The following is a 55,779-nucleotide window of genomic DNA, read 5'->3' as shown; positions in this document are numbered from 1 at the left end:
AGATGTGTATAAGAGACAGCCCCTATCTCCCCTACCTCCCCAACCTTGCCCCTTCACTGTCGGCATTCCCACGGCTTCAATAATGTGCCCGTCAGCCAGTCGTAGGAGAAACTTCACCGTACCATCGGGGGCAGTGCTGCGGTGATGAATCTGCGATCGCCCGATGTTTACGTCTGCCATTTCGGTGCGCCACTGTTTAGGAAAAACAGAAATGTCCATCAGCGATCGCGCACCCTGTTGATAGAGCCACTGATGCAACTGCTTACCCCGGTAGGCAGGTTGTCCCTGTTGCTGCATCCAGTCGGTCAGTTCTGCCAGCGATTTGCCGAGGAGGGGAACAGCTTGCTGGGGAGCTTCGGCTACAGTGGGAGTTTCCCAGGGTAGGGGTGCGATCGTGGAGTCAGAGGGGAGAGGGGAGGGCAGAGAAGTCGCAGACATAAAACAAAATTCCTGGTTGGCGCATCTTCCATCTTAAGGGAGCGATCGAATTCGTGGCTGAAATCAATTCGCGTGGCAGACTACTACAAGATGAGCGTGATTAAGGGTGGGGAAGTTTGAGACGAATTCTGCGATCGGTACTGTTGGGCTTGGGAGTCGTCGGGCTAGCAATTTTAGTCAGTTGCCATCCGGCTGAATTTAAAACGGCGGTGGCTGAGAAGCAACTGGTATTGAGTACCCTGACTGATCCGCGTACCTTCAATTACGCCAACAATCAGTCCTTTCCCAATATTTTTCTGTTTGCCTTTGAAGGCTTGACGCGCGAGAACGGTGTCACTGGCGAGGTAGAACCAGCATTAGCCGAGTCTTGGACGATCGCGGCAGACCAAAAACGGATTACTTTCACTTTACGAGACGGGCTGAAGTGGTCAGATGGACAACCACTCACGGCTGATGATGTGGTGTTTACCTATCGGGATATTGTTTTTAACCCAGCGATTCCCGCCGATGCCAAGGATAGTGTGCGAATTGGTACCCAAGGCTTGTTTCCCACCGTCCGGAAGTTGGACGATCGGCGGGTGGAATTTCTCTTACCGGAACCGTTTGCACCCTTTCTGCGAGCGACGGCGGCACCGGATGGCATTCTGATCCAACCCAAGCATGTTTTGGAACCAACGATTCGTCAGAAAGGGAGCGATGGTAATCTTCAGTTTCTATCCACCTGGGGAACAGATACGCCACCGGAAAAAATTGTCGTAAATGGCGCTTACCGGCTGGATAGTTATGTGGCAGGACAGCGTTTGGTATTTCGCCGTAATCCTTACTACTGGCGGCGAGATGCCCAGGGTCAACCGCTCCCCTACATCGATCGCATTGTTTGGCAGTTTATTGAAAATACGGATACGCAATTATTGCGGTTTCGCTCAGGGGAATTGGATGTCATGGGGGATGCCCGTCCCCTGCGTCCCGAATATTATTCATTGCTGAAACGCGAGGAACAACGCGGCAATTTTCAGGTTTATAACGGGGGAGCTTGGTCGGGTATGTTGTATCTGGCGTTTAACCAGAATTCGGCTCGGACAAGCGAAGGCAAGCCGATCGTCGATCCAGTCAAACTGAAGTGGTTTACCAACCTGGCATTTCGGCAGGCGGTTGCCTACGCGATCGACCGCGATCGCATGAATACCAATATTTTCCGTGGGTTAGGAGTCACCCAACATTCGCCCATTTCGGTACAAAGCCCCTACTTTGTCCCCGCCAGTGCGGTGAAAACCTATGATTACGATCCGCAGAAAGCTAAAGCCTTATTGCAGCAAGCCGGATTTCAGTACAATCCGCAGGGACAGTTATTCGATGCTGCCGGGAATCGAGTCCGGTTTAATCTGCTGACCAATGCCGGGAATAAAGTCCGAGAGGCGATCGGGGCTCAAATTAAACAAGATTTAGCTCGGATTGGGATTCAAGTCGATTTCACCCCGATTAATTTCAACACGTTAGGCGAAAAACTCTCCACCAGCCGCGATTGGGAAGCTCACATTATTGGCTTTACGGGTGGGATTGAACCCCATAGTGCGGCGAATTTTTGGATGAGTAACGGGGGTTCTCATTACTTTAATTTAGCCACCCAGCCCGGTCAGCAACCCTTACAAGGTTGGCAACCCACAACATTTGACCAGGAAATCGATCGCTTATTCATCGCGGGTGCCAAAGAACTGGATGAAACCAAACGCAAACAAATTTATGCCCAGTTTCAACAGATTGTTCAGGATGATTTACCGATTATTTTGCTCGTCAATGATTCTGCTTTAATGGCAGCTCGTAACGATTTAGTCGGACTCAAGTATTCGGGTTTACCCAGTTGGGGATTATGGAATATGCCGGAATTACAAATTAACGATCGCTAATCAACTCTCACTGTTCTGTAGCGGCTACGGTAGAAATAAGAAGGATTGTTCATTTCGTTCATTGTTCATTGCAGTTGATTGTGACTCAGCCCGAAGCTATCAAAGATTTACTGAATGCGATCGCCCTTGGTCAGGTTAGCCCTGAAGCTGCCTTAGAAAAACTCAAATTTCTCAACTATGAACCCGTCGAAAACTTTGCCCGGATTGACCATCACCGCGCCCTGCGAACTGGCTTTCCCGAAGTGATCTGGGGTCCCGGCAAAACCCCCGACCAGATTGCCCAAATTATGGAAGTGATGCGTCACCGTACCTCAGTCGTGATGGCAACCCGCATTGAACCAGCCGTGTACGACCAATTGAAAGATGTCGTTCCTGGATTGCATTACTACGCCGCCGCTCGAATTTGTGCGGTACAAGGTAAAAACGAAACCCATCAACCCTATCCCACCCAACCGAAATATGCCGGCACGATCGGGGTGCTATCGGCAGGTACGGCGGATCTGGCGGTGGCTGAAGAAGCGGCGGTCACGGCTGAACTCTGGGGATTTCAGGTGATGCGACTCTGGGATGTCGGAGTCTCTGGCATCCATCGACTGTTGAGTCAACGGGAAACCCTGGCGGCGGCGGATGTTCTCATCGTTGTGGCAGGAATGGAAGGTGCGTTACCCAGTGTCGTGGGCGGGTTAGTCGATTGTCCGGTGATTGCCGTTCCCACCAGTGTTGGCTATGGAGCCAGCTTTAATGGTTTGGCAGCCTTGTTGGCAATGCTGAATTCCTGTGCGGCTGGCATTGGTGTAGTCAACATTGATAATGGGTTTGGTGCCGCCATTCTCGCTGGACAGATCCTCAGAACAGCGAATCGTTTGCATGAACGGCTGAAAACTCAACGGTAATTAGTCCATCCAGCGCACCTGGACAAAGTGAGTCGGACGACCAAAATGATCGTGCATGGGGGTGATGTTAGCGATCGCTAAATTAAATGGAATCGAGGTGGTGATATACCGTTGTGCCAGGGAACCGAGATCGGGAGCCAGAAACGAAGCTGCCGCCGCCGCTGCCCCAAAGCCTACCAGTTGCCCGATCGGGTCGCGAGGCATAAATACAGTCGTACCTAGTGCTAAACCAGCCGTCAGTAACATGCTTACAGATAGGTTGGTGCCGCAGCGAGGATGCACCGCCAGATCCCATTCACCGGAGGTAATTCGTCGCAGGGCAATCTGTACGGCACGACTCAGATCCTCTAGTTGCACTTGACCATACAAATAAAAGCCGCGATCGGTAGACATGCCACCTAACTCCTGCGTATCACTGGTCGCTGGGATGGTAGGTCGGAACCGGGCGCGATCGCTCAAGACCCAAACAGTGGCATGTTCCAGCGCATGAACCTGCCGCAACATCAAAATTTCTTTCAGACCGGGAACGAAGTTAAGCTGCCGCAGTAGATCGGTATCTTGATGCGGTCTTGGCTCAGTAGAGGAATGGGACGGAAATAGCATATCCAGGATATCGGAGTCCCAGAAGCCAGCCGTAGCGGAACCAGAGGTTGATTGAGTCATGGCAGCACAACTCCAAAACAGTCACAATCATGCGGATTCTAACCACTCTAGCGTTTGTGGTGCGGTATGGTAGGGCGTTGTTGCAATTTGTAGTTAATAGCTATATCGGCAGACTGATGTTTCGGAACGGTAAACATTCAACACTAAATAGCGTAGTTATCTAGACATGGTTTTATGAAACAAATCACTACCGCTTTACAGAAAATTTCCTTTGGTCAAATACTAGCAACGGCTTTAGTGAGTTTGACGTTATTGGTGAGTATTGTTTTAGGGCAGTTTGGTGATGACCTCTCGGTGCAGGCGGCAACCATGACCCCGGAAGCGAGCCGTTATCAGATCGATCGCAGTAATACCGAAGTGCGAATTAACCCCGAACAAATCAAGGATCAAGCAGAGGCAACGGGGGGTGGTTTACTGGATACGGTGCGGGAGAAACTGAACTTAGATGAACCGCTGCCGGAAGGCACGAAAGCCTTCTTCAAGCAGGTGCGGGGTGAAGATGTGGAAGTGCAAGAACAGATTCCTTCCGGCAAGGGTGAAGAGCCGTTGAACGAGTAGTTCAAGCGGGTTTGATCGGTAATAGATGATATGTAAAGGCACTCCCAGGGGTGCCTTTATTCGTGGAAGTCTTCATGAAAATAACCCCTGCCCAACCTAAACCAGAAACTCGATCGACGATCCTCTTCGTTTCCAGGTAGTAGCACAGGGATTGCCTCAGACCACTTCTAGCGATCGCCAAGTTACTTTTTAGCTTTTCTCTTGGATTTGGTTTCCGCCTCAGCTTCTTCCGCCGCCGGAGCCACTTTTTCCTTAAACAATTTTCCGGCTGAGAAGGCTGGAACCGTTGTGGCAGGAATTTTAATTGGCTTTCCGGTGCTGGGATTGCGACCTTCGCGGGCTTGACGTTGCCGTGCCTCAAAGGTGCCAAACCCAACCAGTGTCACCTTATCACCCGAGGAAACCGTGTCCATAATCGTGTCCATCACGGCACTGAGAACCATGTCTGCATCTTTTTTAGTCACAGACGCTTTGTGGGCGATCGCATCTACCAATTCACTCTTGTTCATTAGGAAAGCCTCTTGCCAGATTCAAAATTGTGCAGAGATTATAGTGCAGTTGTTGAAAGATGAGTCATCTAAACAACATTTCTCAGCAGAATTGTTGAAGAAAAACAAAAATTATTTGCTATTAGCCTCTAAATCAGAAATAAGTTATAACAGAGAGCTTCCTAATTACCTCTTGACAACGCTGAGGATCGCCGCCGTTTCTTTAGGTCTTTAAATCAGATTTCGCATTTCTGCTAACGCTGTCGAGCCAGGAATCGCGCTTTAGGGTGATTTACTTTAGAGGGCGTTTGAAAAGTCACAATCGTTATCTGAACTGCCCCCTAACCCCCCAATTCTGGGGGGAACCGGATTCAAAGTCCCCCAGAATTGGGGGATTTAGGGGGCTAGTGCAATCGTTTTGATACTTTTAAAACATCCTCTTAGAACAGTCGCAATTTACGACAAGGCTAAATTATGGATACTAAAGCTTTAGACGTTAAAGAATTTCTCGCCCAGTTTGATGCCAACCAGATCATTGCTCAACCGGGTTCTAAGATCAGGCTAAAGGATTTTGATCCGGGATACACTGCCAAGCTGAAAAAAGCTGATGTTGAAGGCGTGTTACAGGTTGGCATCGATCGCTTAGCGTACTACCAGGATATTCTGTATGCCCAAAATACCTATGCGCTGCTGATTATTCTGCAAGCGATGGATGCGGCAGGAAAGGATGGGGTAATCAAGCATGTGATGTCGGGGTTGAATCCCCAGGGTTGCCAGGTGTTTAGCTTTAAAGCGCCTTCAGCCGAAGAATTAGACCATGACTACCTCTGGCGATCGTTTAAAGCCCTGCCCGAACGGGGACGGATTGGAATTTTTAACCGCTCCTATTATGAAGAAGTTTTAGTGGTGCGGGTGCATCCCGAGATTCTGGAAAAACAACAACTACCACCGGAAGCAAAAGGGAAAAAGATTTGGCAACAGCGCTTTGAGGAAATCAACAACTTTGAGAAGTATCTAGTAGACAATGGCATTTTAGTGCTAAAGTTCTTTCTCAATGTGTCTAAAGATGAACAGAAACGGCGATTTTTAGAACGCATCGATCGCCCGGAAAAAAATTGGAAATTTTCTACTGCCGATGCCAAAGAACGCTTGTTGTGGGATGACTATATGAAGGCGTATGAAGATCTGTTTACCCACACCAGTACGAAATGGGCACCCTGGCATATCATCCCGGCCGATCGCAAATGGTTTAGCCGTTTAACGGTGGCTTACTTCATTCATGAAAAACTGAAATCTTTGAATCTTGCCTATCCCACTGTGAGTGAGGCTCACCGGGAGGAATTGTTGCGGGTCAAAGCCATGCTAGAAAGCGAGTCGTGAGCGGGACACTATTCGCGGGTCACCGATCGCAGTAACCAGTGTTGCCATTGCCAAACGACGGTAGCCCCGATCGTGGCACTCAATAAGCCAAATCCCACATGCTCCTGCCCGCCCAGAAATCCCAGAATACTGGTCAGCCCTAAGGCGATCGTCAGTCCTTTGGCGATCGCTAACATCCGCTGAACGGCGGTTGTGGCATCGGTGACCCGTTGAATTAGGTCGGTATCATTACCAAGATGAACTGGAGAATGCAGCCGATCCTGAAGGGATTCATACTTGATCCAATCGACCTGGTAATAGGTGCCTAATTCGGCATCCCGGAGATTAGCGACGGAATGTAGACCAAATCGCTTGGCATGGGCGATCGCTTCCCGAATTTGCTTTTTCGTCGCAAGCGGCTGAAATGCTTCAAACACCGATTCCCGATAGACCCCTGTTTTTGCCATTTCAATAATCCGCTGGCTCAATTCTGTCACCGATAGCCGTCGCGTGATCACATCCATACCACTATCCAACTCAAACTGCCCTTTAATATAGTAACCACGTACTAGAAAATCGAGTCTGCCATTGCACCACAATATGATTTATTGATTTATCGATCAATTCCTCCGAGCAAACCTGAAAAAGCCAGGATAATTAAGGTAGCGACTCGCAAATCCGACTGGAGGAGTTCATTATGCCGTATGAATGCGACCTGAATACAGGACAGCGGATTTATTTAGATTGTCAAGGGAACCAAACGATCGTCACCCTGAGTAGTAGCCAACCCGGACAGCAACAGCAATCGAGTTGCGGATTTCAAACGGGGGCTTGGACAGCACCGCCACAAATCTTTCAGACTCCCGGTGGTGCCATGATTAAAATTACCACTGCCCAAACGGAGTCGCTGATTCAAATCCAGGGTACCTATATGGGCATGAGTCATGATGTTTCGGCGATCGGGAGCGCCCACTCAGTGCAAATGCGTCAGGTTGCCAGTGCTTCTACAACATCCATGCCACCGATGCAGCCAATGCAGCCAATGAAAATGGGTGACATGCAGATGACTATGAATCCCATGACGATGCAAATGGGCAATATGGGGATGCAAATGGGATCCCCTCCGACACCACCCTCCCCAACCGCCCAGGAACGCCGATTTTGTAGCCAATGTGGAACACGAGTAGAACCTAACGATCGCTTTTGTTCTAATTGTGGGCATCAGTTCTAAACCCGTCTTCCCTCCGGAAAATCCCTCAATTTACTTGAATAAAATTTATTGTTAGATCTAAGTCATGCTGCCATGACACGACGTGTGGATTGGCGATCCCTGATCACTCAGAATCCAATGATTCAGTGACCAGTGTTCTGTAATGGCAACAGAGGTACAGGGAACATCTACATCTAAAATTTTCTCTAGTAGTAAATAAGTGGGGTAGTGGCACTCGTATGGCTAAATTGAATCGTCGGCAGCTTTTGGTGACGGGCTTAGGGGCAGGGGCTGCTAGTGCGGCAGCGATCGCACATCACATGGTTGTTGACACAGATCCGGTAGCCGCTCAACCCATTCACGCGCAAGTTGTGACTGACGCGGTAGAGTCCCTATTTGATTACGATGGCGATGTAGAGACGGGAGGAGAAGATCGGCTCAATCCTCCCACCAGTCAAGCAATTCAGCCAACTATTCCCTACGATCGCGATATCTCAAAATTACTGGTGTTATGTAGCCAACTGGCATTAGAACAGTTTCAAGCTGGGGAAAGGAATCCCCGGTACAACGGCAACATTCGCTCGCTACCCAGTTATAGCAACACCCTCGATCGGTATACGCAAACTACCTCGATCTCTGTCATGGATGATGGGAGTAATCTCCCGGTCGAACTGCGGGTGGCGCGGTCTTTACTGGGCGGTCCTGGTCAAAACGTACCTGTCTACTTCGGCTTTGTTTTAAAGAGTGCAGACCACAATATTGTGGTGTTTCGCGGTACACAGACAACCAGAGATTGGTTGGCGAATCTTCAGTTGGAGCAGTCCGATTATATGCAAGCCGGAATCAATCAGGGGCGAGTGCATCGGGGATTTTTCCGGCTATACAATACCCTCGCTCCCCAAACTTTGAATGCTGTGAATCAATTGGATCCCAGGATTCCTTGCTACATCACGGGTTACAGCTTAGGGGGAGCATTAGCAACCCTGGCAGCCGCCGATCTAGCGGCAAACAATCCCAAACTCAAAGATCAACTGCGGCTCTATACCTACGCCTCCCCTAGAGTCGGCAATCCTGCCTTTGCGAACTTCTATGAACAGATGGTTCCCAATACCTATCGCATCATTAATTTGACCGATACCGTGGTAATGGTGCCCCCCTCAGAAGTCCGCAACCAGGAGTACCGCCATGTGGGGCAACCCTGGTCATTTGTTTTTTACACGGGAGACATCGCGCCTAACCATGCCATCACGCTGTACCGTGCCGCCATTAATGACAGCTTTGAGAATTACCAAGCCTAGGGGGGCGATCGTTGCCCACTTCCGTACTCGATCGCGTCCCTCTCCTACTAGCCGCCTGTGGTTAGCGGGAGAGAGTCAGGTTTGCCTTTGCGATCACCAGAAATGTTAATTTTTGTTAACAGATTTGCTTTTACTGGCAAACGGTAGTGTAATATACAGAAAGATAAATCGTTCATCTTCCTTGCATTGACTAAAACCTCTAGACGACTTGAATCGATCTACGGGTTCGCAGGGTAAGGCAAGACGGAAGTAGGGAAACTCCCGAAGGAACGCGCCTCAAATCTCAACAGATCTTTTTGGAGGCGACGATGAAACTCTCTTATCGAGGTATTAGCTACGAAGTAAATCCTGCAACAGCCAGTGTCAAACCACCTGTTCCAGCGTCTGATCTGAAGTATCGCGGAGCTAGCTATCGGTTAGGCGAAGTGGCAAAAGCTGAGTCCCAGAATGCGATTCTGACCTATCGGGGCATGTCCTATTCCCCTGAAGCTGCTAATATGACGGCTGCTGTTGCACCGAAGGCTGTCGATCTAAAGTATCGCGGAACCAGCTATCGGTTAGGTGAAGTGGCAAAAGCAGAATCTCAAAATGCGATTCTGACCTACCGGGGTATGGACTCCCAGCAACCGGCAGTTGAAGCTGTCGTTGATGCCCCTGTTATGTCAATGCAAGATCAAGCTCGGGTACTCACCATGAATCATTTCCGGGCATTGAAAAACCGGCAGCAAACGGTTTTCAATCGGTCTTGGAACTCGGTTGTGTTTAGCTAATTGTTTGATTCAGGATTCTGTCACCCTCAGTTAATCTCTTAACTGAACCTATCAAAGGGGCACAAGCAACTGTGCCTCTTTGTGTGTTTAAACCAGATTTACCGCCTCCTGGCTCAGCGTCATAATCTGTTCAAATTGAAAGTTTTCAGCCAGATTGACTAGGGCAAGTTTCATCGCCTGATGCTCTGGTGGAATCTCTTGTACCAGTTCCAGAACAAGTAAATCATTACCTTGCAGCGCAGCACGATTTAATTGTTGCAACCAGGCTTGCGGCATAATTTGCAGGCTGATGCTGGTTAGACGATCGCGGCTACTGGGTTCTCCGATGGCTGCATTTGAAAGTTGAAATTCGGCTGTTGCAGACCCCGAAGGCTCAAACTCTTCATAGAGATATTGAACTCCCAAGTATTGGCTCATCTTGCCCAGTAATTCGCTGGTTTGAAACGGCTTGCGAACAAAATCATCACATCCAGCCGCTAAAATCGCTTGCCGTTTTTCCTCAAATGCGCTGGCGGTGAGCGCAATGATTACCGTTTCGTGATCGGTATCCTGTTGTTTAATTTGCCGTGTGGCTTCGTACCCATCCATAACTGGCATACGCATATCCATCCAGATCAGGTGTGGTCGCCAACGTTGCCAAAGCGCGATCGCTTCTGCCCCATTTACGGCCTCCTGCACCTCAAATCCCAACGGCTGGAGCAATTTAGTTAAAAGCAAGCGATTGGTGGCATTATCTTCCACTACTAAAATGCGGTAGTCAGGTTGGTTAGGAGCCAGTCCAATTACCCGCTGCCCTTTAGTAGAAGTGAGGTTGACCTGAGGTTTCAGGGCTGGACGCACCCGAATGGTGAACTGAAAGGTGGAGCCTTGCCCAACCACACTTTCTACTCTGATTGTGCCTCCCATCAATTGGACAAATTTTTGGCTGATCGGCAGACCTAAGCCAGTTCCCTGCCCCGATTTCATGCCAGTTTTGGTTTGTCCGAAGGCAGTAAACAACTTATCCATTTCATTGGAAGCAATCCCCGATCCGGTATCAATGATTTGGAAGTTTAAAGGTAGGACAGAGGTCACATCCGGGCTGGACTCCGAACGGTCTGGAGCTAAACGAACGCGTAAGGTTACCTTACCCTGCGCTGTAAACTTAATCGCATTGCCAACCAGGTTGATTAAAACTTGGCGTAGTTTATTTTCGTCCGTGTGAATCAGTTGGGGGACGGTTGGTTCACACTCAACGATTAGTTCCAGTCCTTTAGAGATGGCTTTCAATTGCAGCATATCTCGCAGGTTGTCTAGCAAATAGTAAAGGTCGAAGTCTGTTTCCGCTAAGGTGGCTTTTCCAGCTTCAATCTTAGACATGTCCAAAATGTCATTAATTAAGTCCAATAGATGTTCGCCACTGCGACTAATAATGCTGGTGAATTCCTGATGTTTGCTCGCCAGTTCAGGATCACGGTTCATTAATTGGGCAAACCCCAGAATGGCATTCAGCGGAGTCCGCAGTTCGTGACTCATATTTGCCAGAAACTCACTTTTTGCCCGATTTGCTACATCCGCCGCTTCCTTCGCTTTTTGTAATTCAGCCGACTGCTGTTGGGTTTGAGCTAAGAGTTCGGCTTGCTGAATGGCAACTCCCAATTGGTTACTAATTTGCGTCACCATTTTAATTTCGGTGTTCTCCCATTCTCTGGGCTGGGAGTTTTGATAGGTTGCCAATAACCCCCAAAGCTGCTTGCCACAGAAAATCGGCACAATGATATATGCTCGCGTCTGGAACCGTTCTAGTAATTCGATATAGCAGGGAGTAAATTCGGCGGCATAAATATCCGGTACACAACGGTAGCTGACCCCGCGACGATACATGCCGCCCTGGGTGTCCTGTAGGTAGGTATCTTGAATCAGCGTATCCTGGCTATCTAATCTCTTAACAACGCACTTTGGTTCATCCACAGTGACTTGAGTTAAGGCGGGCTCGGAGTATTGTGCCTGGAGTAAGGGCTGCCAACCCTCTACTAAAGACTCTGAGACAAATTCACCACTCCAATCCGGGTTGAAGCGGTACACGACTACCCGATCGCAGTTCAGGGCTTGCCGCAGTTCTTGAGTCGTCGTGTTAAAAATTTGCTCTAAATCCAACGTTTGCCGCATACGTTGAATCACTCGAATCAGTGTGCGCTCCCGATCTGCCATTTGTCGTAGCGCCACTTCTGCCTGTTTCTGGCTGGTAATGTCGCTAAAGGTACAAACAACCTGCTCAACGTGACCATCCTTTGTACATTGAGGTGTAACATGCACGAGTAACCACCGGGATTCGCGGGTGCCGGGTGGTCGCCAGCCCATGATCACATCATGAATTGGCTGACGGCGGGCGATCGCTTGTTGGACAGGTAATTCGCTGGCTATAAACGGAGTACCGTCTTCCTTCAGCCAGGTAGCGAGTTTGCCAAACGGCAACGGTTGACTCGCATCTTCAGTGAGGGTAAGGAGATCAGCCGCAACGGGATTCCAAACCACAATCTCAGTCTGGGGATTCAGGAGCAGTATGCCAACCGGGATCTCCCGAATTAAGGATTGAAATTGGTGATCCTGCCCCTGTAAGAAGCGCTGACGTTTGAACCAGGCAACGATACCGATCGCCAACCCTAGTCCCACTAAGATCACCGTATAATTACTGACCATGCTGTAACCTATTGTTTCCTCGATCGAGATCGACCGTAGCTATCATCTTACCGATTGCCTGCCTGGGTGACGGGCATTAGCGTGGATCAAACCTGTGATAATCTCCCGACTTGCCCCCCGTTTTACTCACCAAATGAATCCCTTCAATTTGCATAGATTTCTCTAATCCCTTTGCCATGTCATAGAGTGTCAGAGCCGCGATCGACACTGCCGTCAGGGCTTCCATTTCCACTCCCGTTTCCGCTTTTGTTTTTACCTCTGCCCGAATCTGATATCCCGGCAAATCCGGATCCGCCTCTAAGTGAACTTCTACTTTTTGTAAGGGAAGCGAATGACAGAGGGGAATCAACTGAGCCGTTTGTTTGGCTGCCATAATCCCGGCTAACCGGGCAGTTCCCAACACATCCCCTTTCGGAGCATTGCCTGCCGCGATCGCCGCTAATGTCGCTGGTTGCATCCGTACCCGACCAACGGCAACTGCCTGCCTGACGGTTTGAGGTTTGCCGGACACATCAACCATCTGAGCCTCTCCCTGGGCATCCAGATGGGTTAAAGCTGAGTTGGTTACGGCGGATTCAGAATGATTTGGCAAAAGGTTTGACATCTTCAGTCAGTGTTGTTAGAATTAGAGACGTTGCAAGGGCGTGTAGCTCAGTGGACTAGAGCACGTGGCTACGGACCACGGTGTCGGGGGTTCGAATCCCTCCTCGCCCGTTTACTATTATCCATCGTTGGGGCATCCTAGCTGTAGTTGGTTATGCGGGTAGGTAGTACGCTAAGAAGTAGAAGGCGGTTCTTCCTACCAGGCATTGGGCGATCGCCTCAGCCATCTTCCATGCATTGTTCCACCCATGTGCCGAGTTCCTATATCTGCACTCACACAGAGGATCTGCTCCCAAGCTGGAAGTGTCCGGTGGCATCTGTGCTAATCGTGCTGCAATTTTCGGCATGTGATTTGCGAGATCACACGGCTGCAACGGAAGCTGAAAAACAAAAACTGCGGCAGCAATTTCTAGCATTTGGGTCTACGGTGGTCAATCGCCTGCGGCAGTTTGGCTACCAGACAGAGTTGTTTGATCCTAAAACTGGCTTACCTACCTTGTCTCCTCCCGGTACGTTGCATCTGGATGATGTAGCGGTTGTACGAGATTGCCTGGGCTATCCTACCCAGGGGCAGTGTGGTTGCTCCGTCATTCTCCATCCTACGTGGGGAGCGGCAGTCTACCCTTCAGTATTGCTCTCCTCGGCACCACCGGAGTTGGTCAGATGGGTGACTGAGGATATGGTTGCCAGAGGTGGCTGAGGGGATAGGGTGGTCGATCGCCTGAGGTTATCGGCATACCACCAGTCTTTGATCAGCGGTGGCAGCTTCACCCAATACAACGTCATCACTAGTGGTTCCTGGGACAACGGTTGTTGTCCCACAATTTCGACGCTATAGGATGGAAAGTGATGAGTTGCCAGATCAACAATCAAGCGTCTGCCAATCCGTCGCCAACTGGGTTCCTTGCCCCGCCATTGCAGCCGACAACAGGGCCAGGGCAGTTGCTCGCGATCGAATAACCGACAACAGGGCCCAATAATTCGGTAGCTGAAGTGACAACCAGGGCTGGAAATTATTTGTCCCGCTGCAAGCGGATGGCAGATTGCCGAAGGATGGCTGTTCATCAGGTCGTGTGAGTTGATGATCCGTTCAGAATTGTTTTTTTCTGGTAAAGCTGGTGGATTGCCAAAACCAGGGGGGTACACTGCATGGAATGAGACCGCACTTGAGGGCGCTAGCGCCGCAACTAGGAGAAATCATCGATGGATAATGTACAGTCAGACATTGGGGTGCTTTCAACCGTAGAAACTCAGGATTTAGCCGCCTTACAAGCGATCTTGGAACATGCGATCGCGGACGGTAAAATCTCGCGTCAGGAAATGGATCGCATCCGAGCAGCCGTGTTTGCCGATGGCAAAATGTCGGTTGAGGAAGCAGAACTGTACAGAAGGTTCATCATCGAGAAGTTTAAACGCGGCGAACTGGAAATTGAATCCTAGATCTTACGCTACGATTTGTCCTGGGAGATCATACCCACTATGCCGTTGATTGCTCGAAGGTAATCCGCCGGAGCCAGCAAAATTTGGCAACCCCGCACTCCCGCAGATACCGAGATCACATCAAAGATTTGAGCGAATTCATCCACATAGACGGGATAGGCCTTCTTGCAGGCTAGAGCGGTCACGCCACCCCGAATATACCCAGTTAATGGCTGTACCTCCTTCAGGGGCACAGGTTCCACGCTGCGATTGCCCGACAAGTTTGCCAGGGCTTTCAAATCAAGCTGTGTATTGCCGGGAATTACAGCGAGTAAAATGCCTGTGCGATCGCCGCGTACCACCAGGGTTTTAAACACCTGTTCTGGTGGCAGGTGAATCTTCTCGGCAACCGTTTCTGCCGCTAAATCATTGGGATCAACCTCATACTCCCGCAGTTCGTAGGGAATCGTGAGAGTATCCAAGATGCGAATGGCATTCGTCTTCATCGGGAACAAAAAGTGGTAGGGTCAAGTACAGAGCGATCGCTATAATTTTTTGAATCGGCTGTTTTGTATTCAGTCATGACCCAAACATACACTGTAGAAATTCATCATCAAGGGAACGTTCACACGATTCAAGTCCCGGAAGACAAAACGGTACTGGATGTCGCGAATAATGTGGCTGGTTTGGATCTGCCCAGTTCCTGTACGGCAGGAGTTTGTACCACCTGTGCGGCGTTGCTCCTGGAAGGAACCGTAGAGCAGGGAGACGGAATGGGCATTAGTCCCGAATTACAAGCCCAGGGCTATACATTACTCTGTGTGGCTTACCCCCGCTCAGATCTGAAATTAGAGACGGACAAGGAAGATACGGTGTACCATCTTCAGTTCGGACAGTTCCAGCAAAAATAACGGCAACTCTAACCAGGTGATTTATGACGACTCACTTTATTACCGCAGAAATTGATCTTCAGGCATCTCCAGTCGAAATGCAGCAGGCGATCGAGGCAGAGTTGCAAAAACGCGGTGAGCCGTTGCGTTGGGCGGTGACTGATGTGGATGCGGAGCGCCAGAAAGCACTCGTTGAGGCGATTGTCACCCAAGCGGACACTGAGTGAACCGTCCCTATACCGTTTTACTGATTGTGCCTACAGGGATTGGGGCGGCGATCGGGGGCTATGCCGGAGATGCGTTACCTGTAGCGCGAGCAATGGCACAAGTTGCCGATCGCCTGATTACCCATCCCAATGTCCTGAATGGGGCTCAACTCTACTGGAATTTACCGAATGCCCTGTATGTGGAGGGGTTTGGGCTGGATCAGGTTGCCGCCGGACGGTGGGGCTTACGTCCAGTCCAGCAAAATCGCATGGGTTTGGTGCTGGATCAAGGGATTGAACCTGACCTGAGACTACGTCAGCTTCAAGCCGCCGATGCCACTCGGGCAACGTTAGGTTTGGATCTGACCGAGTATGTTGTCACAGATGCGCCCCTGAATGTCAGCCTGAAAACAGCAGCATCGGGAGCCACTTGGGGCACGATCGAGCATCCAGATAGCCTGTTACGTGCCGTGGATAAACTGATCCACCAGGCTGGGGCGCAGGCGATCGCGGTAGTGGCTCGGTTTCCTGATGATCCGGGTAGCATCGCGTTACAGCACTATCGTCAGGGGCAGGGGGTTGATCCCCTGGCGGGAGCCGAAGCCGTGATCAGTCATTTGGTCGTCCGTACCTTTCAGATTCCCTGTGCCCATGCTCCGGCATTATCTCCGTTGCCATTGGACAGCACAATTTCTCCGCGATCGGCGGCAGAAGAATTGGGCTATACCTTTCTACCCTGTGTCCTGGTAGGGTTAAGTCGGGCTCCCCAATTTATCGGGGCTAACTCAAAGCCTCAGCCTGGAGATGTTTGGGCCGAGCAAATTGATGCGGCGGTGATTCCAGCAACCGCCTGTGGTGGCAGTGCCATCTTCAGCTTGAGCCAATCCGCAACTCGAATTGTTACTGTGATGGAGAACACAACGACTCTACAGGTCACTCCAGAGCGGTTAAATATTTCAGTCTTGCCAGTGCGATCGTATCTGGAGGCGATCGGGGTGTTAGTGTGCGATCGGGCTGGCCTCCGTCCTACGGCGCTGAATCCAACCATTACTCCGCTCCAGGGTTTGGTAGATTGGTAGTGGTTAAAGTATCATTATTATTCTTAACTAACTTAATCTAGTGGCAGACATCAATCCTGAACCCCCTGAACTGGAACCCTTGACTCGCACCCAGGTATTAATTGCCATGGGAGTTACTGGCATTGTCTTACTGCTGATCACCAAACTCTGGATTCACTTTGGCAATGCCTATGTCCTGCCGTTGCGCTGGTCGGGCTTGGCACTCCTGCAAGGCATTGGATTGGGGATCGGGATTACCCTTGCCAGTTCCCTGATTTATACGGTCTGGGCGGGTTATCGGCAAAGTGCCGACTACTATCTGCAACTGGTGCTAAAACCCCTTGTATTACCAGACTTGATCTGGTTAGGGCTGTTACCGGGGTTAAGTGAGGAACTGCTGTTTCGGGGTGTAATGTTACCCGCGATCGGACTCAATCTGGAAGGACTGATTTTCTCCAGTCTGTGCTTTGGGGTATTGCACCTCAGCAGTCCCCGGCAGTGGCCCTACGTGGTCTGGGCAACGACGATCGGATCTGTGTTAGGGATCAGCGCCATAATGACCAATAACCTACTCGTGCCGATCGTGGCGCATGTGGCGACGAATTTAATCTCCAGCAGTCTGTGGAAATGGACCGATCTCCGCCATCATGGTGTCCCAGATTAGCGGCGACTATTCTTCATCCCATAGAGATTGGGTGTACCCCAGTTGAGTTGCCGCCTTCTGTTCGTCACTGGTCAGATCTTCCCAGTAGCGATCGTCGGAGTCCGGGGCATCGGTTTCTTCTTCCCAGCTTGCCTCATCCCAACCCAACGCTGCCCATAGCGCCTGTTCCGCACTATTCATATCGACCCAACTTAAATCATCCCAAGCGGTACTGGGATCCCCTTTAACATCACGAACGGTTGCCATTGATACCTCTGATTCGATAAATAATCTTTAGCCAATTTACCTTGTCTGGAGCATTTCTTGACGTTGGCGAGAATAATCGGCAGCTTTGGCAACATCTCCTAACGCGAAGTAAGCGACTTTTAAGCTCCCCAACACCTGCTCTTCCACCCGATGATCCTGCATCCGTCGTGCGATCGCTAAGCGTTGTTCGTAGTATTCGATCGCGGTGGCATAGTTCCCTAGCGCGTCGTAGGCAACGCCAATGCTGCCCAGGGCTTGTTCTTCGCTACGCTGGTCGTTGATGGCGCGGGCGACTATTAACCGCTGTTTGTTGTACTCGATCGCCCAATGATAGTCACCCAGGGCATAATAGGTGTTTCCCAGATTCCGCAGAATTTGTCCTTCGGTGCGATGATCATTGACTTCCCGCGCTAAAGCCAGACGTTGCTGATAGTAATCGATTGCCTTCGGGTAATCTCCCAGGGCATAACAGGCATTCCCCAGGTTTTTCAGAATCTGTTCCTCGACGCGATCGTCGCCCACTTCCCGCGCCATGATCAAACTGCGTTCTTCGTAGTGAATTGCGATCGCCGCATTACCTAACGCTTTGTAGGCCAGTCCCAGGTTATTCAGCGCTGCCATTTCACCGCGTCGATCCTGAATTTCTTGGGCAACAGCCAGACTTTGCTGCTGGTATTCGATCGACTTTTCCATCTCTTTCAGATGGCGATAGGCATTGCCCAGGGTTGCCAGAATTTTGATAATGTTGCGGCGGTCTTGCACCCTCTGAGCCAGTGTTAAGGCGGATTGGGAATACTTAATCGCCTTGGCATAATGCTTCATGGTGTAGTAGGTCTGTCCCAGACTACTTAACACCCTGACCTGTCCGGCTTCATCGCGCAACTGTTGATACAGGGCATAGGCCTGCTGGAGCGATTCCAAAGCCATCTCAAACTGATTCGCCTGGTATTGCTCATAGCCCTGGTTCAGGAGGCGTTCGGCAACGACTAACGGAGTTTGCAGGGGATGGGCGATCGCAGGCGGCAGATCGTCAGGAACCACTGTTTCGCGAGAAACAACAGGAAATTCGGCACCCGCTTTGGGCAGACCGTTCGGCGGTTCAGGTATGGGAGACTGAAAGCAGTTATCCATGATCTGTGCCTCTCACTTCAGATGGCTCAACTGGGTTGTTCCAGAAAGAGACCTTAACCCGTTCTAGTCAAGACTATCCTGTCTGGTGACTTGGAGAACTCAGTAATCTCTCCGGCTTTACTGCGGTATTCTCAAACTGCTATCCGTATTCTCCCTCAGCCTATCAGGGAATAAAATCCGGTCGCAAGCGCGATCGCAACTATCCGCCGCCTGAGAAGCTGAGGTACTGATCCTATCGCTACAGAAGTGCCAAACTAGAGAATTCTGACGATTGACAGCCGATGCCACCCTAATGACCCATGCTTAACCGTTAGCCTAGCGAAACCACGGGGGCTTGTCTGTAAAGTTTCGATGTAACAATCGGCACCACTGATGAATTTATGCTTCAACAAAAGCCGCTGGACCCACCAGAGAAATATGAGGTGATGTGAAATACTTCTGGGCAACGGTTTGAGCAAATTCAGCCGTGGTAGCGGTTACCTGTTCCTGAAAGATTGCATCAAATTGAATGCCCAACTTTAAGGTTTCGTACCAGCCGAAGATTTGAGCAATTTGGGCGTTAGTTTGTTTCCCGAGGGCGTATTGCCCCAGTAGTTTATTTTTGGCGGCTTCCAGTTCTTCACGGGTAAGCAGGGTGGCTTGCAGCCGATCGACTTCATGCCGTAAGCCATCTAAAGCGATTTGAGTATTTTCGGGCGCTGTGCCCATGTAAGCCACAAATTGGGCGGGATATAGGCGAGTGGTATAGAAGGCTGACACTTCATACGCTAACCCCCGCTTTTCCCGCAGTTCCACGAATAAGCGACTGGATAGACCATTCCCTAGATAGGTGTTTAATAGTTTCAGGGTGGCATATTCCTGCGTACTCAAACTTGCCTGAGTCGGATCAGTCAGGGTACCAATCCCCGGAGCCAGATAGCCCAGCATAATGATCGATTGCTGCGTCTCCTGGGCGATCGCTTTAGTCAAAGGTTGGGTTACGACGGGAGGCAGATCCAGGGTGGGCAGAGGATCGGCAGGCGGTTGCCAATCACCAAACACCTGCTGCACGAGCTGAATCGCCGCATCGGCTTGAATCCGTCCCGACAAACTAATAACGATGTTATCGGGACGAAAGTGAGTTTGATGGTAGTGATGTAGATCCTCGGCTTGCAATTGAGCTACCGAGTTAATTGTCCCCAGACCGGGCAAAGCATAGGGATGTTCCCCATACATCATCCATCGCAACTGATCAAACGCGATCGTAAAGGGTTGTTCCTGCTGTGAGCGGATTGCCTGTAAGGTGAGGCGGCGTTCCAATTCCAGTTCTGACTCCGGAAAACTGGGCGATCGCAGTAACTCGCTGGCTAATTTCAGAATGTTTTCAAAATCCGCCGATACCGTTTTCAGGCTCAAGAGAAAGTAATCGGTTGTGGCATCGGTGCTGAGGCTGGCTCCAACCGATTCAACCTGTTCGGCAATTTCCAGGGAAGATAAACGGTTTGTGCCCTTGGTTAGTACGGCGGCAATTAGATGGGATAGTCCTGCCTGATGGGGGAGTTCCCAGCGGCTACCTGCCCGAACAAAGACCCGAGCCGCAATGATGTCTGCTGTAGGGTTTTCAGCCATGAGCACTACCATTCCGTTATCTAAAACGGTGCGGTGAATACCCTGAAGCTGCTGAGAGTAGGTTGAACCAGGAGTCACGAAATTATCCTTCAAGAATCAGCAAAAGTTGTGCACAGGAGCGGCAGACACCCAACGGTAGATAGGCTCGAGGCAGGAGGGCATTAGATCGGGGCTGAATTATCCAGCCTGTTTCTCCCCGTACTGCCTTACCTACCCTATCGCTGTCCTCTACCAATGGTTTTCTTCTCCAGGCTTACGTCGGTCTCACGATGACTGCCGCATAGTGATAAGGAGACAAGTATTGCCCCGCCAGCCGTTGCAAATCCTCCGATCTCAGGGCACGGATCTGTTGGGGATAGCTAGCGACCAATTCGGGACGAGCAATGACACTGTAATAGCCGTATAGACCTGCCAGTTGGCTGGGGGTTTCGGTGGAAAAGGCATGATCGTTACACAGAAGCCGTTTACAGCGTTCGAGTTCTGCCTCAGAGACAGGAACAGCCGCCAGTTCCGACAGCCGATCGCCAATGATTGCCTCGACCCGCTCTAAATTTTCGGCATCTAACCAGGCAGAGATGGTAAATAGCCCCGATTCGCGTTGGAGCGAGAAACTACTGCCGATCGCCTGGACTAAATTCCGTTCTTCGCGCAGTTCCCGGACTAACCGAGACATCCGCCCTTCCGCCAGCAGCACCGAGATTACATCTAATCCATAGGCTGCCTGTAACTGCTCCTCCTGACTCCGCAGGGGTGAATCCACTCCGGGCCCTAGCCATCCCATCATCAGCCGAGCTTGTTCCAATCGGGGTAGCCGGAGTTCCTGCCGATAAATACTGGGAATCGGGGGTTCAGCGTCGGGGAGCGGACAGGGACAGGCGGTTGGCAAGGGAAAGTTGGAGAAGTTGCGAGCCATCAGGTCGATCGCCTGGTCTTGCTCAATATTGCCGACCACCACGATCGTCATATTCTCGGGTTGATAGTGTGCCTGGTGGAAGCAGCGCATTTCCATCGGCAAGTGGCGCAGTAACAACTCTTCGGTTCCCAGGATCGGTCGCCCATAGGGATGATGCTGATAAACGGCTTCTGCCAGCGCTTGAAAGGCAACACAATCGGGATTGTCGTAGGATTGGCGAATTTCCTCTAGCACTACATCCCGTTCGCGATCGAATTCCTCATCGGGAATTGCCGCATTTAAGAGAATTTCTGCCAGGTAGGGGAGGGTTTCCTCCAGGTGCTGATCGGCAGTGGTAATAAAGTAGTGGGCATAGTCATGACTCGTGGCAGCGTTGGTCATGCCTCCCCGGTACTCGATCGCCCAATCAAACGCTCCTGGTGGTAAGCGTTCCGTTCCTTTAAAGATCATGTGCTCCAGAAAGTGAGCCATGCCACACCACTCGTTGGGTTCGGCGATCGCTCCTGCCTTCACCCAAACATCTACCGCCGCAACTGGCATCGCGGGCGTGTATTGGTGAATAACGGTTAATCCGTTATCCAGTTGTATCCGGCTAGCCGGAAAGGTAGAACAGTCTAAAAGGTTTACCAAACTCGCGATACCTGGATTCCTAATGGATCTAACCTAACACCTCATTTATAGAAAATTATAAGGAGTTTGATGTCTACTTAATCCTTACTTAACTCTTTTGTTTATTACTGGAGTCTGCCGGAGGAGGGTTGTACACTTCAAAAGACGGTTCCCACTGCGATCGATTGTCCCACCAGGTAAAAATCAACCGCTCAAGCCGAAAAGGATGCATTAGACTGCTTGCAGGGTTAATCGCAGTGGTTTATGTCAGATCCAATTTTGGTGCGGGGACACAGTAGCCGAGCCGCCATTCGGGAGTTGCAACGGCTGTTAAATCGCAAAGGAGCCTATCCAGCCTTACCTGAAGATGGGTTGTTTGACGACCAAACGGAGGCTGCTGTCCGACATTTTCAATGGACCCATGATTTATTACCGGATGGTCAGGTTGGCAATCACACCTGGGCTACCCTGCGATCGGCTCCCGATTCGCCCCCCCATCCCCCCTCGACTCACCCGATTTTAGGGTATGGATCGACCCATGCCGCCGTGTATGAACTGCAAGTGCGGTTAAATATCGCCAGTGTGCGACTGTCGTTGGTGGTAGATGGAGTCTTTGGTGGGAAAACACTGAAAGCGGTACAACAGTTTCAATGGCGGACGAATTTACCGATTCATGGCACTGTGGATCACACGACCTGGGCAACGTTATTAGATGCCATGCCAGCGGCAGTCAATCATCGCTCAACGGCGATAGCCCTGGATCACAACAATTTATCCTTACAAGCGATCGCGGAAATGGATGCCGAAACCTGGAAGCAACTGACGGAATCATCAACAGCACTATCGGCGGATCCAGATGAGGGGCTTGATCGAGACAAACCAAAAAGTCTGAATACCCTGGATGAACTATTCCCACCCATCGTTGCAGAGACGGCTGAAAACCGCTCATCCTCAGCAGCCATAACCACTGCCCTGCCCCAGGTCGATCCGGACGTGAAACACCCGTTATTACGACGGGGCGATCGAGAATCTGCTGAAGACAGTAATGGAGCCGTCCACACCCTCCAGCGCCTTTTACAGCAAAAGGTGAATCCGCGCCTGGAAGTCAATGGTAACTTTGACGATCGCACCTATCGCACCGTGATTCATTTTCAGCGGTTGCACCATCTCATTCCCACCGGAGAAGTGAATGAGGTGACTTGGAAAAAGCTCTTGCAGCCTGTGATGGAGCCGTCCGTGACGGAGCATGTTGCTGTCAGCGATCGGGCTGGAGAAGCACCGCCACCCTGGTCAGAAGCGGCGATTACCACCGGGCAGCCTCCCCTCCGTCGCCTGTTCTTTCCGCAGTGGCGCGGACCCCGAACCCCCAAGGGCAGACCCTATTTGATCCCTGAAGTGCGGGAACCCGAGGGGCAACAGGGCCCGATTCATGAACTGCAAACCCTATTAACGGCAAGTGATATACCGGGACTTGCGATCGATGGGTATTTTGGCTATGGGACATTCCAGGCCGTCAAAAGCTTCCAGAACCAGCAGGGGTTAATCCTCACGGATGGACGGGTGGGAGATGAAACCTGGGATCGCTTGCTGGAACTGGCAATGGGACAACCCGTACCGTTACCCAATTCGGCTCCTAATGCCGCGATTACCCTCGCCACCTTAGGCAAATATTACGATCCGAAAAATTACCCCCATCAAACCAGTGCCTTTTTGTGGCTACAAAGCCAAATTCCGCCAGAGATTTTTAATACCTTTGTGGCGTACTGGCGGAATCCAAATTGAGGCATTAGTGCGATCGCCCTTCCAGGCTACCTTTTTGCCGAACCGTTGATTGGCGTTGGGCTTTCATATTGAGCAGTTCGGGGACGGTGACAAAGCGATAGCCTCGACGCTTTAAAGTGTCGATGACTTGCGGCAGCGCTTCTACCGTCGGGCTGCGATCGCCACCCCCATCATGCATTAACACAATGCCACCGGGTTTGGTGTTTTTCAGCACATTATCCACAATGATCGGGGCGGAAACGTAGTAGTCCTCCGAGTCGGCAGACCACATTGTGACGGTATAACCCTGTTGTTTCGCATAGTTCGCTAACCCTCCTTCTAAATTGCCACCGGGAGGTCGCATTAGAGTGCTTTTTACCCCTGTGATTTCGTGCATGAGTCTGGCGGTGTTGCCTAATTCCTGAGCGGCGGTTGCTTCATCCATGTTATGCATGAAATGCTGCCAGGTATGATTGCCGATCGCATGTCCGGCGGCTACCACTTTTTTGGCAATCTCTGGGTTGTTTTGCAGCGGAATACCGACCCAGTAGAAGGTTCCTTTAATATCGTGTTGCTTGAGAATATCGAGGATCTGCTCGGTGGTGTTCGGCCAAGGCCCATCATCAAAGGTGAGGGCAACGACTTTCTCTGTACCTACGGAATTGACATCATAGACAACTTGACCTTTGTACTCGTCGGGAGCCGTAAAGGTGAGGGATTGCGGTTGAATCGGTTTGGCACGAGCAATTTCAGTTTTGCGATTGGTATCAGGAACCGCTCCGGGATTTTGCACTGCCGTAATTGGGGCAGACTGAGCTGTTTGCTCCGTGGGAGATGGCTCCATCTTAAAGCCGGTTGCTTCCAGGTAGAGGAACCAGTAGCACAGGATGAATCCGGCAAAGGCAAACCGATTCAGCAGGAAGGAACGGAGAATTCTAAACCGGACTTGCGCGGCACTGGAACGGTGGGCAGAGCGCCGCGATCGCCGTTTGCCATTCGCGGGGGTACTGATGCGAACCGATTGTTGCCACAACACATCCGTTTCTCCCGCCATCCGAGCAATCACCCGCACATCCCGAATTGCTGATGAATTCAGTGTCCACAGGCGGTAACAAATGAACCGCACCAGGGTTTGACGTAAGGTGACACAGCGATCGCGCCGCCGCTGCTGATGGAAATTGACAAAGATTTTGAGACCCCCAGAGCGAGTCGCTTCAGCCTGGATGTAGATCCCCTGGGGCGCTAACAGGCTGTTGATCCAATAGGCGATCGCTCGAAAATTTCCTTGCCGCGCTAACTCCAGGATAGATGGTTGATAGTGACTATTTGAGTAAGCCATTCCTCTCTCAACACCAACTTAATTCCGACAACTGAACTACTGAATACCGTGATTTAACTTAAGACAACTACATAAATTCGCCGGGATCCCAGATCCACATCGAGCATGACTACAGATTTAGCAATCCTCAATGAGCGAGCATCTGCAACCCCAACTTGGCGATCGTAATCCTTATCCTGTACCCATTTCGCTTGATTTCGTTGACTGTCGCCTACACAGGTTACACGCTAACCGCAGAATTGCAGCAGGAGAATTTCAATTTCAAAGATTGAGAATTGTAAATATCTGGGGGGCATGGAATTGAGAATCGACGATCGCGGCTGCTAGAACTCAACGATCCCTCTAGATCGGGGCACTCTAGAGAAGTCACCCTGACCAGACCCAGTAGCCCGGTTGAGGAGGCAGCTTAAATGCAGCTTGTAGAACGACGGCGATGACTAAACTGATCCAGCGATCGCGGTATCTTTACCCCTATAAATTCTTGAATGAATAGGGTGATCCCTATTTTTTTCACTCAACAAAATTTTTAATTTAACCACCATTCACATTCATTGATAGAGAGCAAACGGATGGCGATGGAGCAAATTACATTGAACCGGGACGTTTATGAAGCCATCAATCAGGAGTTGGTTAGTCTACGACAACGGGTGATTGAACTGGAGCAAGCAGCCTGCGATCGCCAGCAAACCGCCACTGCCCTAGCTGAGAGTGAATTACGGTTCCGGCAAACTGTGGCGAATATTCCGGGGGCAATCTATCAATTTACGCATCGCGAGGGAGTCTGGTCGGTCGATTACATCAGTGAGCGGATCTGGGATATCGCTGGAATTACCGCAGAGGCGGTGATAGCCGATCTGAATCATTTTATCGATCGCCTGCACCCCGATGATTTAGTGGGCTTTGTTACATCAATCTCTGAGTCTGTGGAAAATGCGGCGACCTGGCAGTATGAGGGTCGCTTGATTCAGCCTAATGGGGAAATGCGCTGGTGGCAGGGTGCTTCTACTCCCACCGTGACGCAAACAGGCGAAGTGATTTTCTATGGAGTGATTCTGGACATTACCGATCGCAAACAGGCAGAAGCCGCTTTATGGCAATTAAATGATGATTTAGAAGCGCGGATTGAAGAGCGCACTGCCGAACTTTTACAGGCGATCGAGCAGTTGGAACAGGAGGCAAAGGAACGTCAGGAAGCCGAAGTCACGTTAAGTAAAAGCGAACATCGGTTTCAGAAATTAGCGGCTAATTTGCCGGGTATGATTTATCAGTTTCAGATGAATCCGGATGGCTCGATCGTTGTACCTTATCTCTCTTCTGGATGTCGGGATATTTATGAAATGGAACCAGAGGAATTACAGCGAGATCCAAATTTATTGATCCGAGCCGTACATCCCGATGAACGCCAACCGTTTTTAGATTCCATTTCGCTTTCTGCCCAAACTTTGCAAACCTGGCAATGGGAAGGTCGAATTACCACCGCGAAAGGACAAACAAAATGGCTGCAAGCGGTATCTCGACCGGAGAGGCAACCGGAGGGTGGAATTCTCTGGGATGGCATATTGATTGATGTCACTGATCGTAAACACACCGAACAAGCATTAGGAGAAAGTCAGGCACAGTTAGAATTATTCTTCTCTCAGTCTTTAGAAGGTTTCTTCTTTATGCAGATTGATCGTCCGGTGTACTGGGATGACTTAGTTGATCAACAGGAGATCTTGGATTATGTATTAACTCATCTGCAAATCACCCGAGTGAATCAAGCCTTACTGAACCAATATGGTGCTAGTCATGAGCAGTTTGTGGGGAAATCATTCGCTGATTTATTTGCAACTAGTCCAGTTCAGGCAAGAACCGCCTGTCGGCGATTATTAGATAATAAACACTTACATCTGGAGATGCAGACCCGTAAGCTGGATGATACTCCGATCTGGATTGAAAGTGATTTTTTAGGGGTGTATGACGCGGACGATCGCCTGACTGGCTTATTTGGGGTACAACGTGATATTACCGATCGCAAACAGGCAGAAGCAAAGTTACAACAGACCCAACAATTTCTCTCATCAGTACTGAATAATTTGCCAGTTGCCGTATTAGCCAAAGAAGCCAAAGAGTTACGATTTGCGTTGCTGAATCCCGCCGCGACGGAACTGTTTGGATTAACTCCAAATATGGTTCTCGATCGCAATGATTATGATTTATTTCCGAAGGAACAGGCAGAACTATTTACCCGCATCGATCGGAGTGTCCTGAATAGTAATCAAATTCTCGATATTCCGGAGGAAGAGGTTGAGATCAAAGGAGAAATCAGGATTCTCCATACTAAGAAAACCGCGATCCTGGATGATACTGGAGCACCAGAATACTTATTAATTATTACTGAAGATATCACTGAGCGCAAACAAGCGGAAGCCGCTTTACGGCAATCGGAAGCCCAATTACGCCAGCAGGCAACCGAATTAGAACAAACCTTGCGGGAATTGCAACGCACTCAGTCCCAACTGATTCAAAGCGAAAAAATGTCTTCGTTAGGGCAATTAGTCGCCGGAGTAGCTCACGAAATTAACAATCCAGTGAATTTTATCTATGGCAATCTTGCCCATGCCAATAATTACACTCAGGATTTACTGGGACTAGTTCAACTCTACCAAACCCATTATCCAGAGCCAGTAGCAGAAATTGTGGCGGAAGCAGAGGAAATTGATCTGGAGTTTTTGATGGAGGATCTGCCCAAATTACTCAACTCTATGAAAGTGGGGGCAGAACGCATTCAAAGAATTGTGCTATCGTTACGCAATTTTTCTCGCATGGATGAGGCAGAAATGAAAGCGGTCAATATCCATGAGGGAATTGATAGTACGTTAATGATCTTACAAAATCGTTTGAAGGCAAAACCGGATCATCCAGCCGTCCAAATTATTAAGGAATATGGTCAATTACCCCCAGTAGAATGTTATGTTGGACAGCTCAATCAGGTGTTTATGAACATTCTCAGTAATGCGATCGATGCTTTGGATGAACGCGATCGTCACCGCACCTGCCAGGAGATTGAAGCACATCCCAGTGTGATTTTGATTACGACCGAGTATGTCAGTCAAGAACGGGTGGTGATTCGGATTGTGGATAATGGGCCGGGGATGTCTCGCCAAACTCAACAGCGGTTATTTGATCCATTTTTCACCACGAAACCTGTGGGTAAAGGAACTGGATTAGGCATGTCTATTAGCTATCAAATTATTACCGATCGCCATCAAGGAAAGCTGCAATGTATTTCGTCCCCTGGGCAGGGAGCCGAATTTGTGATCGAAATTCCGATTCGCCAAAATCGCTATTAATCTTCTACAGGGGGCTTCCTCCAGATGGGTGAAGCGATCGTCCTGCTTTCGGCATAATCATCTGCTCCGAGTAGGGGAAGTTGGTGATGATAAGGAAACGGTATGGTAGAAGCATCAAAGGTTTCCAACCACTGCAACCCATGTACTCGGTATGAATCTGCAATCCAGGTCAAATCTGGTCAGTTGTTAACTCCCTGTTGCGATTAATTCTTAGAGCCGGATGCGATTCATTATGCAACTAAACCATGGTGCTTGTTAGACACCTCCTGAAGTGTTTGTTTGCCCCACCCTGACTCGATCGAGTTGCGGTGGGATTTTTTTGGCTATAGTAATCTCTCTAGTTCTAGCTATTTGTTCGCCGGTAATGGATCATAGGGGGATGGATGCTGAGGAAGTAAATCGGCGGCAATGACCACTGCGATCGATCAAGTTTGGCAACTGGTCTGGGGAGCCATCTGGCTGAACCCAGAAGCATTTCAACAGATTAATCAATTACCCCGTGGGTTAGAGGTAGCTCTGGCAATCACGTTGTTGGCTGGGTTATCGCAGGCGATCGGTCAAGGCATCATTCTATTTGTGAATCGGGTGAAACCGTTTCGCTTTGTACTCAGCCTGATCATTTCTGCCGTTTTGTTCGGATTTGGCTGGATCTTCTGGGTGTTAAGTACCTGGGTTGCCTGTAACGTGCTATTTCGCTTGCATCCTTCCCTGATAGCCGTTGGGCAGTCTTTAGGGCTATCCTATGCCCCGCAAATCTTCAGCTTTTTTATTGCCTTACCGTATCTAGGAGTTCCTGTTTCGATCGCACTATCAATCTGGAGCTTCCTGGCATTTTTAACGGCAATGCAGGCAACCCTGGGTCTCAGCCTCTGGCAGGCGTTTTGGTGTGGAGTATTGGGTTGGATGATGCTGCAAGTATTACAGCGCACGATCGGTCGTCCCGTGGCGAAGACAGGTCAATGGTTAGCCAATCAGGTAGCTGGAGTGAAGCTGGTAACTGACTTGAAGGAATTAGAACGGCTGGTACATCGGGAAAACATGAGTAACCGAGAATGACCCTGGATGATCGGGTTAGCCAGACCAGCGATCGAACGGCGACCTCAGCCCCAGCATCGTGGAGACTGGCTTACGGCGAATCTTGATAAATATCGAGTTCATCAATCCGGATTTCTACCGGAGCGCCGATTTCGGCGGGTGGACATACACGGATTCTGGCACTACTTGCGAAGGGTTCTAAGTAGCTCCCGATCGGCACAATATGATTGAGCACTCGCCAATTGATCACCTGATTGGGACAATTAATCACTAAGGTCAATGCGGTTGCCGTGGTCGTGAAATACCATTCACAGGAGATCAGCAATGCCTGCGTTACTCCATCGCAGGATTCATAGAAGCACTTACTCACCGCCGCTTCTAACTGCCGCCGGAGTAACTGATCAAGCTGAGTAATCGTTGCCGGGGGACTATCATCCGCAGGAAGGGAGAATTGACTCATAATCAACGTCATCGTAATAGGGCTGAATTGAGAACCAAGGATGCCCCTGTCTCTGGAACATGGATGGCTTCCCCTACCATCTTATTCGTTCCCTCCCTGGAAGTGCTGGCAGATCCCGTCAGGGAATGTTAATTAATCTGGCAATTTTCAAATTATCGTTGGCAATTTTACCGATCGCCGTTCACATTTCAACCTAATTGTTAAGTTTGACGATAATAGATTTGCAAAGCTTAATGACTATTGAGCCTGAATTAAGCTCAGCAATGCCAATACACCAAATACTATGATTATTATCCCGGAAATGCGATTGACCCACCGCAAGCCATCCAGGTTGAATCTTTGCCGCAACAGGCTAACACTACTGCTGAGGCACACCCACCATAACGCCGAGCCTATGAAAACCCCTAACACGAGGACTACCGCCGAGAGATGGTTTTTGGGGGTACTGGATAAACCTAATCCAGCAAACATCGCTGCAAAGGCGAGGATCGTCATGGGGTTGGCTAGTGTTAGTAACAGGGTAGAAGCATAAGCCTGTATGAGATTCGCTGCGATCGTCGATGCAGCCTGTTCCGCCGGTTTAGACAAGAGCGTTTTGATCCCCAAATAACACAGGAAAATCCCCCCAATTAAACCCAGCCAAGCTTTTTGATGGACTAAAACATTGGCAATTACTGTCAAACCAAAGCCCGCTATACAACCATAAATCGCATCAGCCGTTGCTGCTCCCAGACCGGAAACAACACCCACAATACCGCCCTCTGCCAGGGTACGCCGGATACACAAAACGCCGATCGGACCTACCGGTGCGGCGATCGCAAACCCAAGCACAATCCCTCTCAGTAGTAGTTCCTTCTCCATTCCAGGCTAATAGCGCTCTTTAAGGGCAACACAGCGTACACCTTAAGAGAGATTTTCATCCATAACGAACTCGGTTTGAATAAAGATACCCGTTTATGTATACGGATTAAGCTGCATGAGACGCGATGCTACCGGAAAGTTTGTGAACAACTGGAATTCAGAGACAAAACGCCGAGTCAGTGTATCTTTGACCAGTACAGCGTGGCGATTGCTGAAGCAGGTAGCTCAAAAACAGGGAATTTCTCGCTCTGAGGTGATTGAGCAGTTTGCTCGTAACCTGGATACAGTCCCCTCCAGCCACTCAGAAGAAACTCAGGTTAATTGGCTGCAAAACCAACTGCTGGAACAACAGCAGCAAAACGTCCTCCTCCAGCAGCAGCAACAGCAGTTAGAGAGACAGTTGGAAAGGGCGTTAGATCAACGGCAACCAACGGCAGCCGATTGCGATCGACAACAGGTAGAAGCCCTATTAGAGGAACTCCAACGCAAAGAACGACAGCAGCGATTTCTGATTGAACTGAACGATACCATCCGAGCCATTCAAGATCCGAAGGAGATGATGTGGCAGGTAGTTTGTGCCACAGGGCAGTATTTTAATGTGACTCGTTGTACTTACGGTGAAATTGATTCGACCCAGGACTATGTCATTGTCGATCGCGATTACTGCAATGGTGTCATTAGTGTTGTGGGTAGACACCAGATGGAGGTGTTTGGTTCTGATCTGATTGCGGAGTTAAAACAGGGCAAAACAGTTGTCGTTGATGATATCCGGTCTGATTCCCGCACCGTTGCAGGTAGTATCGCTGCGTTTGATGCGATCCAAACTCAATCGCTATTGTGTGTGCCGCTGGTGAGAGCAGGACGGTTCCTGGCATTGTTGGGATTGCATCATGCGGAACCGCGTCAGTGGACGACAGAAGATCGGATCCTGATGGAACGGGTTGCCGCCAAAACCTGGTTAGCTGTAGAGCGATCGCAGGCTGAAGAGGCTTTGCACCAAGCGCTACAAAAACTCAACTTCCATGTGGAAAATACGCCAATGGGAGTGGTTGAGTGGGATTGCGATTTTCGCGTGATACGCTGGTCGGCTGGGGCAGAGCGCATTCTGGGTTGGCAAGCCGAAGAAATTTTGGGCAAATACTTAACAGAAATTCCGTTTGTGTTTGAAGAGGATCAAGAGCCTGTTGCTGAGGTTTGCCACCGATTAGTGCATGGCGATGAACCTCATATTTTTTCTTACAATCGCAATTACACGAAAGCTCATGAGATTGTGCATTGCGAATGGTATAACTCCAGCCTCCGAGATGAATCAGGGCGAATGACTTCAATTATGTCGCTGGTTCTAGATGTCACAGAACGTAAGCAAGCGGAGCAGGAACGGGAGCAATTACTAGAGCGGGAACGAATTGCCCGATCGCAGGCAGAAAAAGCCCAGCACCAACTAACTATCCTGTTTGAAACCTCCCCCGTGGGATTAGCGTTGTTAGATGCAGAACAACGATTTATGGCAATCAATGAAGCTCTGGCAGAACTGAATGGACTATCCCGTGACCAACTTTTAGGGATGACAATTCCTGATTTGTTTAGCCAGGTTGATCCGAAATTAGTCGAAGTCTTGGATCAGGTTTACGTCACGGGTGAACCCTTTATCTCGCCTGACTTTGCCATGCATGCCCCCGGTCGCAGCGATCGTCGTCCTGGGTACTACAACGTTTACTATTTACCCACTACTAACTCCAATCACCAGGTAGAAAGCACTCTCGTTTATGTAGTGGATGTCACAGAACGGGTCAAATTAGAGCGCACTCAACAGTTTCTCTCTGAAGCCAGTGCGGTGCTGGCATCTTCGCTGGATTATCAAACTACGTTAGAACGAGTTGCCCAGCTCACTGTACCGGAGTTAGCAGACTGGTGTACGGTACATATTGTGGAGGAGACTGGTGCGATCGAGCAGATTGCGGTGGCTCACATCGACCCCGACAAACTGGTATGGGCGGATGAATTGCGTCAGAAGTATCCACTTGATCCGAAGGCCGCTCGCGGTACGGCATTCACCCTGCGAACTGGACAAGCTGATCTAATTCCTGAAATTCCCGATCAATTGCTGGTGCAGGCTGCTCAGGATGCCGACCATTTAGACGTTCTCCGGCAGGTTGGCTTCACTTCTGCCATGACGGTGCCCCTGCAAATTCACACCCAAATTATCGGAGTCATCTCGTTTATCTCGGCGGAATCTGGGCGACGCTATACGATCGCGGATTTGCAGTTTGCCGAAGAGTTAGCCCATCGGGCTTCGTTAGCGATCGAGAATGCCCAACTCTATCGGGAAGCCCAACGCGATCGTGCCAAGGCGGAAGCTGCTAATCGCATCAAGGACGAGTTTTTAGCGGTGTTATCCCATGAATTGCGATCGCCCTTAAATCCAATTCTGGGGTGGACAAAGATGTTACGCCAGCGGCGACTGGATGCCGCTAAAACTGAACAAGCTCTGGAAACCATTGAACGTAATGCCAAATTGCAAGCCCAATTGATTGAAGACCTGTTGGATGTGTCCCGCATTTTGCAAGGCAAGATGACTCTCAATATGATCCCCGTCAATCTAACGACGACGATTAATGCCGCTTTAGAAACGGTGCGGTTAGCGGCTGAGGCGAAAAAAATTCACCTGCATACGACATTTCATTCCCTCTCCGGGAGTGTTTTGGGAGATTCCAATCGGTTGCAACAGGTGATATGGAACTTGCTTTCTAATGCCGTGAAATTCACGCAACCCGGCGGACAGGTAGCGATTCAACTGGAACAGGTTGGCATGTATGCGCAAATTCAGGTGAAAGATACTGGGAAAGGGATTCATCCAAATTTCTTACCCCATGTGTTTGACTATTTTCGGCAAGAGGATAGCACAATCACCCGACACTTTGGTGGACTGGGTTTAGGGTTGGCGATCGTGCGGCAACTGACTGAGTTACATGGTGGAACAGTTTGGGTAGAGAGTCCGGGCGCAAATTTAGGCGCTATATTTACAGTGCAATTACCACTCGATTTAGTGAGTCAGGAATTACCTACCCAGATTGAATCGTCAGGAGAAACTATCACCTTAACCAATGTTCAAATATTAGTTGTCGATGATGATGCCGATATGCGGGAATTAGCATCATTTATCTTGACTCAAGCAGGTGCGCGAGTGATGACAGCCGCCTCAGCCATGCAGGCATTAACCCTTTTAAAGCAAGCCAAACCCGATCTGTTACTGTGCGATATTGGGATGCCAGAAATGAATGGCTATGACCTGATCCAACACATCCGAAAAGGGACTCCTGAACAGGGGGCAAATATTCCCGCGATCGCGTTAACGGCCTATGCTGGGGAAATGAATCAACAACAGGCGTTAGCAACTGGATTCCAAATGCATGTTGCCAAGCCTGTAGAACCGGAATGCTTAGTGCAGGCGATCGTTCACCTGCTGCATCCCAACCACGGATCATGAAGCTGGAACGGGCGTTTAAGAATGAATTCCCTACTTGTGCAGTGATGCTTGAGCCAGTAACCACTCTGAATCATAGATGCTGAGTAACTTTGTCAGCATTGCAAAGAATTGTGCTTCTGTCCCATCCAGCGATCGACGCACCCAAAATCCCCCGGATACATTGACGATATACCAGTAATCGTCGTCAGTAATTCGGTCAACAGCCTGGTCATTTTCGGTGGCTAAATAGTCTGCTAACCAGCGAAACTGTTCTTGGAGATGCAGCCCTACCGCCTCGGCTGGCAATGTTTTCTGAGTAATATGTGCCCAATACTCCTGTTTAATGGTGGCAAATTCCAACGGTTCACGCCCAAACCTCAAGGCGTTAGTTCTGCCTGTTCTCAGCAACTCCTGATATTGGCTGCGAGCCAGATTGTATCTTTCCCGAAAAGCCTCAAACTCTGGGGGACTGGCAAACAAAATTTGGTGTGACTTGTAGAAAGCTCTGGCAACTGGTTTGATTTTATCGTTGTAAGCGAGTTGAATTTGTTGCTTCAGTACATTATCACCAGGATCAATAATGGCTTCCTGTTGAATCCAGGTTAAAAACTCCGGATTGTAGTACCCAAACTCATAGCCACCCTCAAAGTTCAGTTTGAAATCGGTGTGGGGGCCCTGCCGGAACGCTGGTAAACCAGAAATTACCCTGAGTTTGCCATAGTCCACGAAAGGTTTAATCCTACAGTAAAGATCGCGTAATCCAAAATCTAACCATGTGCCACATTCCGCCGCTTCCGAACTTTTTTGGGTGGGTTTCAGACTGATCCAGGCAGAGTGAATCAGTCCTTCTTGTCGTTGTTGTTCAGCAATTTGTACATTCCAGAGTTGAACGGCGGCGAAACTTGCCAGTCCCAGGGAAAGGGCGGAAAAACTCATAAGGCTGACGATCGTATGCCGACGGCGATGTTTCTTTTGCTGCTCTTGTTGCCGTTGCCACTCCACACTAGCCTCAACAAATTGCTCTTCTTCCGGGCTTAATTCGCCAATATTTTTAAAGGCATTCCTGCGTCTAAACTCGACAATTTGTTCTAGCCGCGAGCCTTTTAAAAGCTCGTCCTGTGCTTGAGATGGATTGTGTGAGTGGATCTTTTGCCATCGCTTTGTTTCACTTGATAACCAATTCTTGAGGATGATAACTTCCTTTTCCTCCTCCAGCCAACATTTTAATCCTTGCCAGGATGACAATAAAATTTCATGGGCAATTTCGACTGTGGCAGCTTGTTTTAGACTGTTTGGATGACTTCCTCTCAGCGCATCGGGGTTAGGGTTTTCGCTACTACTGACCAACAACTTTTCTTCAATGAAACGGCTGAGGATGATTTCAACTGATTCACCAAAAAATTCATCCCGGTATGCCCGTCTACTTACGGCTTTGCTACCGGAATCAGTATCAACAATGTTTACCAATTTTAGAAAGATTTGCTTAGTGGTGGTTTGTTCCTCTTGCTTCAGTTGGCTGTAGATTTCGTTAACCCGCTTTTGTAAGGCTCCTCTTACTCCTTCTAGCGCTGTATAGCTTTTCCTGGTTAAAGTACGCCCAACAATATTGGGTAGACCATGATCATCCAGGGATTGACACTCACTTTCCCACAGCAAGTTGAGGGTATATTGCAATAAGGGGAGATACCCTTTTTGTCCTTCAACTTCTTTGATAATTTGTTCGATCAAACCCTCTTCAAACACTACGCCATGTCTAGCGGCGGGTTGCTCGATCGCCTGTCGTAATTCATCTGGATACATTTCAGTCACCAGATGTAGATTGTTTTGATTGGCGATCGCGCCTAAATTTGGGTAGAAACTAAACTGTTCCAGAAAATCCGACCGCATGGCTAAAACGATCTTGACCGAACTATCCCCAGACTGGGCAACTTGAACCAGTCCTGAAATAAAATTTTTGCGTTTGTCTGCATCCTCACACAGCGTGAATAGTTCTTCAAATTGATCAACAAAAATTAGCCACCGTTCTCCTTGCCGTTTTAAGGTGCTAATAATTTTTGGGAGCGTATCTTCTTGCCCTTCTAAAGCCATCTCAGCGTCTAATCGAGAGAAGTTATACTCCTTTTCTTCATTCAGTAAACACCGATGAAGCGCCGCAAATGGATCGTGATTTGGGGTAAAGATCAAGTCGTAAAAAGTTTGAGTATCTAAAGACTTTTTTAACTCAGGAATTAATCCAGCTCGTACAACGGAAGACTTACCACTACCAGATGCTCCCAACACCAAACTCAGAGGACTGTGATTGACTGCCTCAAATAATCTGGCAATCAACTGATCTCGACCAAAAAAGCGATCGCGATCTTTGAAGTTAAATCGCTTCAGTCCCAGATAGGGCGAGGTTTTAATCAGCGATCGTTGAGTGACCTCTGTACTGATGGTTTGAATGATCTGAGTTTCAATCTTAGTGCCAATCTGTACAGGGGCAAAGGTCAAGTTACCACTAACATGAGTGCCCTTAACCAAATTATCTTGGGTTTGCAATTGGTGATCTAAAATGGGTTGGTTCATTGTAGGAGCATCCCTTGATGGTTGTGTTCACAGCAGCAATCTGGCAGCTAGTTCAAACGAGACTCTTCAGCCTCATCTTGGTTTGAATCCGCATTTGACACCACTAACGTCGCTGGTTCGCTTGCACAGGCTTAAACTCGAAGTTGCCTCCCACCGTCACACCTGTGATGGAGTTGGTTTGGGTTTGATGTATACCTGCTTGATCACCCACCTGTTCGTTGAGTTGTGTGAGTAATGCTTGAGCGAGTTTAACGACCTCAAGATCATCGTTGACTTTAGCGATCGCAAGTTCTTCTTGTAGAGTGGCTTTGCGAGCTTCTGAATCTGGCTTCTTTTCTAACTTCTCGATCGCATCTATTAGATCACTTTCAGCGCTAAATTTTCTTTTCAATAGCGCTTTCAGGGCTTCATAACTATCTTTAATGATATCTTTTGCTAATCCTGTACTAATCGCCGTGACGATCGCGGTCGTAATGGGATCCATACGTGATTCTCTCCGAAGAAACATCAGTTTGCTTAGTGATCTCCTTCAAGCGGCTAGAGGCGATTTACGGTTGCTCTAGCTACCTCATTAGAGTGATTCGCAGGAGTAAAACTGATTAACTTAAACGTTTCTTCGTAGCAAATAGCTGAATGTTGATTGGCTCTACAAAACTACATCCAGCTAATTCTTGCTGTTAGTCATTGGGGATGGTGACATGCACAATTTTTGCGGGAATGCCAACCGCCGTCGCACCGGGGGGAATATCATGCAGTACAACCGCGTTAGCGCCAATCTGGGCATGATCTCCAATCGTGACGGCCCGAATCACTTTGGCTCCCGCCCCAATGTCTACATGTCCACCCATCTTAACGCCACCTACGATCGTCACCTGCTGAAGCAATAAGCAATTACAACCAATGCGGGCATCGGGATGGATCACTACCCCGTTAGGATGCGTTAATAAAAGTCCGCCACCGATTTGACAATTGAGGGGAATATCGGCACCAGCAACGATACTCCAGAAGCGATGCTCCAACACACTTAATTTACAGAAATAAGCTGCCAGAATTCCGCCTTTCTTGCGCCATTTTTGGTAGCTGCGGATTGATTTGAGTAACTGACGACTGGGATCCCACCACTGGCGGATTTCCTCACGACTCCAGTCTGGTTCAGTTGCAGATATTACAGATAAGTTTTCTTTGTTCATTGAGCTAGCAGGAATGATGGCTTCAGAATCTATAAACCAACCGATCTCAGTATAAAACAATCCACCCAATGCCATCCTGGGCACATCGGTTTCACATCATTAAGGAGCGCAGATTTATTCAGGTGTAATTTTGTGTAGGGGCGTGGCATTTGGTAAAAAGTCCTTGTCATTGCCCCAGCAATCTCTGCCAAATGCCGCGCCCGTAAAGAGAGAGGCGGAGTTATTTAATTCCCATTCCTAAGTAACGTTTTCGTGGCGATCGTTGAGCGATATTTCCAAGCTGTGATTAACTGGTGAAACAATGGCGCTTGCAGCGATACCGATTCGCTCTATTTGTATATTTATGAACCAACGGTTCACTGATTTAGGTTTAACATCCCGCCGCCAGTTTCTTCAGTTGGCATCGATCGGGGTAGCCACGGCGACCCTCCCTACCCTGCTGAGTCAGGCAACGCTGGCTGAAGATCGGAAGACATCCTCTCCGATCGCCTTCGATCCATCCTCTCCGATCATCAAACCACCGATGTTAAAGCCCGGAGATACGGTGGGTATGGTGGCTCCCGCGAGTAATGCCTATGAATTAGAGGAGATTGCGATCGCCAAAGAAACTATGGAGCAATATGGCTTTAAGGTGGTTTTGGGACAACATATTGCTGCCCAATACGGGTATTTGGCAGGAACCGATCAACAACGTGCTGATGATCTGAACCAGATGTTTCAGCGTCCCGACATTAAAGGGATTGTCACCTTTATGGGTGGCTATGGCTGTAGTCGCTTGCTGCCGTTATTAGATTACGCTCAAATACGTGCCCACCCTAAAGTCGTGGTTGGGCATAGCGATATCACAAGCTTGCTACTGGCAATTCATCGGCAAACGGGCTTAATTACCTTTCATGGCTCCTCTGGCTTAACTGGGGTGGGGGACTATGCCCGATCGCATTTCCGTCGAGCCATCATGTCAACTGCCCCAATTGGAGAAGTGGCTAAACCACCCCAGCCACCGGAGGGACAAGTAGAACGCAATCATCGCTTAGTGACGATCGTGCCGGGTCGGGCAACGGGTCAGTTAATTGGTGGCAATTTGACTCTGGTGACGAATCTGTTAGGTACACCCTTTGAGCCAGATACCCGAGGCAAGATTCTCTTTCTAGAAGAGATTGGCGAAGAACCCTATCGGGTCGATCGCATGTTGACCCAACTGTGGTTAGCGGGCAAATTACAACAGGCGGCAGGCATTGCCCTGGGGCATTTTGTCGATTGCTACCCCAAAGAACATCAACCCTCCTTTCCCCAAACCTTGAGTTTAGAAACAATCTTGCGCGATCGCTTTGAGCCATTGCAAAAACCAACGCTCTATAACTTGATGTTTGGTCATATTCGAGAAAATGCTGTATTACCGATCGGAGCCACAGCCAGTTTAGATGCAACCGCAAAAACGCTACAAATTGATGAGAGTGCTGTAATTTAGCTGATTTTTGCTCAATTTACATGAAATGAGGTTGGATCTAAATGAGGAGGAAAAACAAATAAGTGATGTCCAACCGTTCGTAATCGGCTGTGAAGCGTAATTGCATCTCCTAAAGGAGAAAACTGAATTGGGATCCATCTGCCGCTATAAAAATAGATAACTACACGATGAGTTATGTATTGTTCCATCGGGAGAGGATTACACCAGGGAGAAACCACGGCAATCCACGATTAAGGCTTTGTTCAGATATACCTCGAACGGTAGATAGAATGATCAGTCTTAAGGTATAAAACTTCTACGTTTACTACAATACATCCTGGTTTAAGTTCTCATGAATTTAGCCTAAATTGCCCAATCCATGATATAGACGCAAGCTCACCGAAATCAAGCCAGATTGATTGCAATTGGTAGCTTAACTATAAATAGACTACCAATACCGACATCGCTCACCAGATCGATCGTCCCGTGATAGGCATCGACACAATGTTTGACGATCGCTAATCCTAGACCGGTGCCCTCGAAGGTACTAACGTTGCTGGCACGCGAAAATGGTTGAAACAGTTTTGGGTGATCGGTGGGAGGAATCCCAATTCCCTGATCTTGAATCCGAAAGATAATGTGTTCCGCTTCAACGCAGAACTCGAATGCGATCGTGGCTCCAGATGGGGAATATTTGATCGCATTTGATAATAGGTTAACTAGAATTTGCCGCAACACTTTTTCATCGATCTCAGTTGTGTAAGCGGCGATCATGCTATGAAATTGTACGACACATTTTGACTGGGTTGCGAGTTGCAATTCTGCTATCATCCCCTGGCAAAACTGTACCAGTTCGATCGCTGTCGGTTGTAAAGACATTCGTCCTGATTCCAGTTCACTGATCGCTAAGATGTCATTCAGCAATTGGTTCATTTGCGTTACAGATGACCGAATGCGATCGAGATATTGCTCTCGTTTGGCTGGCGACAGCGACAATTCATTTTGCTGTAATAACTGAGCGGCGAGGGAGATATTGGTCAGGGGCAACCGCAAATCATGGGATGCCATGGCTGCAATATAAGCCCTAAACTGATTCAACTCTTGCTCTTTGACCAATGTTTCTCGCAGTTGGGCTGCAATTAGTTCGCGCTCGGTAATCTCTGCCTGCAACTTCTGGTTGGTTTGATTGAGTTCACTGGTGCGGCGTTCCACCGTTTGGTGCAGAAATTCTAGGAGTTCATACATTTCCAGGGGGTCAAACACCCGCAGGAGATTACCCTGAGTCACAATCCCCTTTAATTCGCCTTGATTACCTGTGACGACTAATCGCCGGATGCGATGCTGCTGCATGAGTTGTTGGGCTTTCAGCAACGGATCTGAGGGATGGACACTGAATAAGGGGGTACTCATGACCGCCTCTGCCGAAAGTTCAGTTAAGTCCAGTTCTAATGCCTGATACTGCACAATGTCTCGTTCAGTGATCATACCAACTGGGTAAAGATTAGCTGGATTGGTAGCATCTGGCAGCGTCCGGGTGAGTACCACGGAACTGATGCGATGCTGAATCATCCGTTGCGTTAAATCCAGCACTGTGGTTGTGGCTGGAGCCGACACGACCTCATAGGACATGACATCTTTGATTTGTTTCCATTTCAGTAGATTCAAGGGTTGCAGGGCTTTGCGAATACTACTGGAACTGATTAACCCTAAGATATCTCCCTGGGCATCCAAAACGGGGAGGTGGCGAATGTGATATTCCCGAAAGATGGAAAGAGCCGTCAACAGGCTTTGCGCCGGAGTCCGAGTCAGAGTAACCACGGGTTGGCTCATCACTTCCTCAATCAACAAGCCTCGCCAGTTGGTTTGGGCCGCAGTCAACTTGACCAGATCATGTTCTGTAAAGATGCCGATTAACCGCGATCGCTCCACCACCAGAACGGCGCTAGTTGGATCCGGCAGGATCGGGTCAAATTCGGGACTGGGAGACAAAAGACACCGTTGGTGAGGCACTTGACTCATGAGGGCAATCACTTGCAGCAGCGGTGTGCCCCTGGCAATCACGATCGGATTGGGGTCAATTGTGGTGTCCAGGGATGGCAGGTATGCCGATAAACTCTCTAGTTGCATGGTAAGAGGGTAACATCATCAAGCCGATCGAGATAATGCCCAGGATGACAACGGCTGGCTACCTTGCGATCGCGCCCCGCCGCATCAACAGGATAGGAAGCTATCCGTTTCCACCACAGAGCTATGCTCTAATGGTAAAATAATGGCAACTTGAGTCCCACTTCCCACTCTACTGGTGAGAGTCAGGACTCCACCATGTAGATCTACGCAATCTTTGACGATCGAGAGTCCTAATCCAGTCCCAGGAATTCTGCCAACGTTGCTGGCACGATGAAAGGGATTAAACAAGTGAGCTTGTTCTTCCAGGGGAATGCCAATGCCGGCATCATGAATCTGAAAGGTGATTACCTGATTGGGGGGAGGCGAATGCTTCTCGCGTAATTGACGTTGTAAATCCGCCGATAGCGTCGTAAAAGATTGCACCTGCACCAGAAACTGTACCGTAGTCCCTGCCGCCGAATATTTCAGAGCATTGGATAGAACATTGCTGAGAATATGCCGGAGTAGCTGTTCATCCATGTAAACCGGGTCTGGGATGTTCTCGCAGGTAAAGGCGATCGTATGTTGATGACTGACGCTTGTTTGCAAATCATCAATTAAATTGGCACAAAATTCCGGTAAATCCAGCGCGATCGGGCGGAATTCCAATCGCCCCGATTCAGTTTTACCGACAATTAACGTGTCGTTGAGCAACTGATTCATTTGTTGCACAGCCGTCCGAATCCGCTGTAAAAATTTATTTTTTGCCTCCGTTGTCTGCCCAATTTTTTCCAATAATTCTGTCGCCATCATCACACTGGTGAGGGGATTTTTCAATTCGTGCGACATTTGGGAGAAGAAATAAGCTCTGAGTTCCCGCCGTTCTCGTTCTGCTTCTAACTCTTTACGGACAATTTCAGCTTGTTTGCGCTCAGTAATGTCTCTGGAGTTGAGGACAATCTTGTCAGTACCGAAGGATTCTGGGAGGCGCTTACCGATCGCCTCAAGAATTCGCCATTCACCAGACTGATGCTGAACTCGAAACTCAATCAATAAATTGATATGGGGATGGTGTAAAGACTGCTCGATCGCATTCCGTACACAGGTCAGATCATCCGGATGGACATAGGTAAATAAGGTTTGATGCATTAACGCCTCGGGGGCATACCCCAACACCCGCCGAGTTGAAGGACTGCTATAGCTGATTACCCCTGCCCGATTCAATACGGTAATCATATCTAACGCATTTTCGATTAATGCCCGAAAGCGTTCTTCATTTTCGCGAATCAGTTGTTCTGCTCGCCGCCGCTGTTGCCGTTCCTGCGCCTCCCGCAATTCTCGTTCCACTACCGGCACTAAGCGGGTAAAGTTCTCTTTCATCACATAGTCATGGGCACCCGCTTTCATAATGTTGACAGCGGTTTCCTCACCAATACTGCCAGACACGATAATAAATGGCAGATCAAGCTGATGGTGTTGTAACAGCGTTAGAGCTGCCATCGCACTGAAGTTAGGTAGGCTATAGTCAGCAATGACTACATCCCAGGAGTGTTCTGCCAGTGCGGTAGCCATGCTGGTTGCAGTTTCTACCCGTTGATGCGTGATTATGTACCCGGCTTTTTGTAAGGTTCTAATAATCAAAAAAGCATCGTCCTCAGAATCTTCTACAACCAAAACTCGTAGAGGAGCGCTCATTCCCTCACCTGCCCAATGAAGGGACTTCATTCAAGAGTAACCAATACATCCCCAATTGGCGGACAGCATCAGAAAATTGAATAAAATCTACAGGCTTACGCACATAACTATTACAACCGTTACTGTAACTATCCAGTAAATCTCGTTGTTCATTCGAGGTGGTGAGTACAACAACGGGTAAAAAGCGGGTGCGGTCATCGGTGCGTAGGCGTTGTAGCACTTCAATGCCATTCACTCGGGGTAGTTTGAGATCCAGTAAAATCACCGCAGGCTGAACGTGAGTGTCCCGTCCAGTATGCTGTCCTGTGCCAAATAAATAGTCTAACGCTTCCACACCGTCCCGCGCTACGACAATTTCATTTAACACACCACTGCGCCGTAACGCCCGAATGGCTAAATCTTCATCATCAGGATTATCTTCTACTAGAAGGATACTACGTGGAGTCATATATAAATTCATGCAAAATGGGTGTAATTACTGTGCTGCTAATGTAAAGAAAAATGTTGCCCCGCGATCGACTTCACCTTCGCCCCAAATTTGCCCTCCATGTCGGTGAACAATCCGTTGTGCCGTCGCTAAGCCAATCCCCGTTCCCGAAAACTCCTGCACACTATGTAGTCGTTGGAATGCCCCAAATAGTTTGTCAGCGTAGGTCATATCAAACCCCGTACCATTATCACAAACAAAGTATAATAGTTTACCGCTACTATCTTCTGTAGTACCAAATTCAATTTGTGCCTGCGATCGTTTAGAAGTGAACTTCCAGGCATTGTCGAGCAGGTTCAGGAGTAAGACTTTCAGAAGGGTGCGATCGCCCCATGCCATGACATCGGCTTGAATCTGGCAGTTCACCTGGCGATCGGGATTGACGGCTTGCAACTCCAGCCAAATCTCCTGGGCTAGTTCACTTAAGTTCACGGGCTGGAAGGTCATGTCACTACGGGTAATCCGGGAGAGGATCAGCACATCATCAATCAGTTCTCCCATCCGTTGGGTGGCGGCACGAATCCGCTGAAGATAGCGTTGTCCGGCTTCATCTAACCGCTCCCAACAGTCCTCCAACAACGCCTGACTATAGCCGTTGATACTCCGCAAGGGTGCCCGCAGATCGTGGGACACCGAGTAACTGAAGGCTTCCAGTTCCCGGTTGACGGCAGTTAGTTCCACCACCGATTTACTCAGTTCTTGATTCAGGGTTTGGACAGCAATCTCGGCTTGCTTGCGTTCTGTAATATCCAGCATGGCTCCAAACAAGCGTGTCACCTGCCCTGCCAGATTCCGAAAGGGTTGTCCTTTCATTGCCAGGTGGCGGATAGAGCTATCGGTATGAATCAGCCGGAGATCTAAATCGTAGGCAGTGCCTGTCGCGATCGCGTGTTGCATGGCGGCGAGGAGAGGCGGACGATCGTCGGGATGCACCCGATCGAGAAACTCGGGATAGCTTGGTTCCGGTTGGGTCGGGTCTAACCCCAGCAGCCGATAGGTTTCGTCAGACCAGGTCAAGGTTTGCGAACTGAGATCATAGTCCCAGTTGCCGATATGGGCTAATCGTTGGGTTTCTTGTAACCGAACTAACAATTCAGATTGCTGAATGGCAATCCCGAACTGCTCGCCTAACTGCACTAACAGAGTCACTTCATCCAGATCCCACTCTCGGAACCTGGAATTTTGGTAGGCGGCCAGCAATCCCCATAGAGTCTGACCCACAAAGATGGGTACGATCGCAAAGGCTTTTGCCTGAAACTGCTCTAGCAACGCGACATGGCAGTCCATTAACCCCGCTTGATAGACATTGGCAACCGCAAAGGTTCCCTGCTGGGCATAGCGCCCCCCTTTAGTTTCCTGGAGGTAAGTATCTTGCCAAACCTTTTGAATCTCTGGCGCGACTAAAGGCGACCAACCGGGCATAACATACTCCGCCACAAAATCGCCGCTCCAGTCCGGGTTGAAGCGATAGACCGCAACGCGATCGGCGGTTAATAGCTGACAAATCTCCTGGGTGGAGATCTGAAAAATTGTTTCTAGCTCTAAGTTTTCGCGAATGCGCCCAATCACTCGCGCCAGCGCTTGCTGCCGTTCTAATTGTTGTTGAGTTTGCGTCAGAGCTTGAGTAATGGCGACAAACGGAGAATCGAGCGTCGCTGCCAGAATTTGCTTTAGGCGCTCAAAGGCAGCCTCATCCTTGCATAATTCTCGCAATTTGGCTAATTGGTTGAGGTCCATGAACCAGATTTTACTAAGATCTGTGACTAATCACAAACTATCGTCAATGAAAACAGAGACTCAGCAAAGTAGGATTTGAAAAACTTCATCTTTCTCCCTGGGATTCATGCAGGTTGATAGAACAAGCTTTATAAAACCTATCTGGTTGTGGCACAGTTAGGGAAGCGGCGATCGCCGCAAGACTTTAGGCGGCTCTAGCCCCACACCATTGATTTAATAGAGTGAGTAGGCTGGTGAAATCGATCGGTTTGGATAACACATCATTTGCCCCAACTTGCAAACTCTGCTCTCGACTAATTTGGGCATCGGCGGTAATCAACACGATCGCGAGATCGGCAAGTTTGGCCTCTTGACGAATTGCCTGTGTCACTTTGTAGCCATTCATTTCTGGCATCATGACATCAAGCAAGACCAAATCTGGCGGAGTGGTACGAATTTTATGGAGGGCTAACTTACCACTAATTGCCGTATCCACACAATAGCCTTCTGCTTCTAAAAAGAACTGCAACAACTCTAGATTGTCTTCGTTATCGTCCACCACTAAAATCTGAAACGGTTGAGAGAACATAGGTTAAAATATATTGCAGTTTGTTAATATTCGTCCATTCTAGAGTTTAAACTACCCGATCTCCCTACTACTTAAGATTGACTTTAGTCTATTAATTTCATACTCCCATCGAGAGATGAATCTATCTTTAGGTAGTATTGTGGCAGCGCGAATCCCCAGAAAGCCGAAATAGACTATTTTATAGGAAACGTTAAGGTTTAATCTCCTGCCTGGTCTGTCGCCCAGGTAGCCAAATTGCCCGATCGCCAAACCAGCTCGTACTGTAGTCACAGAAGCTTAAACGTTGCATGACAGCCTTAATCAATCTGTCTTTACTGGTTGTGGATGATGATTTCGATAGTCGGCTATTGCTGACCTATATTCTGGAGGAAGAAGGAGCTAACGTCACCACGGTTGCTTCGGCGGCTGAGGCACTTGAGGTATTAGCAGAACAACATCCAGATGTACTTCTGAGTGACATTGCCATGCCCGATACCGATGGCTACGTTCTGATTGATCAAATTAGAAGTCGCGGATTGGATCGCGGTGGGGCATTACCCGCGATCGCGGTTTCGGCATTGACGGGGGAGGACTGCTACCAACAAGCTATGTCAGCGGGCTATCAAATGTGGATTGCCAAACCCATTGATCAAGACGAATTAGTGAATGCGATTACGCATCTCGTGGCTCAACCTAACTCTGTCGTTTAAGGTTGGGAGAATTCTAGCCACGTTGAATCGCAAATTTAAGCGTTTCCAGATCAATGTACTGATCCGCTACATCAATCAAGTGATCGTTGGTCATCGATCGCAAGCTAACAATTTCGATCCGAGTTCCTTGATAGGCAATTTTGTTCACGGCATAGGTTAAATCACCATCGCCACTCAACAGGATCACCGTATCGCAATATTGAGCCAACATCATCATGTCGATCGCCATCTCGACTTCTAGATTGGCTTTTTTAGAACCATCGGGAAATTGCACTAACTCTTTGGCGACCACACGATAGCCATGACGACGCAGCCAATGTAAAAAACCTTGCTGTTTGTCGTTGCTGGGGTCTACGCCAGTATAGAAATATGCCCGTATCAAGCGACGATCGTCGGTCAGGCAATGAAGCAGCTTAATGTAATCAATTTCCAGATGCAGGTAAGAGGCGGCATAAAACAAATTTGATCCATCCACCAGAATCACTACACGTTGCTGCTTCTGTATGCTGGAGATGCTAGGGATATGGTCAGCCAGAATCGGACTGTCTAAGGCTAACTGATCACAATGGGATGCTGCCGGATAAGCTGAACCACCTGGCGAACCAGGCTCTGGTAACCCTTGCCAAGGGGCAGGCGTTGACAATGGTGAAACCACACGGTTCTTCTTAGGCTTCGGTAATAGCTGCATTTCTGCGACTCCTCAATGTGACTACTCCAGCCGCGTACCCATAGTTAATATTTCCTTTATATTTGCTTAACACCAGAATCATGCCCGACCGCACACAAAAGTAAACGAACTTTAGATTTTTGCAATCGTTCGGATTGACCTACTGCCCTGATTACGCGATCGGGTCAATGGGCTGAATCCCAAACTCTATCCAGGATTGCCAGCCGCAGGTTTTAAAGGCAGCTATGCCGTAAGCAACTCTCCAGGGCTAAGAAATTTATTACGAAATATGTCGATTCTTGACTTCTAATTTATTTTGTCATGAGATAACCCGTTGACGCTGGGCGATCGTTGCCCCGAAAGTGACCAATCTCAAGCTCAAATAATTTACTTTTGAATAAAATTATGATTGCTTTAGATTTTTGTGATCATGAATTACCAGGCTTTACAGGAGGTCGTTTAACTAAATTGTGAGTACCATTTGGTTCACTGATTGCCTACCCTTGGAGGCTCTAAACCCAGGTGCAAGTAAGCAATATAAAGTAAAGAAATGTATACATACTTAAAAACTGCTCAGCAATCTACTAAGCTTTTGATAGTCTTAAGGTTTTTTTAATTCTTTCCCCTTGCCGGGAAGCCCTTAAAGGATAGGAAATCCTACTCCGTGATGATAATCTGGCGACCTTCAGGGATCGCTCCTTTGTGTTGGTCTTTACGAGGTATCTATGTCTATTCTTCCAGGTACACTGGTGCGACTGCCCAATGGTCGAAGTGGAATTGTGATTCCTGCCCCGTTGTTCTCTCCAGGTCGTGTTCTTGTCAAGGTACAACATGGGAGAAAACGCTGGTTTAAGGTGGATGAGTGTACGCCGATCCCAGCCCCTTGCTAATCATCCTGGTTGATGCAGGAATCACCCCTGGCACGATCGCATCAGGGGTGATTTTAATCAGCTATACAGACTGTTATCCTTCAACGGCTTCTGGAGTGGCGGCTAACTCCGGTTGATTGTGGGTCGGTTGATGCAGAATTGCCCAGATTGCCTGCACCACAAATGCCATCATTGCCAGTGCGCCCAGAGTGAAAATGATATCTCCCGGAATGCGGAGCCAGACTGTCCATTCCATCCAGGGAGAGTGAATCACTGCCGCGCTACGGGCATACCAGGTTCCGTGATTCACTGATTGGATGAATTGGTAAAACCCATTGGGAATTAAGCCAAATAGCAGCATTACCACCAGACCGCCATTGATATGCCAGAAAGCAAACTTCAGGAGTTTCTCATTCCAGGCTCGTTCTGGTGTGATTTCTCGTAACGCAAATAGCATTAGTGCCAGAGCCAGCGAACCATACACGCCATATAAGGCGGAGTGAGCATGGATGGGAGTGGTATTTAAACCCTGCGAGTAGTAGAGCACGATCGGCGGGTTGATCAGAAAGCCAAATACCCCGGCTCCGATCAAGTTCCAAACACAGGTCGCAATGAAGAAGCGTAAGGGCATCCGATAGAAGCCTTGGGCATTTTGCGACAGCTTCAGAGATTTCACTACTTCAAAGCCAATCAAGGTCAAAGGCACAACTTCTAGCGCCGAGGCAACCGCTCCCATCGCGGTGATAAATACTGGAGTCCCAGCAAAGTAGAGGTGATGTAATGTGCCAATCACCCCGCTACCGAGATACAGAATCGTGGTCAGGTAGGTTGCCCGTAACGCCGATTGCTTGTTCAGGAACCCTAACTCACTACACAGGTACGCGATCGCGACGGTGGCAAACACCTCAAAGAATCCTTCCACCCAGAGGTGAACCACCCACCAGCGCCAGTATTCCGCTACACTCATCGGCGTGTGATTGGAATACATCAAACCTGCTGAGTAAAACAGGGGAATGGTAATCGCACTATAGAGGAAGAAGTGATTCAGCCCAGTTTTAGACCCTTCTTGCTTTAAGGCAGGTCGGAGGGCGCGATACATCAACCACAGCCAGAACGTCATGCCACCAATCAGCAGAATTTGCCAGACTCGACCGAGTTCGACATATTCGTATCCCTGGTGTCCCAACAGGAAACTCAGACCGTTGCCTAAAATGCCTTGAATCGCTGCCCAGGAACCAATCATGGAACCGACGACCACAATGGTTAAGGCGACCAGTAACACCCCATTGCCGATCGCCTGTCCTTTGGGCTCATGCTTGCCAAAGCGGGGCGCAAAATACAACCCAGCCGCTAACCAACAGGTCGCAATCCAAAACACGGCTAATTGCAAATGCCAGGTGCGAGAAGCGGCATAAGGCAGGAAGCGATCGAGGGGAACCCCGTAAAAGCCATCTCCCTCCACCGCGTAGTGCGCCGTTACCATCCCCATGCCAATTTGCACCAGAAACAGCGCCATTGCCACACCAAAAAATAGGGTCGTAACTTTTTGGCTGGCGGTCGGCATCCGCACACGGGGACGAGCTTGTACTGTTTGAACTTCTTCCGCATCCTCTTGAGTCAAGTAAATAAATAAGAATACGCCAATGCCACCCACCAGCAAGACAACCGATACGATCGACCAGATGATAAACTGCGGCGGTGCGGTATTGCCAATTAAGGGGTCATGCGGGAAGTTTGCCGTGTAGGAAAATGGCGCATTCAAGCGATTCGCGGAAGCTGCCCAGGCTGTCCAGGCAAAGAACGCCGTGACTTGACGAATTTGTTGATCATTCGTGAACCAACCACTGGGAATCGAATGTTCCCGCGAGCCCTGAGTCAGCAGTTGATGATAGGCAGCAAATACAGGTGGCAATGCCTGGGTTTGTGCCGTTGTTAAGGTCAGGACGTGAGTGTCTGAGTTGTAACGGTTGGTTTTAAACTGCTCACTGACCCTGGCTTGCAAACTGGCACGATCGCCCACAGGCAGGGCTTCCAGATCCGCCTGATCAAAATTGGGATTACCGTTATACAACACACCAGCCGTCGCTAATCCCCATTGATGGAGAAAATCGGCAGTCCAATCCGGAGCTAAATAACTGCCATGCCCCCAAATACTACCAATATGCTGCCCGCCGCGTGCCAGGTAGGTTTCCTGCCCAGCCTGAATATCGGCTTGAGTCAGAATGATTTCTTGTTGAGGTGAAACAACAGTCGTCGGTACAGGGGGAGCATTTTTCCAGATGGCTGCTCCAGCCCCTAACAAAATCGTAAACGTAATCACACAGATCAGCACCAACCAGGCAGGTAAACTTAAGCCTCGCCTGCGGGGTTGCGTCTGTATTGTAGGCACACTAATAGATGGACTGGTCATTGGGTCACTCTCAATAAAGCGTTAGCAACGATCGAGCCTGGTTTTTCAAGCTTTGTAGATAGAAAAGAACTGATGCTGATGATGTATGGCGGTATGACATCATTGCTCTCTGACATCACTCGTTTTGTTAGCTTAGACATAGAATATGAGGAAGCGATGAGGACAGGGATGACGTTCCAGTAAGTCTACTTTGGCAAATCGATCGCAGGGCTACTATGAGCTAGCTCATAAAGGCTAAAGGGTTGGCGTAGCGGACGATCGTGGCATTGGTATAAATAGCTTTACAACCCCATAAGATGAATCAGATACAATTCGATTTCTCTCTTTAGCCGATGAAAGCAACGGTTGAGCAGCTTGCCAGCATCTCGATTCTGACTCGGTTACAGCCTGAGCAATTACAGGAATTACAACGCCATTCAGTCATTCAGACGTATCAATCGGGAGAGATCGTCATGCATGAGGGCGATCGCTTACCTGCCCAGTTATATGCTCTGGTCAAAGGGGGTTTACGGGTCACAAAAACAGCCGCCAGTGGCAAAGAAACGATTTTACGCCTGTTGTCTGGAGGTGATATCTTTGCGGCTCCTGCGTTATTTGGGGATGGGATCGCACCCGCCACTGTGACCGCCGAGTCGGTAGCTGATGTATTAACGATCGATCGCGCTGCCCTCTTACAAATGATTCAAGCCCAACCGGGGATTGCCCTAGAAATGATGGCAGTGTTGAATCAGCGCATTCAGCGCTTGCATAATATGGTGCATGGGTTAGTTTCAGAACGGGCGATCGTCCGCTTAGCTCGCTTACTGGAATATGCGGCAACGGAACAGGGTACAGACGCATCTGCTCAGGGCGATTGCTTACGTCTGCGCTTATCCCACTATGAAATTGCTCGTAGTATCGGCATTACCTATGAAGAGTGTGTCCGCCTATTTAAGCAACTTCAGGCCGTTGTTTCCTATAGCCGGGGTGGCAAAATTACGGTCATGGATTGGGAGGCTCTGGACGCGATCGCGGAAGGCGATTTACCATTTGAGTCTCCCAACCCCAGTAAACAATCTAAAGGCAATTCAACTGCGATCGATGATAAGTAGCCGTAATAGTTGCACCAGATATGAAACAACTAATTTCACCTACTCTTCTTCTTCCTCTTCCTCTTCTTCGTAATCCTCTTCTTCAAAGAGTTCATCCACGAGTTCATCGTAGCGCTCATCAGAAATGCCCAGTCGTTGCTGGATCGCTGTTAAATAATCTTCTTCCTCTTCAGGAATTTCACCATCCGCAGAGACAACTAACATCGCAATGATTAAGCCAGCCTCCTGGTATTCCTCGTCGGTCAGGGCTGCCAGGGAACTATTAAACAGAGCGGCACCACCCTCCTCTCGGGCAATAGCTTTAATCTTTTCTAGGGACTCGTCGATTTCTTCTTCAGAATATTCCTCGAAATATTCGATCGCGTCCAGCAGTTCAACTAGCATTTCTGTTTCTACACTTTCGACCTGACTATCAACTGCCATTGATAACAGCCCAATCCCAATTAAGCCTTCATCTGGAGTCAGGCTTTGTTCAGATTTAGTATTACCGCTAGGAATTTTACGTTTCGGCATCGTGACCACCTGGAAAAAATAGACAACGAATAACCAACTGAATGCTCATATCAACCGCTATGAGTGTTAGCCAGGATACTTAAACTCTCACAGATGGGAGAGTACCCTAGCAAAGCACCCTAGCACCAAACTTATTAAATGAAAAGTAGTGACTGGTCTAGTTTTTATAAGTTTAGGAAACCGACTGCTCAATCTGGACGATCGCGGTAGCAGGTAGCTTCTGCCCGTTCATCACCTGCAAGATTCCTGGTAAGTATTTGTCGGTAATGGATAGATTGCTATACACGACTTGCTGAATCAAGGCAAAATCGAGATGGCTACCTTCAACGCCAATGCTAGTCTTATAGCGAATCTCCCCATCATTAAAATCCATCTCAAAATTGCCGAGAATCAAACCATAGTTTGCCCTGGTTAGAAACTCGGCAACCAAATGACGACTTTTCTTCGCTACTTTCATCGGCAAAACAGAATAAAACACCAACTGTTGCTCCGCCTCCCGCACCTGGGCATAACACTCCCATTTGTCGTGCTTTCCCTGAAAATCAAAGTAAATAACAGATTGTTCAGGAAGTGAGAAATAAGCCCAAGTCTGTTGTTGAAAAAAACATTTTAATATTTGAAAAAAAGATTGATTACTTGAATTGTTCGATGTAAGTGTAGCTGTTTGAACTGATTCTAAATTCGCGATCGTCTTCAAATTAGTAGATAAGTTTGCCTCTACCGACTGCTTTAAAGTATCGGTAACTGCATTTACAATATGTTGCTTATTCTCTTCATCTTGAGATGATAAAGATGGGGTAATTGCAAATAATTTTTCAAATAGTTGAATACTAATATCAATAGCGCTTTGGTTCGTCTCTTCATCACTCAAGTGCGATGATAGAGATTGAATAGTAATATCTTTAAAGAAGCTAGTGATAGCATCCAGCAGTAATTGATCAAGTTGGTGTTGGCTATTATCTTGAGCAATAGCATCCCAGTTAAAATAATCCCAAAATGTACGAAAACCGGTTTCTCCTTCATATTTTTGCTGCTTTACTGATAGAGCTAGCCAACTTTCTGCACATAGAAATAGACTAGATGAACTCTCCTGACCTAAGATTTGCAAGTTGGTAGTCCCTGTCTCCGCACTAACAAGTTTCTCTTCTAGATCGGGCAGCAAGTCAGGACGTAATATAGCGGTAACTTCTATATCTTGATAAGGCAAAAATTCTCCTGCAAGCATAGATCCGCGTAAGTTGGAATCATAGTGAAATAATGATTGTGATTCAATAGTTTGATAGGTCTTCCAATCAACTAAAAAATGAAGATTGCACCGACTCAGTTCATTATCTTGATGGACTAAATTGAGATCTATTATCTGAATAGGGATTTCTTTTTGTGCTGCTGTGTATACAATCGTCCGGTTTTTAGGATAGTTAGATTTCATCATTACTTTTCCCTATTTTCTAATTTTTTCGGCTTTTTCAGCTTAATTTTTTACATATCCATAAGGCTTTAAGCCCCCAGGTTTGGGGGCTAGGAATAGATTGAAAATCCTAAATGCTGCAAGATCAGTCTGCCTGTGATTTCAGCTTTTCTGCAACCTCTGCTTTAAAGTCATCCATTGTTCCATAAAGAGCAGGCTGGGCAACAATGTTATCAATCAAAGTTTGCATATCAATAATATTCTTGGGCTGTTTAATGTCTTTAGCTCCTTTCAACTTGCGTTTTGCTCTACCAGTAAATCCCATTGGATCAAGGTCAACAAGTAACTTCAAGGCAACTGCATTCCCATTTTTAGCGGCTGTAAAGATGGAGTTAGCACTCTTCGCTCGATTCTTTCCTCTCTTACCTGAAAGCCACTTAAAGAAGCCTTTTCCTTTCATTACCAAGCTCTTAATCCCATTGATTACCTCAAGCCCAGCTGTAATTATTCCTGTTACCATTGTGGCTGTCCCACCGGAGAGCAAAGTGATAATGTTACAGACAGAACTTGTAATTGTGGAAATGATCCCCCAAATAGAACTCCAAAATCTTCTTCTAACTTTCCCATAACCATGAATGGCTGCATCCCGTACATTATTCTCATCTTTAGACAAGTTAGCTTTACCAGCAAAGCTTTCCTTGGTTTCTTGCAGCGCTTTCATTTCCTTATAGGTGTTGTAAGCAGAGTATATTTTTAAGCCTAAACTAACTACCCCACTAATGATGCTTTGAGCGACTTTCGATAACAGACCATTGACGATCGCCTGAGCTTTTGCCTTCAGATCGGATACCGTCTTCAGAAAACCATCAAGAAATGTAATACCCGTCTTAGCAGCCTCTTCCTGAACTTCTTCTTTCTCAGCAATGGCTTTTCCTGTTTTAGCCATTTCAAAGATATTATCGATATTTCCCTTAACCTCGCCTGCTGTCTCCTTGACCTCGCTGATTCCCTCACGACCTTCATTAGCCGTTTCTAGCCAGTCTGTATCGTCGTCTTCCTGACCTTGTGCTGCCTTCTCCTCCTGAGCCATAACAGCATTAATTTCTAGGTAAGAATCTTCAGCCGCTTGTTCAATCTTAGGTTTCTTCTCTTGTTTCGCTGGTTTACTACTACTACCAAACTTTTTCAACCATTCTCCAGCTTTAATTTGTACTTCACTTAATAGCTTCTTCTGCTTACCATAGTCTTTATCCTTGAACGGGAGGGTATTGTATTCGTTGATTTTGTTATAAATGTCTTTGGTCTTTGAATACTTCTTATTGTGATCTTTTTCGCTTAGTTCAAATGTAGTTAGGTTTTGAGACTTGCGTTGAATCGTACTACCACCACTTTGCTGTACAACATGGGTAAGTTCGTGGGCAATGAGTTCTTTGCCAGCGCGGCTACCGGGATTGTAAGCATCTTTCTTGAAGAAGATATCGTTTTTGGTGGTAAAGGCTTGGGAATTGAGGGAACGGTTTAGCGTGTCAGAATTGGCATCTGTGTGAACTCTGACAGCTCCAAAATCTGCTCCGAATTGCTGCTCCATCGGTTCACGGATATCTCCCGATAGAGCCTCGCCACCGCCTCGGTGACTCTCGATCGATTGTTCTATTCCAGCACTGGCTTTAGCAGGTCGGCTAACAGCCTGAGTTTGAACTAAGGGCTGAATCTTCAGGCTACCCGCCGTAGCCGCTTTCTGTTGCAGGCTAGATGGTTTAGATGACTGTTGTTCGATGCGATCGACAACCTGAAACGCGGTGCGATCTGCCTCCTGCTCGTACATGTCACCGGGTTCGCCAACCTCTAGACTCGTCTGCACCGTTAGAGGTGAGTTGGGTTTCCCTGGCTGCCGCCGCCGTTTACGTTGGGCTATGGGTGTATCTACGGTTGAACTGGAAAAGACCGCAATGTTACTTAGGTTGTGACCGGTAGACTGAGCTAAAGCGGGTTGTGGAGTGGTCGATGGGGAAGTGGGCTGAGTTGCTTTAGCTTGAACAAAGGGGCGACTCGCTAACAGACTACTTACCGGTTCAGCCGCAGAGTTAACTGAAGGAATCTGCTGCTTTTCAGTCCGGGTACGAAGTTTGCTTGCCATAGGTTAGGAGGGGTGGGTGAGCAGGGAGTTGAAGAGATCTATTGTTATGAGGTAATCATCAAGTTGGTCAAGCTTGATGGCAGACGCTTTTCAATACTCGCTTTAGTAACAATCATCGCTTCTATTGCTATAAGAGAAACTAGAAGCAAAAGCGATATCAAAACTGGTTTAGTCTACCAAGATAGCTGCACAGGCAACCCAAAAATTATTAATGATGCCAATATATTACCAGAGAAAATAACGATCTTTCACTCGACTAAAGTCTACGTCATTCCCATTCGCTTAACTTCAGGGTTTTTACCTATGTTTCCTGCGACCAGGAATTAAACCGTAGAATTA

The 55,779-nt window shown here is 48.5% G+C and carries 49 protein-coding genes, 1 tRNA gene, 1 pseudogene and 1 riboswitch; of the genes and pseudogenes, 23 read left to right on the top strand and 28 right to left on the bottom strand.

All coding sequences use genetic code 11. The annotated features are described in order from the left end of the window. Window positions 1–438 (bottom strand): annotated as a pseudogene (locus ACN4EK_RS07485) (hypothetical protein); the annotation flags it as partial. 116 nt (window positions 439–554) lie between these two features. Between ACN4EK_RS07485 and ACN4EK_RS07480 the strand changes: the two are divergent. Both ACN4EK_RS07480 and larB read left to right on the top strand, forming a co-directional pair. Further along, window positions 555–2,342 carry an ABC transporter substrate-binding protein gene (locus ACN4EK_RS07480; RefSeq protein ID WP_431657168.1) on the top strand — a complete coding sequence of 596 codons (1,788 nt, stop codon included), beginning with the start codon at window positions 555–557 and terminating at the stop codon, window positions 2,340–2,342. An 80-nt stretch (window positions 2,343–2,422) separates the two neighbouring features. Continuing rightward, on the top strand, window positions 2,423–3,235 hold the full coding sequence (gene larB / locus ACN4EK_RS07475; RefSeq protein ID WP_431657166.1) for a nickel pincer cofactor biosynthesis protein LarB: 813 nt from the start codon (window positions 2,423–2,425) through the stop codon (window positions 3,233–3,235). Here larB and ACN4EK_RS07470 read toward each other — a convergent pair whose 3' ends face one another. Further along, complete coding sequence (locus ACN4EK_RS07470) at window positions 3,236–3,898, bottom strand: DUF6391 domain-containing protein (RefSeq protein ID WP_431657164.1); 663 nt, start codon at window positions 3,896–3,898, stop codon at window positions 3,236–3,238. 174 nt (window positions 3,899–4,072) lie between these two features. Here ACN4EK_RS07470 and ACN4EK_RS07465 point away from each other — a divergent pair, with 174 nt between their 5' ends. Continuing rightward, complete coding sequence (locus tag ACN4EK_RS07465) at window positions 4,073–4,456, top strand: hypothetical protein (RefSeq protein ID WP_431657162.1); 384 nt, start codon at window positions 4,073–4,075, stop codon at window positions 4,454–4,456. Window positions 4,457–4,638: 182 nt separating this feature from the next. Here the strand turns inward: ACN4EK_RS07465 and ACN4EK_RS07460 are convergent, their stop codons facing one another. Then, on the bottom strand, window positions 4,639–4,965 hold the full coding sequence (locus ACN4EK_RS07460) for an HU family DNA-binding protein (protein ID WP_431657160.1): 327 nt from the start codon (window positions 4,963–4,965) through the stop codon (window positions 4,639–4,641). A gap of 453 nt (window positions 4,966–5,418) precedes the next feature. Here ACN4EK_RS07460 and ACN4EK_RS07455 point away from each other — a divergent pair, with 453 nt between their 5' ends. Continuing rightward, the gene (locus ACN4EK_RS07455) at window positions 5,419–6,324 is read left to right on the top strand and encodes a polyphosphate kinase 2 family protein (protein WP_431657158.1); all 906 of its coding nucleotides are present in this window, start codon (window positions 5,419–5,421) and stop codon (window positions 6,322–6,324) included. Window positions 6,325–6,332: 8 nt separating this feature from the next. On the opposite strand, the gene ACN4EK_RS07450 is transcribed toward ACN4EK_RS07455, so the two are convergent. Next, window positions 6,333–6,827 (bottom strand): hypothetical protein, encoded by a 495-nt coding sequence (locus ACN4EK_RS07450; RefSeq protein ID WP_431657156.1) that lies wholly within the window; start codon window positions 6,825–6,827, stop codon window positions 6,333–6,335. 173 nt (window positions 6,828–7,000) lie between these two features. On the opposite strand from ACN4EK_RS07450, the gene ACN4EK_RS07445 reads away from it, so the two are divergent. From ACN4EK_RS07445 to ACN4EK_RS07435, 3 genes are all read left to right on the top strand, one after another. After that, window positions 7,001–7,534: a zinc ribbon domain-containing protein gene (locus ACN4EK_RS07445; protein WP_431657154.1), complete on the top strand. Its 534-nt coding sequence runs from the start codon at window positions 7,001–7,003 to the stop codon at window positions 7,532–7,534. 218 nt (window positions 7,535–7,752) lie between these two features. After that, window positions 7,753–8,811 carry a lipase family protein gene (locus tag ACN4EK_RS07440; RefSeq protein ID WP_431657152.1) on the top strand — a complete coding sequence of 353 codons (1,059 nt, stop codon included), beginning with the start codon at window positions 7,753–7,755 and terminating at the stop codon, window positions 8,809–8,811. Window positions 8,812–8,978: 167 nt separating this feature from the next. After that, window positions 8,979–9,087: riboswitch (Glutamine riboswitch) on the top strand. A 32-nt stretch (window positions 9,088–9,119) separates the two neighbouring features. Further along, window positions 9,120–9,581: a DUF4278 domain-containing protein gene (locus ACN4EK_RS07435; protein ID WP_431657150.1), complete on the top strand. Its 462-nt coding sequence runs from the start codon at window positions 9,120–9,122 to the stop codon at window positions 9,579–9,581. An 87-nt stretch (window positions 9,582–9,668) separates the two neighbouring features. Here ACN4EK_RS07435 and ACN4EK_RS07430 read toward each other — a convergent pair whose 3' ends face one another. Both ACN4EK_RS07430 and moaC read right to left on the bottom strand, forming a co-directional pair. Next, the gene (locus ACN4EK_RS07430) at window positions 9,669–12,260 is read right to left on the bottom strand and encodes a response regulator (protein ID WP_431657148.1); all 2,592 of its coding nucleotides are present in this window, start codon (window positions 12,258–12,260) and stop codon (window positions 9,669–9,671) included. Between the two features lie 76 nt (window positions 12,261–12,336). Then, the gene (moaC, locus tag ACN4EK_RS07425; protein ID WP_431657146.1) at window positions 12,337–12,852 is read right to left on the bottom strand and encodes a cyclic pyranopterin monophosphate synthase MoaC; all 516 of its coding nucleotides are present in this window, start codon (window positions 12,850–12,852) and stop codon (window positions 12,337–12,339) included. 48 nt (window positions 12,853–12,900) lie between these two features. On the opposite strand from moaC, the gene ACN4EK_RS07420 reads away from it, so the two are divergent. After that, a tRNA-Arg gene (locus tag ACN4EK_RS07420) sits at window positions 12,901–12,974 on the top strand. A gap of 43 nt (window positions 12,975–13,017) precedes the next feature. After that, the gene (locus tag ACN4EK_RS07415; RefSeq protein ID WP_431657144.1) at window positions 13,018–13,563 is read left to right on the top strand and encodes a methylmalonic aciduria and homocystinuria type D protein; all 546 of its coding nucleotides are present in this window, start codon (window positions 13,018–13,020) and stop codon (window positions 13,561–13,563) included. Here ACN4EK_RS07415 and ACN4EK_RS07410 read toward each other — a convergent pair. Then, a complete protein-coding gene (locus ACN4EK_RS07410; RefSeq protein ID WP_431657142.1) occupies window positions 13,482–13,928 on the bottom strand; it encodes a hypothetical protein in 447 nt (148 codons plus the stop codon). The genes ACN4EK_RS07415 and ACN4EK_RS07410 overlap by 82 nt on opposite strands. 138 nt (window positions 13,929–14,066) lie before the next feature. Between ACN4EK_RS07410 and ACN4EK_RS07405 the strand changes: the two genes are divergently transcribed. Continuing rightward, a complete protein-coding gene (locus ACN4EK_RS07405; protein ID WP_431657140.1) occupies window positions 14,067–14,303 on the top strand; it encodes a hypothetical protein in 237 nt (78 codons plus the stop codon). An 8-nt stretch (window positions 14,304–14,311) separates the two neighbouring features. Here the strand turns inward: ACN4EK_RS07405 and ybaK are convergent, their stop codons facing one another. Further along, window positions 14,312–14,788: a Cys-tRNA(Pro) deacylase gene (gene ybaK / locus ACN4EK_RS07400; RefSeq protein WP_431657138.1), complete on the bottom strand. Its 477-nt coding sequence runs from the start codon at window positions 14,786–14,788 to the stop codon at window positions 14,312–14,314. Window positions 14,789–14,863: 75 nt separating this feature from the next. Here ybaK and ACN4EK_RS07395 point away from each other — a divergent pair, with 75 nt between their 5' ends. Genes ACN4EK_RS07395 through ACN4EK_RS07380 form a run of 4 tightly spaced genes read left to right on the top strand, consistent with a single transcriptional unit; the run spans window position 14,864 to window position 17,100 of the window. After that, window positions 14,864–15,193 (top strand): 2Fe-2S iron-sulfur cluster-binding protein, encoded by a 330-nt coding sequence (locus ACN4EK_RS07395; RefSeq protein WP_431657136.1) that lies wholly within the window; start codon window positions 14,864–14,866, stop codon window positions 15,191–15,193. A 23-nt stretch (window positions 15,194–15,216) separates the two neighbouring features. After that, the gene (locus tag ACN4EK_RS07390; protein ID WP_431657134.1) at window positions 15,217–15,399 is read left to right on the top strand and encodes a hypothetical protein; all 183 of its coding nucleotides are present in this window, start codon (window positions 15,217–15,219) and stop codon (window positions 15,397–15,399) included. After that, on the top strand, window positions 15,396–16,457 hold the full coding sequence (locus tag ACN4EK_RS07385) for a DUF3326 domain-containing protein (protein ID WP_431657132.1): 1,062 nt from the start codon (window positions 15,396–15,398) through the stop codon (window positions 16,455–16,457). The genes ACN4EK_RS07390 and ACN4EK_RS07385 overlap by 4 nt, the downstream gene beginning before the upstream one ends. Before the next feature lie 40 nt (window positions 16,458–16,497). Next, entirely contained in the window at window positions 16,498–17,100 is a 603-nt protein-coding gene (locus ACN4EK_RS07380; RefSeq protein ID WP_431657130.1) for a CPBP family intramembrane glutamic endopeptidase, read from the top strand. A gap of 6 nt (window positions 17,101–17,106) precedes the next feature. Here ACN4EK_RS07380 and ACN4EK_RS07375 read toward each other — a convergent pair whose 3' ends face one another. The 4 genes from ACN4EK_RS07375 to ACN4EK_RS07360 form a co-directional block, all read right to left on the bottom strand. After that, window positions 17,107–17,346, bottom strand: a complete 240-nt coding sequence (locus ACN4EK_RS07375) for a hypothetical protein (protein ID WP_431657128.1) — start codon at window positions 17,344–17,346, stop codon at window positions 17,107–17,109. Between the two features lie 36 nt (window positions 17,347–17,382). Then, window positions 17,383–18,477, bottom strand: a complete 1,095-nt coding sequence (locus ACN4EK_RS07370) for a tetratricopeptide repeat protein (protein WP_431657126.1) — start codon at window positions 18,475–18,477, stop codon at window positions 17,383–17,385. A 378-nt stretch (window positions 18,478–18,855) separates the two neighbouring features. After that, on the bottom strand, window positions 18,856–20,163 hold the full coding sequence (locus tag ACN4EK_RS07365) for a M16 family metallopeptidase (protein WP_431657124.1): 1,308 nt from the start codon (window positions 20,161–20,163) through the stop codon (window positions 18,856–18,858). Window positions 20,164–20,338: 175 nt separating this feature from the next. Further along, window positions 20,339–21,628 carry a M16 family metallopeptidase gene (locus tag ACN4EK_RS07360; RefSeq protein WP_431657122.1) on the bottom strand — a complete coding sequence of 430 codons (1,290 nt, stop codon included), beginning with the start codon at window positions 21,626–21,628 and terminating at the stop codon, window positions 20,339–20,341. Between the two features lie 243 nt (window positions 21,629–21,871). Here ACN4EK_RS07360 and ACN4EK_RS07355 point away from each other — a divergent pair, with 243 nt between their 5' ends. Then, entirely contained in the window at window positions 21,872–23,389 is a 1,518-nt protein-coding gene (locus tag ACN4EK_RS07355) for a peptidoglycan-binding domain-containing protein (protein ID WP_431657120.1), read from the top strand. Between the two features lie 4 nt (window positions 23,390–23,393). Here ACN4EK_RS07355 and ACN4EK_RS07350 read toward each other — a convergent pair whose 3' ends face one another. After that, window positions 23,394–24,707 (bottom strand): polysaccharide deacetylase family protein, encoded by a 1,314-nt coding sequence (locus ACN4EK_RS07350; protein WP_431657118.1) that lies wholly within the window; start codon window positions 24,705–24,707, stop codon window positions 23,394–23,396. 569 nt (window positions 24,708–25,276) lie between these two features. Here ACN4EK_RS07350 and ACN4EK_RS07345 point away from each other — a divergent pair. Together ACN4EK_RS07345 and ACN4EK_RS07340 are read left to right on the top strand one after the other, a co-directional pair. Continuing rightward, a complete protein-coding gene (locus ACN4EK_RS07345; protein ID WP_431657116.1) occupies window positions 25,277–28,039 on the top strand; it encodes a PAS domain S-box protein in 2,763 nt (920 codons plus the stop codon). 408 nt (window positions 28,040–28,447) lie between these two features. Continuing rightward, the gene (locus tag ACN4EK_RS07340; protein ID WP_431657114.1) at window positions 28,448–29,095 is read left to right on the top strand and encodes a hypothetical protein; all 648 of its coding nucleotides are present in this window, start codon (window positions 28,448–28,450) and stop codon (window positions 29,093–29,095) included. A gap of 70 nt (window positions 29,096–29,165) precedes the next feature. On the opposite strand, the gene ACN4EK_RS07335 is transcribed toward ACN4EK_RS07340, so the two are convergent. Beyond that, window positions 29,166–29,534 carry a hypothetical protein gene (locus tag ACN4EK_RS07335; protein ID WP_431657112.1) on the bottom strand — a complete coding sequence of 123 codons (369 nt, stop codon included), beginning with the start codon at window positions 29,532–29,534 and terminating at the stop codon, window positions 29,166–29,168. A gap of 237 nt (window positions 29,535–29,771) precedes the next feature. Further along, a complete protein-coding gene (locus ACN4EK_RS07330; RefSeq protein WP_431657110.1) occupies window positions 29,772–30,395 on the bottom strand; it encodes a LysE family translocator in 624 nt (207 codons plus the stop codon). Window positions 30,396–30,510: 115 nt separating this feature from the next. On the opposite strand from ACN4EK_RS07330, the gene ACN4EK_RS07325 reads away from it, so the two are divergent. After that, complete coding sequence (locus ACN4EK_RS07325; RefSeq protein ID WP_431657108.1) at window positions 30,511–33,882, top strand: PAS domain-containing protein; 3,372 nt, start codon at window positions 30,511–30,513, stop codon at window positions 33,880–33,882. 30 nt (window positions 33,883–33,912) lie between these two features. On the opposite strand, the gene ACN4EK_RS07320 is transcribed toward ACN4EK_RS07325, so the two are convergent. The 3 genes from ACN4EK_RS07320 to ACN4EK_RS07310 form a co-directional block, all read right to left on the bottom strand. Continuing rightward, entirely contained in the window at window positions 33,913–36,426 is a 2,514-nt protein-coding gene (locus ACN4EK_RS07320) for an ATP-binding protein (protein ID WP_431657106.1), read from the bottom strand. A 103-nt stretch (window positions 36,427–36,529) separates the two neighbouring features. After that, a complete protein-coding gene (locus ACN4EK_RS07315) occupies window positions 36,530–36,910 on the bottom strand; it encodes a hypothetical protein (RefSeq protein ID WP_431657103.1) in 381 nt (126 codons plus the stop codon). 193 nt (window positions 36,911–37,103) lie between these two features. After that, window positions 37,104–37,616, bottom strand: a complete 513-nt coding sequence (locus ACN4EK_RS07310) for a serine O-acetyltransferase (RefSeq protein ID WP_431657101.1) — start codon at window positions 37,614–37,616, stop codon at window positions 37,104–37,106. Window positions 37,617–37,917: 301 nt separating this feature from the next. Between ACN4EK_RS07310 and ACN4EK_RS07305 the strand changes: the two genes are divergently transcribed. Beyond that, entirely contained in the window at window positions 37,918–39,084 is a 1,167-nt protein-coding gene (locus ACN4EK_RS07305) for a S66 peptidase family protein (protein WP_431657099.1), read from the top strand. Between the two features lie 384 nt (window positions 39,085–39,468). On the opposite strand, the gene ACN4EK_RS07300 is transcribed toward ACN4EK_RS07305, so the two are convergent. The 5 genes from ACN4EK_RS07300 to ACN4EK_RS07280 all read right to left on the bottom strand — a co-directional run bounded on the left by ACN4EK_RS07300 (window position 39,469) and on the right by ACN4EK_RS07280 (window position 45,656). Further along, entirely contained in the window at window positions 39,469–41,190 is a 1,722-nt protein-coding gene (locus ACN4EK_RS07300; protein ID WP_431657097.1) for a CBS domain-containing protein, read from the bottom strand. An 84-nt stretch (window positions 41,191–41,274) separates the two neighbouring features. Next, window positions 41,275–42,864 (bottom strand): sensor histidine kinase, encoded by a 1,590-nt coding sequence (locus ACN4EK_RS07295; protein WP_431657096.1) that lies wholly within the window; start codon window positions 42,862–42,864, stop codon window positions 41,275–41,277. A 4-nt stretch (window positions 42,865–42,868) separates the two neighbouring features. After that, window positions 42,869–43,312 (bottom strand): response regulator, encoded by a 444-nt coding sequence (locus ACN4EK_RS07290; protein ID WP_431657094.1) that lies wholly within the window; start codon window positions 43,310–43,312, stop codon window positions 42,869–42,871. A gap of 27 nt (window positions 43,313–43,339) precedes the next feature. Beyond that, window positions 43,340–45,088 (bottom strand): sensor histidine kinase, encoded by a 1,749-nt coding sequence (locus ACN4EK_RS07285; protein WP_431657092.1) that lies wholly within the window; start codon window positions 45,086–45,088, stop codon window positions 43,340–43,342. 184 nt (window positions 45,089–45,272) lie between these two features. Continuing rightward, complete coding sequence (locus ACN4EK_RS07280; protein ID WP_431657091.1) at window positions 45,273–45,656, bottom strand: response regulator; 384 nt, start codon at window positions 45,654–45,656, stop codon at window positions 45,273–45,275. Window positions 45,657–45,943: 287 nt separating this feature from the next. Between ACN4EK_RS07280 and ACN4EK_RS07275 the strand changes: the two genes are divergently transcribed. Then, window positions 45,944–46,345 carry a response regulator gene (locus tag ACN4EK_RS07275; RefSeq protein WP_431657090.1) on the top strand — a complete coding sequence of 134 codons (402 nt, stop codon included), beginning with the start codon at window positions 45,944–45,946 and terminating at the stop codon, window positions 46,343–46,345. Window positions 46,346–46,358: 13 nt separating this feature from the next. Here the strand turns inward: ACN4EK_RS07275 and ACN4EK_RS07270 are convergent, their stop codons facing one another. Then, complete coding sequence (locus ACN4EK_RS07270) at window positions 46,359–47,033, bottom strand: LabA-like NYN domain-containing protein (protein WP_431657088.1); 675 nt, start codon at window positions 47,031–47,033, stop codon at window positions 46,359–46,361. Window positions 47,034–47,737: 704 nt separating this feature from the next. On the opposite strand from ACN4EK_RS07270, the gene ACN4EK_RS07265 reads away from it, so the two are divergent. Beyond that, window positions 47,738–47,902, top strand: a complete 165-nt coding sequence (locus ACN4EK_RS07265) for a hypothetical protein (RefSeq protein WP_431657087.1) — start codon at window positions 47,738–47,740, stop codon at window positions 47,900–47,902. Between the two features lie 73 nt (window positions 47,903–47,975). On the opposite strand, the gene ACN4EK_RS07260 is transcribed toward ACN4EK_RS07265, so the two are convergent. After that, the gene (locus ACN4EK_RS07260) at window positions 47,976–50,291 is read right to left on the bottom strand and encodes a nitric-oxide reductase large subunit (RefSeq protein ID WP_431657086.1); all 2,316 of its coding nucleotides are present in this window, start codon (window positions 50,289–50,291) and stop codon (window positions 47,976–47,978) included. 332 nt (window positions 50,292–50,623) lie between these two features. Here ACN4EK_RS07260 and ACN4EK_RS07255 point away from each other — a divergent pair, with 332 nt between their 5' ends. Further along, a complete protein-coding gene (locus ACN4EK_RS07255) occupies window positions 50,624–51,382 on the top strand; it encodes a Crp/Fnr family transcriptional regulator (protein ID WP_431657085.1) in 759 nt (252 codons plus the stop codon). Between the two features lie 39 nt (window positions 51,383–51,421). Here ACN4EK_RS07255 and ACN4EK_RS07250 read toward each other — a convergent pair whose 3' ends face one another. The 3 genes from ACN4EK_RS07250 to ACN4EK_RS07240 form a co-directional block, all read right to left on the bottom strand. Beyond that, on the bottom strand, window positions 51,422–51,895 hold the full coding sequence (locus ACN4EK_RS07250) for a tellurite resistance TerB family protein (RefSeq protein WP_431657083.1): 474 nt from the start codon (window positions 51,893–51,895) through the stop codon (window positions 51,422–51,424). Window positions 51,896–52,067: 172 nt separating this feature from the next. After that, window positions 52,068–53,327: a YbjN domain-containing protein gene (locus tag ACN4EK_RS07245; protein ID WP_431657081.1), complete on the bottom strand. Its 1,260-nt coding sequence runs from the start codon at window positions 53,325–53,327 to the stop codon at window positions 52,068–52,070. 121 nt (window positions 53,328–53,448) lie between these two features. Then, window positions 53,449–55,440, bottom strand: a complete 1,992-nt coding sequence (locus ACN4EK_RS07240) for an eCIS core domain-containing protein (RefSeq protein WP_431657080.1) — start codon at window positions 55,438–55,440, stop codon at window positions 53,449–53,451. Window positions 55,441–55,452: 12 nt separating this feature from the next. Between ACN4EK_RS07240 and ACN4EK_RS07235 the strand changes: the two genes are divergently transcribed. Beyond that, window positions 55,453–55,767, top strand: a complete 315-nt coding sequence (locus ACN4EK_RS07235) for a hypothetical protein (protein WP_431657079.1) — start codon at window positions 55,453–55,455, stop codon at window positions 55,765–55,767. Window positions 55,768–55,779: the final 12 nt, after the last annotated feature.

Source organism: Pantanalinema rosaneae CENA516 (assembly GCF_050753385.1).
In the GTDB taxonomy this organism is placed as follows: domain Bacteria; phylum Cyanobacteriota; class Cyanobacteriia; order Leptolyngbyales; family Leptolyngbyaceae; genus Pantanalinema; species Pantanalinema rosaneae.
Note: the sequence above shows the minus strand (reverse complement) of the source record. Positions and strands in the feature narration are given on the sequence as shown.

What these genes read in the sequence shown, in the direction of transcription:
- ACN4EK_RS07470 (WP_431657164.1), bottom strand. Translation starts at nt 3,898, where the DNA reads ATGACTCAATCAACCTCTGGTTCCGCTACGGCTGGCTTCTGGGACTCC.
- ACN4EK_RS07465 (WP_431657162.1), top strand. Translation starts at nt 4,073, where the DNA reads ATGAAACAAATCACTACCGCTTTACAGAAAATTTCCTTTGGTCAAATA.
- ACN4EK_RS07460 (WP_431657160.1), bottom strand. Translation starts at nt 4,965, where the DNA reads ATGAACAAGAGTGAATTGGTAGATGCGATCGCCCACAAAGCGTCTGTG.
- ACN4EK_RS07455 (WP_431657158.1), top strand. Translation starts at nt 5,419, where the DNA reads ATGGATACTAAAGCTTTAGACGTTAAAGAATTTCTCGCCCAGTTTGAT.
- ACN4EK_RS07450 (WP_431657156.1), bottom strand. Translation starts at nt 6,827, where the DNA reads ATGGATGTGATCACGCGACGGCTATCGGTGACAGAATTGAGCCAGCGG.
- ACN4EK_RS07445 (WP_431657154.1), top strand. Translation starts at nt 7,001, where the DNA reads ATGCCGTATGAATGCGACCTGAATACAGGACAGCGGATTTATTTAGAT.
- ACN4EK_RS07440 (WP_431657152.1), top strand. Translation starts at nt 7,753, where the DNA reads ATGGCTAAATTGAATCGTCGGCAGCTTTTGGTGACGGGCTTAGGGGCA.
- ACN4EK_RS07435 (WP_431657150.1), top strand. Translation starts at nt 9,120, where the DNA reads ATGAAACTCTCTTATCGAGGTATTAGCTACGAAGTAAATCCTGCAACA.
- ACN4EK_RS07430 (WP_431657148.1), bottom strand. Translation starts at nt 12,260, where the DNA reads ATGGTCAGTAATTATACGGTGATCTTAGTGGGACTAGGGTTGGCGATC.
- ACN4EK_RS07415 (WP_431657144.1), top strand. Translation starts at nt 13,018, where the DNA reads ATGCGGGTAGGTAGTACGCTAAGAAGTAGAAGGCGGTTCTTCCTACCA.
- ACN4EK_RS07410 (WP_431657142.1), bottom strand. Translation starts at nt 13,928, where the DNA reads ATGAACAGCCATCCTTCGGCAATCTGCCATCCGCTTGCAGCGGGACAA.
- ACN4EK_RS07405 (WP_431657140.1), top strand. Translation starts at nt 14,067, where the DNA reads ATGGATAATGTACAGTCAGACATTGGGGTGCTTTCAACCGTAGAAACT.
- ybaK (WP_431657138.1), bottom strand. Translation starts at nt 14,788, where the DNA reads ATGAAGACGAATGCCATTCGCATCTTGGATACTCTCACGATTCCCTAC.
- ACN4EK_RS07395 (WP_431657136.1), top strand. Translation starts at nt 14,864, where the DNA reads ATGACCCAAACATACACTGTAGAAATTCATCATCAAGGGAACGTTCAC.
- ACN4EK_RS07390 (WP_431657134.1), top strand. Translation starts at nt 15,217, where the DNA reads ATGACGACTCACTTTATTACCGCAGAAATTGATCTTCAGGCATCTCCA.
- ACN4EK_RS07375 (WP_431657128.1), bottom strand. Translation starts at nt 17,346, where the DNA reads ATGGCAACCGTTCGTGATGTTAAAGGGGATCCCAGTACCGCTTGGGAT.
- ACN4EK_RS07370 (WP_431657126.1), bottom strand. Translation starts at nt 18,477, where the DNA reads ATGGATAACTGCTTTCAGTCTCCCATACCTGAACCGCCGAACGGTCTG.
- ACN4EK_RS07355 (WP_431657120.1), top strand. Translation starts at nt 21,872, where the DNA reads ATGTCAGATCCAATTTTGGTGCGGGGACACAGTAGCCGAGCCGCCATT.
- ACN4EK_RS07350 (WP_431657118.1), bottom strand. Translation starts at nt 24,707, where the DNA reads ATGGCTTACTCAAATAGTCACTATCAACCATCTATCCTGGAGTTAGCG.
- ACN4EK_RS07345 (WP_431657116.1), top strand. Translation starts at nt 25,277, where the DNA reads ATGGCGATGGAGCAAATTACATTGAACCGGGACGTTTATGAAGCCATC.
- ACN4EK_RS07340 (WP_431657114.1), top strand. Translation starts at nt 28,448, where the DNA reads ATGACCACTGCGATCGATCAAGTTTGGCAACTGGTCTGGGGAGCCATC.
- ACN4EK_RS07335 (WP_431657112.1), bottom strand. Translation starts at nt 29,534, where the DNA reads ATGAGTCAATTCTCCCTTCCTGCGGATGATAGTCCCCCGGCAACGATT.
- ACN4EK_RS07330 (WP_431657110.1), bottom strand. Translation starts at nt 30,395, where the DNA reads ATGGAGAAGGAACTACTACTGAGAGGGATTGTGCTTGGGTTTGCGATC.
- ACN4EK_RS07325 (WP_431657108.1), top strand. Translation starts at nt 30,511, where the DNA reads ATGAGACGCGATGCTACCGGAAAGTTTGTGAACAACTGGAATTCAGAG.
- ACN4EK_RS07320 (WP_431657106.1), bottom strand. Translation starts at nt 36,426, where the DNA reads ATGAACCAACCCATTTTAGATCACCAATTGCAAACCCAAGATAATTTG.
- ACN4EK_RS07315 (WP_431657103.1), bottom strand. Translation starts at nt 36,910, where the DNA reads ATGGATCCCATTACGACCGCGATCGTCACGGCGATTAGTACAGGATTA.
- ACN4EK_RS07310 (WP_431657101.1), bottom strand. Translation starts at nt 37,616, where the DNA reads ATGAACAAAGAAAACTTATCTGTAATATCTGCAACTGAACCAGACTGG.
- ACN4EK_RS07305 (WP_431657099.1), top strand. Translation starts at nt 37,918, where the DNA reads ATGGCGCTTGCAGCGATACCGATTCGCTCTATTTGTATATTTATGAAC.
- ACN4EK_RS07300 (WP_431657097.1), bottom strand. Translation starts at nt 41,190, where the DNA reads ATGCAACTAGAGAGTTTATCGGCATACCTGCCATCCCTGGACACCACA.
- ACN4EK_RS07295 (WP_431657096.1), bottom strand. Translation starts at nt 42,864, where the DNA reads ATGAGCGCTCCTCTACGAGTTTTGGTTGTAGAAGATTCTGAGGACGAT.
- ACN4EK_RS07290 (WP_431657094.1), bottom strand. Translation starts at nt 43,312, where the DNA reads ATGACTCCACGTAGTATCCTTCTAGTAGAAGATAATCCTGATGATGAA.
- ACN4EK_RS07285 (WP_431657092.1), bottom strand. Translation starts at nt 45,088, where the DNA reads ATGGACCTCAACCAATTAGCCAAATTGCGAGAATTATGCAAGGATGAG.
- ACN4EK_RS07280 (WP_431657091.1), bottom strand. Translation starts at nt 45,656, where the DNA reads ATGTTCTCTCAACCGTTTCAGATTTTAGTGGTGGACGATAACGAAGAC.
- ACN4EK_RS07275 (WP_431657090.1), top strand. Translation starts at nt 45,944, where the DNA reads ATGACAGCCTTAATCAATCTGTCTTTACTGGTTGTGGATGATGATTTC.
- ACN4EK_RS07270 (WP_431657088.1), bottom strand. Translation starts at nt 47,033, where the DNA reads ATGCAGCTATTACCGAAGCCTAAGAAGAACCGTGTGGTTTCACCATTG.
- ACN4EK_RS07265 (WP_431657087.1), top strand. Translation starts at nt 47,738, where the DNA reads ATGTCTATTCTTCCAGGTACACTGGTGCGACTGCCCAATGGTCGAAGT.
- ACN4EK_RS07260 (WP_431657086.1), bottom strand. Translation starts at nt 50,291, where the DNA reads ATGACCAGTCCATCTATTAGTGTGCCTACAATACAGACGCAACCCCGC.
- ACN4EK_RS07255 (WP_431657085.1), top strand. Translation starts at nt 50,624, where the DNA reads ATGAAAGCAACGGTTGAGCAGCTTGCCAGCATCTCGATTCTGACTCGG.
- ACN4EK_RS07250 (WP_431657083.1), bottom strand. Translation starts at nt 51,895, where the DNA reads ATGCCGAAACGTAAAATTCCTAGCGGTAATACTAAATCTGAACAAAGC.
- ACN4EK_RS07245 (WP_431657081.1), bottom strand. Translation starts at nt 53,327, where the DNA reads ATGATGAAATCTAACTATCCTAAAAACCGGACGATTGTATACACAGCA.
- ACN4EK_RS07240 (WP_431657080.1), bottom strand. Translation starts at nt 55,440, where the DNA reads ATGGCAAGCAAACTTCGTACCCGGACTGAAAAGCAGCAGATTCCTTCA.